This window comes from Lactobacillus sp. UMNPBX1 (assembly GCF_002554085.1).
In the GTDB taxonomy this organism is placed as follows: Bacteria; Bacillota; Bacilli; order Lactobacillales; family Lactobacillaceae; genus Lactobacillus; species Lactobacillus crispatus.
The window spans coordinates 1-57,671 of the sequence record NZ_PCZI01000006.1; the positions used below are offsets into that span (position 1 = coordinate 1).

61 protein-coding genes (1 of these 61 running past the window's edge) are annotated in these 57,671 nt (G+C 36.6%); 45 read left to right on the forward strand and 16 right to left on the reverse strand.

All coding sequences use genetic code 11. The annotated features are described in order from the left end of the window. Positions 1-116: 116 nt before the first annotated feature. The 6 genes from CP352_RS04575 to CP352_RS04600 all read left to right on the forward strand — a co-directional run bounded on the left by CP352_RS04575 (position 117) and on the right by CP352_RS04600 (position 4,494). Positions 117-407, forward strand: coding sequence for a lactococcin 972 family bacteriocin (locus CP352_RS04575; RefSeq protein WP_061205069.1), 291 nt, complete (start codon positions 117-119; stop codon positions 405-407). A gap of 54 nt (positions 408-461) precedes the next feature. After that, positions 462-2,444 (forward strand): bacteriocin, encoded by a 1,983-nt coding sequence (locus CP352_RS04580; protein ID WP_089147379.1) that lies wholly within the window; start codon positions 462-464, stop codon positions 2,442-2,444. A 10-nt stretch (positions 2,445-2,454) separates the two neighbouring features. Then, the gene (locus CP352_RS04585; protein WP_068813492.1) at positions 2,455-3,120 is read left to right on the forward strand and encodes an ABC transporter ATP-binding protein; all 666 of its coding nucleotides are present in this window, start codon (positions 2,455-2,457) and stop codon (positions 3,118-3,120) included. A gap of 2 nt (positions 3,121-3,122) precedes the next feature. Beyond that, entirely contained in the window at positions 3,123-3,443 is a 321-nt protein-coding gene (locus CP352_RS04590) for a YxeA family protein (RefSeq protein WP_061205072.1), read from the forward strand. Between the two features lie 92 nt (positions 3,444-3,535). Then, positions 3,536-3,895: a hypothetical protein gene (locus CP352_RS04595; protein ID WP_005720016.1), complete on the forward strand. Its 360-nt coding sequence runs from the start codon at positions 3,536-3,538 to the stop codon at positions 3,893-3,895. Between the two features lie 104 nt (positions 3,896-3,999). Next, positions 4,000-4,494, forward strand: a complete 495-nt coding sequence (locus CP352_RS04600) for a hypothetical protein (protein WP_023487742.1) — start codon at positions 4,000-4,002, stop codon at positions 4,492-4,494. Positions 4,495-4,519: 25 nt separating this feature from the next. Here the strand turns inward: CP352_RS04600 and CP352_RS04605 are convergent, their stop codons facing one another. Further along, positions 4,520-5,917 (reverse strand): ATP-binding cassette domain-containing protein, encoded by a 1,398-nt coding sequence (locus CP352_RS04605; protein ID WP_089143610.1) that lies wholly within the window; start codon positions 5,915-5,917, stop codon positions 4,520-4,522. A 178-nt stretch (positions 5,918-6,095) separates the two neighbouring features. Beyond that, entirely contained in the window at positions 6,096-7,127 is a 1,032-nt protein-coding gene (locus CP352_RS04610; RefSeq protein WP_005721855.1) for a YdcF family protein, read from the reverse strand. A gap of 111 nt (positions 7,128-7,238) precedes the next feature. Here CP352_RS04610 and CP352_RS04615 point away from each other — a divergent pair, with 111 nt between their 5' ends. The 5 genes from CP352_RS04615 to CP352_RS04635 all read left to right on the forward strand — a co-directional run bounded on the left by CP352_RS04615 (position 7,239) and on the right by CP352_RS04635 (position 11,271). Then, on the forward strand, positions 7,239-7,871 hold the full coding sequence (locus CP352_RS04615; RefSeq protein WP_005721854.1) for a hypothetical protein: 633 nt from the start codon (positions 7,239-7,241) through the stop codon (positions 7,869-7,871). Between the two features lie 14 nt (positions 7,872-7,885). Beyond that, positions 7,886-8,530: a hypothetical protein gene (locus tag CP352_RS04620; protein ID WP_065991093.1), complete on the forward strand. Its 645-nt coding sequence runs from the start codon at positions 7,886-7,888 to the stop codon at positions 8,528-8,530. Positions 8,531-8,595: 65 nt separating this feature from the next. After that, positions 8,596-9,261: a DMT family transporter gene (locus CP352_RS04625; protein WP_089143363.1), complete on the forward strand. Its 666-nt coding sequence runs from the start codon at positions 8,596-8,598 to the stop codon at positions 9,259-9,261. 82 nt (positions 9,262-9,343) lie between these two features. Further along, positions 9,344-10,264 carry a DMT family transporter gene (locus tag CP352_RS04630; protein ID WP_013087018.1) on the forward strand — a complete coding sequence of 307 codons (921 nt, stop codon included), beginning with the start codon at positions 9,344-9,346 and terminating at the stop codon, positions 10,262-10,264. Between the two features lie 77 nt (positions 10,265-10,341). Then, complete coding sequence (locus CP352_RS04635; RefSeq protein WP_089143364.1) at positions 10,342-11,271, forward strand: DMT family transporter; 930 nt, start codon at positions 10,342-10,344, stop codon at positions 11,269-11,271. Between the two features lie 18 nt (positions 11,272-11,289). Here the strand turns inward: CP352_RS04635 and CP352_RS04640 are convergent, their stop codons facing one another. Together CP352_RS04640 and CP352_RS04650 are read right to left on the reverse strand one after the other, a co-directional pair. Continuing rightward, complete coding sequence (locus CP352_RS04640) at positions 11,290-11,571, reverse strand: hypothetical protein (RefSeq protein WP_089143365.1); 282 nt, start codon at positions 11,569-11,571, stop codon at positions 11,290-11,292. Positions 11,572-11,968: 397 nt separating this feature from the next. After that, on the reverse strand, positions 11,969-12,319 hold the full coding sequence (locus CP352_RS04650) for a hypothetical protein (protein ID WP_005721217.1): 351 nt from the start codon (positions 12,317-12,319) through the stop codon (positions 11,969-11,971). Positions 12,320-12,513: 194 nt separating this feature from the next. On the opposite strand from CP352_RS04650, the gene CP352_RS04655 reads away from it, so the two are divergent. Continuing rightward, complete coding sequence (locus CP352_RS04655; protein WP_013087013.1) at positions 12,514-12,999, forward strand: C40 family peptidase; 486 nt, start codon at positions 12,514-12,516, stop codon at positions 12,997-12,999. A gap of 44 nt (positions 13,000-13,043) precedes the next feature. On the opposite strand, the gene CP352_RS04660 is transcribed toward CP352_RS04655, so the two are convergent. The 3 genes from CP352_RS04660 to CP352_RS04670 all read right to left on the reverse strand — a co-directional run bounded on the left by CP352_RS04660 (position 13,044) and on the right by CP352_RS04670 (position 14,509). After that, entirely contained in the window at positions 13,044-13,730 is a 687-nt protein-coding gene (locus tag CP352_RS04660; protein ID WP_061205079.1) for a type 1 glutamine amidotransferase, read from the reverse strand. 69 nt (positions 13,731-13,799) lie between these two features. Then, on the reverse strand, positions 13,800-14,093 hold the full coding sequence (locus tag CP352_RS04665) for a type II toxin-antitoxin system RelE/ParE family toxin (protein ID WP_089151082.1): 294 nt from the start codon (positions 14,091-14,093) through the stop codon (positions 13,800-13,802). 5 nt (positions 14,094-14,098) lie between these two features. Beyond that, entirely contained in the window at positions 14,099-14,509 is a 411-nt protein-coding gene (locus CP352_RS04670) for a type II toxin-antitoxin system RelB/DinJ family antitoxin (protein ID WP_025006447.1), read from the reverse strand. Between the two features lie 200 nt (positions 14,510-14,709). On the opposite strand from CP352_RS04670, the gene CP352_RS04675 reads away from it, so the two are divergent. The 7 genes from CP352_RS04675 (at position 14,710) to CP352_RS04710 (ending at position 20,334) form a co-directional block, all read left to right on the forward strand. Next, positions 14,710-15,360, forward strand: coding sequence for an ABC transporter transmembrane domain-containing protein (locus CP352_RS04675; protein ID WP_198995327.1), 651 nt, complete (start codon positions 14,710-14,712; stop codon positions 15,358-15,360). 60 nt (positions 15,361-15,420) lie between these two features. After that, complete coding sequence (locus CP352_RS04680; protein ID WP_089143396.1) at positions 15,421-16,308, forward strand: ABC transporter ATP-binding protein; 888 nt, start codon at positions 15,421-15,423, stop codon at positions 16,306-16,308. Positions 16,309-16,543: 235 nt separating this feature from the next. Beyond that, on the forward strand, positions 16,544-17,770 hold the full coding sequence (locus CP352_RS04685; RefSeq protein ID WP_025006275.1) for an MFS transporter: 1,227 nt from the start codon (positions 16,544-16,546) through the stop codon (positions 17,768-17,770). A 193-nt stretch (positions 17,771-17,963) separates the two neighbouring features. Further along, entirely contained in the window at positions 17,964-18,239 is a 276-nt protein-coding gene (locus CP352_RS04690; RefSeq protein WP_013087009.1) for a type II toxin-antitoxin system Phd/YefM family antitoxin, read from the forward strand. Beyond that, the gene (locus tag CP352_RS04695) at positions 18,236-18,493 is read left to right on the forward strand and encodes a Txe/YoeB family addiction module toxin (protein ID WP_025006274.1); all 258 of its coding nucleotides are present in this window, start codon (positions 18,236-18,238) and stop codon (positions 18,491-18,493) included. Before CP352_RS04690 ends, CP352_RS04695 begins: the two co-directional genes overlap by 4 nt. A gap of 101 nt (positions 18,494-18,594) precedes the next feature. Continuing rightward, positions 18,595-19,428 carry a helix-turn-helix domain-containing protein gene (locus tag CP352_RS04700; protein ID WP_089150758.1) on the forward strand — a complete coding sequence of 278 codons (834 nt, stop codon included), beginning with the start codon at positions 18,595-18,597 and terminating at the stop codon, positions 19,426-19,428. A gap of 363 nt (positions 19,429-19,791) precedes the next feature. Further along, entirely contained in the window at positions 19,792-20,334 is a 543-nt protein-coding gene (locus CP352_RS04710) for a hypothetical protein (RefSeq protein ID WP_089150756.1), read from the forward strand. Positions 20,335-20,662: 328 nt separating this feature from the next. On the opposite strand, the gene thiD is transcribed toward CP352_RS04710, so the two are convergent. After that, positions 20,663-21,478, reverse strand: coding sequence for a bifunctional hydroxymethylpyrimidine kinase/phosphomethylpyrimidine kinase (gene thiD, locus CP352_RS04720; RefSeq protein WP_089151081.1), 816 nt, complete (start codon positions 21,476-21,478; stop codon positions 20,663-20,665). Between the two features lie 124 nt (positions 21,479-21,602). Here thiD and glpK point away from each other — a divergent pair, with 124 nt between their 5' ends. The 13 genes from glpK (at position 21,603) to CP352_RS04785 (ending at position 37,993) form a co-directional block, all read left to right on the forward strand. Further along, positions 21,603-23,102, forward strand: coding sequence for a glycerol kinase GlpK (gene glpK / locus CP352_RS04725; RefSeq protein WP_023487729.1), 1,500 nt, complete (start codon positions 21,603-21,605; stop codon positions 23,100-23,102). A gap of 55 nt (positions 23,103-23,157) precedes the next feature. Then, positions 23,158-23,931: a tyrosine-protein phosphatase gene (locus CP352_RS04730; protein WP_005723724.1), complete on the forward strand. Its 774-nt coding sequence runs from the start codon at positions 23,158-23,160 to the stop codon at positions 23,929-23,931. A 7-nt stretch (positions 23,932-23,938) separates the two neighbouring features. After that, entirely contained in the window at positions 23,939-24,889 is a 951-nt protein-coding gene (locus CP352_RS04735) for a LacI family DNA-binding transcriptional regulator (RefSeq protein WP_005728205.1), read from the forward strand. A 143-nt stretch (positions 24,890-25,032) separates the two neighbouring features. Continuing rightward, positions 25,033-26,211 carry an acetate/propionate family kinase gene (locus tag CP352_RS04740; protein ID WP_013086997.1) on the forward strand — a complete coding sequence of 393 codons (1,179 nt, stop codon included), beginning with the start codon at positions 25,033-25,035 and terminating at the stop codon, positions 26,209-26,211. After that, positions 26,212-26,640, forward strand: a complete 429-nt coding sequence (locus CP352_RS04745; protein ID WP_013086996.1) for a PAS domain-containing protein — start codon at positions 26,212-26,214, stop codon at positions 26,638-26,640. A 112-nt stretch (positions 26,641-26,752) separates the two neighbouring features. Continuing rightward, entirely contained in the window at positions 26,753-28,414 is a 1,662-nt protein-coding gene (locus CP352_RS04750; protein WP_005720048.1) for an alpha-glucosidase, read from the forward strand. Positions 28,415-28,417: 3 nt separating this feature from the next. Continuing rightward, complete coding sequence (locus CP352_RS04755; RefSeq protein WP_005720049.1) at positions 28,418-30,139, forward strand: glycoside hydrolase family 13 protein; 1,722 nt, start codon at positions 28,418-28,420, stop codon at positions 30,137-30,139. 171 nt (positions 30,140-30,310) lie between these two features. After that, entirely contained in the window at positions 30,311-32,575 is a 2,265-nt protein-coding gene (locus tag CP352_RS04760) for a glycoside hydrolase family 65 protein (RefSeq protein ID WP_089143009.1), read from the forward strand. Beyond that, complete coding sequence (gene pgmB / locus CP352_RS04765) at positions 32,568-33,230, forward strand: beta-phosphoglucomutase (protein ID WP_005720051.1); 663 nt, start codon at positions 32,568-32,570, stop codon at positions 33,228-33,230. The genes CP352_RS04760 and pgmB overlap by 8 nt, the downstream gene beginning before the upstream one ends. A 21-nt stretch (positions 33,231-33,251) precedes the next feature. Further along, positions 33,252-34,358, forward strand: coding sequence for an ABC transporter ATP-binding protein (locus CP352_RS04770; RefSeq protein WP_023487724.1), 1,107 nt, complete (start codon positions 33,252-33,254; stop codon positions 34,356-34,358). Between the two features lie 115 nt (positions 34,359-34,473). Then, on the forward strand, positions 34,474-35,700 hold the full coding sequence (locus tag CP352_RS04775; protein ID WP_089143010.1) for an extracellular solute-binding protein: 1,227 nt from the start codon (positions 34,474-34,476) through the stop codon (positions 35,698-35,700). A 74-nt stretch (positions 35,701-35,774) separates the two neighbouring features. Further along, on the forward strand, positions 35,775-37,133 hold the full coding sequence (locus CP352_RS04780; RefSeq protein ID WP_089143011.1) for a carbohydrate ABC transporter permease: 1,359 nt from the start codon (positions 35,775-35,777) through the stop codon (positions 37,131-37,133). Between the two features lie 2 nt (positions 37,134-37,135). Continuing rightward, positions 37,136-37,993 carry a sugar ABC transporter permease gene (locus CP352_RS04785; RefSeq protein ID WP_005720055.1) on the forward strand — a complete coding sequence of 286 codons (858 nt, stop codon included), beginning with the start codon at positions 37,136-37,138 and terminating at the stop codon, positions 37,991-37,993. 499 nt (positions 37,994-38,492) lie between these two features. On the opposite strand, the gene CP352_RS04790 is transcribed toward CP352_RS04785, so the two are convergent. Next, positions 38,493-38,849, reverse strand: coding sequence for a hypothetical protein (locus tag CP352_RS04790; protein ID WP_089143012.1), 357 nt, complete (start codon positions 38,847-38,849; stop codon positions 38,493-38,495). 509 nt (positions 38,850-39,358) lie between these two features. Here CP352_RS04790 and CP352_RS04800 point away from each other — a divergent pair. Then, positions 39,359-39,862, forward strand: coding sequence for an O-acetyl-ADP-ribose deacetylase (locus CP352_RS04800; protein ID WP_089143014.1), 504 nt, complete (start codon positions 39,359-39,361; stop codon positions 39,860-39,862). A 98-nt stretch (positions 39,863-39,960) separates the two neighbouring features. On the opposite strand, the gene CP352_RS04805 is transcribed toward CP352_RS04800, so the two are convergent. Next, positions 39,961-41,208: an MFS transporter gene (locus tag CP352_RS04805; protein ID WP_089143015.1), complete on the reverse strand. Its 1,248-nt coding sequence runs from the start codon at positions 41,206-41,208 to the stop codon at positions 39,961-39,963. 151 nt (positions 41,209-41,359) lie between these two features. Between CP352_RS04805 and CP352_RS04810 the strand changes: the two genes are divergently transcribed. Continuing rightward, on the forward strand, positions 41,360-42,343 hold the full coding sequence (locus CP352_RS04810; RefSeq protein ID WP_013086986.1) for a hypothetical protein: 984 nt from the start codon (positions 41,360-41,362) through the stop codon (positions 42,341-42,343). Positions 42,344-42,414: 71 nt separating this feature from the next. On the opposite strand, the gene CP352_RS04815 is transcribed toward CP352_RS04810, so the two are convergent. Next, complete coding sequence (locus CP352_RS04815; protein ID WP_005726721.1) at positions 42,415-42,777, reverse strand: hypothetical protein; 363 nt, start codon at positions 42,775-42,777, stop codon at positions 42,415-42,417. 214 nt (positions 42,778-42,991) lie between these two features. Between CP352_RS04815 and CP352_RS04820 the strand changes: the two genes are divergently transcribed. The 5 genes from CP352_RS04820 to CP352_RS04840 all read left to right on the forward strand — a co-directional run bounded on the left by CP352_RS04820 (position 42,992) and on the right by CP352_RS04840 (position 48,825). Next, the gene (locus tag CP352_RS04820) at positions 42,992-45,529 is read left to right on the forward strand and encodes a M1 family metallopeptidase (protein ID WP_089151080.1); all 2,538 of its coding nucleotides are present in this window, start codon (positions 42,992-42,994) and stop codon (positions 45,527-45,529) included. Between the two features lie 114 nt (positions 45,530-45,643). Next, positions 45,644-47,137 carry a peptide MFS transporter gene (locus CP352_RS04825; protein ID WP_041811086.1) on the forward strand — a complete coding sequence of 498 codons (1,494 nt, stop codon included), beginning with the start codon at positions 45,644-45,646 and terminating at the stop codon, positions 47,135-47,137. Between the two features lie 58 nt (positions 47,138-47,195). Beyond that, complete coding sequence (locus CP352_RS04830) at positions 47,196-47,477, forward strand: SemiSWEET family transporter (protein WP_080514219.1); 282 nt, start codon at positions 47,196-47,198, stop codon at positions 47,475-47,477. A gap of 140 nt (positions 47,478-47,617) precedes the next feature. Beyond that, a complete protein-coding gene (locus CP352_RS04835; RefSeq protein WP_089151079.1) occupies positions 47,618-48,070 on the forward strand; it encodes a LytTR family DNA-binding domain-containing protein in 453 nt (150 codons plus the stop codon). Continuing rightward, positions 48,070-48,825, forward strand: a complete 756-nt coding sequence (locus tag CP352_RS04840; protein ID WP_089151078.1) for a LiaF domain-containing protein — start codon at positions 48,070-48,072, stop codon at positions 48,823-48,825. Before CP352_RS04835 ends, CP352_RS04840 begins: the two co-directional genes overlap by 1 nt. A 27-nt stretch (positions 48,826-48,852) precedes the next feature. On the opposite strand, the gene CP352_RS04845 is transcribed toward CP352_RS04840, so the two are convergent. Together CP352_RS04845 and CP352_RS04850 are read right to left on the reverse strand one after the other, a co-directional pair. Beyond that, positions 48,853-49,044 (reverse strand): hypothetical protein, encoded by a 192-nt coding sequence (locus CP352_RS04845; RefSeq protein WP_013086978.1) that lies wholly within the window; start codon positions 49,042-49,044, stop codon positions 48,853-48,855. Positions 49,045-49,135: 91 nt separating this feature from the next. Further along, entirely contained in the window at positions 49,136-50,338 is a 1,203-nt protein-coding gene (locus CP352_RS04850) for a L,D-transpeptidase family protein (RefSeq protein ID WP_089151077.1), read from the reverse strand. A gap of 156 nt (positions 50,339-50,494) precedes the next feature. Here CP352_RS04850 and CP352_RS04855 point away from each other — a divergent pair, with 156 nt between their 5' ends. Continuing rightward, a complete protein-coding gene (locus CP352_RS04855; RefSeq protein ID WP_089151076.1) occupies positions 50,495-51,292 on the forward strand; it encodes a DUF4931 domain-containing protein in 798 nt (265 codons plus the stop codon). A gap of 83 nt (positions 51,293-51,375) precedes the next feature. Here the strand turns inward: CP352_RS04855 and CP352_RS04860 are convergent, their stop codons facing one another. Next, positions 51,376-52,020, reverse strand: a complete 645-nt coding sequence (locus CP352_RS04860; RefSeq protein ID WP_005721800.1) for a hypothetical protein — start codon at positions 52,018-52,020, stop codon at positions 51,376-51,378. 58 nt (positions 52,021-52,078) lie between these two features. Between CP352_RS04860 and yaaA the strand changes: the two genes are divergently transcribed. Beyond that, positions 52,079-52,840: a peroxide stress protein YaaA gene (yaaA, locus tag CP352_RS04865; protein ID WP_057726787.1), complete on the forward strand. Its 762-nt coding sequence runs from the start codon at positions 52,079-52,081 to the stop codon at positions 52,838-52,840. On the opposite strand, the gene CP352_RS04870 is transcribed toward yaaA, so the two are convergent. Continuing rightward, on the reverse strand, positions 52,837-53,592 hold the full coding sequence (locus CP352_RS04870) for an alpha/beta hydrolase (protein WP_013086974.1): 756 nt from the start codon (positions 53,590-53,592) through the stop codon (positions 52,837-52,839). The two genes, yaaA and CP352_RS04870, sit on opposite strands and share 4 nt — an antisense overlap. A gap of 129 nt (positions 53,593-53,721) precedes the next feature. Between CP352_RS04870 and CP352_RS04875 the strand changes: the two genes are divergently transcribed. From CP352_RS04875 to CP352_RS04890, 4 genes are all read left to right on the forward strand, one after another. After that, positions 53,722-54,321 (forward strand): histidine phosphatase family protein, encoded by a 600-nt coding sequence (locus CP352_RS04875; RefSeq protein ID WP_089143623.1) that lies wholly within the window; start codon positions 53,722-53,724, stop codon positions 54,319-54,321. A 118-nt stretch (positions 54,322-54,439) separates the two neighbouring features. After that, positions 54,440-54,964, forward strand: coding sequence for a TetR/AcrR family transcriptional regulator (locus tag CP352_RS04880; RefSeq protein WP_089143624.1), 525 nt, complete (start codon positions 54,440-54,442; stop codon positions 54,962-54,964). Between the two features lie 2 nt (positions 54,965-54,966). Continuing rightward, positions 54,967-56,028, forward strand: coding sequence for an ABC transporter permease (locus CP352_RS04885; protein ID WP_089143625.1), 1,062 nt, complete (start codon positions 54,967-54,969; stop codon positions 56,026-56,028). A 1-nt stretch (position 56,029) separates the two neighbouring features. Further along, complete coding sequence (locus CP352_RS04890) at positions 56,030-56,704, forward strand: ABC transporter ATP-binding protein (protein ID WP_005721793.1); 675 nt, start codon at positions 56,030-56,032, stop codon at positions 56,702-56,704. Positions 56,705-56,736: 32 nt separating this feature from the next. On the opposite strand, the gene CP352_RS04895 is transcribed toward CP352_RS04890, so the two are convergent. Further along, a protein-coding gene (locus tag CP352_RS04895) for a C69 family dipeptidase (protein ID WP_013086967.1) crosses the window boundary here: on the reverse strand, positions 56,737-57,671 show its 3' portion. The gene runs 478 nt beyond the window's last position; only the last 935 of its 1,413 coding nucleotides appear in the window; its start codon lies beyond the right edge, outside the window — the gene reads right to left on this strand; its stop codon occupies positions 56,737-56,739.

Consider the following 57,671-nt stretch of genomic DNA (forward strand, 5'->3'; position numbering starts at 1 on the left):
ATTAAAAAATCAATTTACGAGAAAGATCTATTTACACAAAAGATTTGACAGTTTCTGGGTCCATGGTTTCCATTGTAAAAACTAAAAAGTAAAGAAAGAGAAAGAAGGCATAGGTTATGAAAAAAGCAAAGAAATTAATTGCAGGTTTAACAGCTACTAGTGCAGCTCTAATGCTGTTGACATCTCCAACTTTAGCAGCAACTGTTTATGAACATGGTGGCGTTTGGAATTATGGTGTGGGTAAAAAATACGTTTGGTCTTACTACTCTCATAATCGTTTAACTCATAAATCATCAGTTCAAGGTAAGTACTTTTCAAGTAGTGGCTGGGTAAGTCCAGGAACTCAAGCAAGAGCTTCTGCTGAAAAAGCATGGACAGGTAATCAAAGTTACTTCGATGTAGAGTAAAAAATTGGCGCACACTTTTAATAGTGCGCGCTGTTTTTATATGGTGGTGGAAAAATGTATCGAGTTTGTAAATCTGCTTTGTTTATAATTATCTCAGGTATATGTTTAATTTCAATTTTATCGGTGATCAAGGAGTATGATAAAGAAGCTATTCCTAATGCAAACACAGCAATCACTATTACTACAGATAGTATCAAGCAGTCCAAAAAACAAGTATTTTTGAAATTAAAGCAAGCAGCAAATCAAGGAAACTATCAATTAACCTTAGTTAAAGTGAAGCGAATTAACAATAAAACTAGCAAAGTAGTTTATAATTTTAATTCTAACTTGTCCAATTCTTTGACAATATTTAGAGACGATAATGTTCAAAGATTAAAATATAAAGCATTACGGTTACAAGATCTTCGGGGCACTTATTATACTACCGCTAATTCTACTCAACTTACTAAGTTAAAGCATATATTAGATAAGGCTAAAATTAATTATGCTGTTGTTAAAATTTCTAAACTAACAATTTTAGAAAATAGTGGAATTATTGAAACATACTTACCAATTATTTTAAGTATGCTAGGCATAGTATTTATTATTATGGTGATTGAAAAAGTTTCACATTTTAAAAATTATGCAGTACTAAAATTAAACGGTTGGTCACTTCGACAAATTATAATTAAAGATTTTAAGAAGTCGTTTGCGTATTTCGCTATATCATATTTATTACTGTTTGTTATTTGTTTGTGCTACATTTTGATTAAGATAAATTTCATAAATATAGTACAAATGGTTACTTATAGTTGGGAATTAATAACGTTAATTTGTTTAATTCTAGGTTTGTTAGATTTAGTTTCTTATTCTGTTTTAGTACTAATTAATATTCCTACAGCAATTAAAGGGCAAACGTATACTAAAGAAATAGTTACTGTTGGTTATATTTTAAAAATATTTTTAGTAGCTTTAGTAACAATCAATATATTTGCTTTTCAAAAAAGAGTCACAAACTATATTCAAGATAAAGAAATTATGAAAATGTGGATTAATCATCATAGTGGTTATGTAGTTCAGTATTCAGCAATTGATGATAAAATTCCTTCTGAAGAAAAGAAAGTGGAGCAACGCACTCAACGTTTATTAAATAAGAGCAAAGATGTTATTGTTTCAAGTAATAACCAGCAATATAATCCAAAGTCATGGGATACTTCACCTACAAATGGTAATGTAATGATTGTGAATAAAAATTATTTAAAATATAACCATTTAAAAACAATCACGCAAAAGGTGATTGGATCTAATTTAAACTTAAATGTTATCAATATTTTAATTCCTAATAATCGTATAGATCAAAAAAGCGCTTTTAAAAAAGAATTAGTATCCTTTATTAATTTCCAGCATAGTCTTATTTCAAGAAAAAAACATGTAAAAATGCCGAAACTTAAATTTATTACATATAGCGGTAATAAAAAAATTTTTAATTATACAATTGGATCGGAAATTAAAGATTCTATTTCTGTGAATCCAATTATTGTTGTAGATAATGACTTTTTATCTCCAAACTTCTATTTTGCTGCTGTTAGTCGTGGAATGATACAATTTTCAAATTTACATGAATTGGAACGAAATATTTCAGAGCTTAAATTAACGTCCTATATTTATGGGATTACCGATGCTAAGACTAGATTATCTAATTTTAATATTAAACTTTCACGTCAACTAATGACTATGGTATTAACAATATTATTATCTATTAGTCAGTTAATATTTATTATTATATTTATTAGTCTTGCATTTCTTCAAAATCAACGACAAAGAACGGCAATTAACAAAGTTTTTGGGAAGTCTAATAATCATATTATTTTGAAATTGATTTTAATTAATATGTTAACTGATTTAATGATTATTCTTGTATTAGCTTTAATTCAAACGAATAGCTTGATCATTTGCATATATATGATTCCCTATTTAATAGTTGAATTTTTGGTCATTATGTTATTAGCCCATCATGCACAAAAGGATTTATTGTTAACTTTAAATCACGGTAATTGAGGATAGTTTTATGATTAAGATAAAAAAGATAAATAAAAGCTGGGGACGACGAATTATTTTAAAAGATGTCTCATGTGAATTGAAAAGCGGTAGTAGTTATGCTGTTATTGGTAAAAGTGGAATAGGTAAGACAACATTTTTGAATATTTTAGGCGGATTAGAATCTGCAGATTCTGGGGAAATATTTATAGATGGTCATAAAATGACTCAAAAAACTTTACCAATTCTACGACGTAATAACTTCGGGTTTGTTTTCCAAAATTTTGGTTTGATAGATACTGATTCAATTAAAGACAATCTTTTAATAGGATTAGCAAATCAAAGTTTGAATAAAGTACAAACAGAGGAAGTTATGCATAATGTTTTAAATAATCTTGGACTTAATCAATTGTCACTTAATCAAAAAGTTTATACTTTAAGCGGTGGTGAGCAACAAAGAATTGCTTTAGCAAGAATCATTTTAAAAAAACCAGATATAATATTTGCAGATGAACCAACTGGATCATTAGATCCTGAAAATGCACAAGTAATTTTGAATCATTTGTTAAATGACTTTAGTATTGATCGTACTGTTTTGATTGCAACCCATGATCGAAATGTATGGCAAAGGTGTGATTATATTATTCAAATTGAAAATCAAGGAATTAAGATTACTGAAAATACGAGGAGAATATAGTTATGACAAAAATCAAGAAAATGCTTATCGGAGTGGTAGTTATAGTAGCGCTATTAACGATTGTATTATCATTTCACAATCCTTATACTGATCGGGTGAATCCATTCATTTCCCAGGAAACAAGCTATGCTCAAGTAGATAAAGGCACACAGCGGTATTACAATGTGAAGGCGTATAATCCTAAGACGAAAAAGAATTTATTGTTGAAAAAGGTTGGCGGCTACGATCCATCAGGCCAATATATTTCAATTCAACACAAGGGGCAATACGTTAAATCAATCAAATACATCACTAGAAAACAATTTATGCAAGCAAAAGAATAGTAAAAAGCGTTTGGAAATAATAATCCAAGCGCTTTTCATATGCAACAGTAATGCTGTTATACTAGTATTATTATGCATACAGGAGAAAAATAATGAAAAAGACTTTAACTTTTGTTTTTAGATTACTAGTATTGCTATGTGGCATTGCATTAGCTGGTTTTATCGTGTGGCAGCTGTTTACTAACGCACCAATGCTTGATGTTAACGTTCAGACTAAAGGACCAGTGATTATCGTAATTTATAGTTTGGTAGCGTTAATTACCTTAGGTGCTGCTATCAGCTTCTTTACTGATAAAAATATGGGTTCAACAATCTTTTTAGGTGGCTTACTGACAGTAATTGCAATAATTTTGTGGATTCAAAATCAAGACTTGGCAGATATTTATCGCTGGTATTTTATTTACGGCCTGCTTGTATCGCTACTCAGTCCATTTTTTAGAAAAGAAAACTAAAAAATTGAAAAATCTTCATTTTCTGAAAAAAATTTTTGCGTTTTTTTGCGTAATAAGTAATAGGGGGATAAAACTCTCAGATTTTTAGAAATGAGGATTTTTTTATGTTAGAAAATGAAATGTCACCGGCAATGGTGGATCACTTGGCCGCAGGAATTATGAAGAAGTATAATGATCAGCTTCTTTCAGCAGTACAAAGAATGCTTCCTGAACTCAATATTCAGGAAGCAAAATCACTTGATGATCCAAATAGAAATGTCTTAGATGAAAAAGCAATCGTACATGTAATTGCGCGAGACAATAGGCGCAATAAATACGGGTTAATCATTCAAGTAGGGTCGCAAGAACCAGGAGAAAACATTCTGGAAGTTGCCAACGCTTATCAGGAAGAAATAATCTATGGCGGGCTAGGTGGCTGTCCGGAAAAAGAATTCAAAGCGACATATGTGATCTTTCTTTGCCGAATAGATCCTTTTGGCAAGGGGAAACCTCGTTATGAGTATTATGGTGGTAAATATAATAAAGAAACGCACCAAACTTCTGCAGCACCAAATGTGATCTTCATTAATATAGATGGGGATAGTAAAGGATATGCTTAGCAAATATGTGTTTAAGAGAAATGCTTTAGTGCAATTCAATTAGTCTTTGCTGCTTAATTTTATAGATTTGTTGGCAAAATTGGGTTAAAAATTTGCGATTGTGGGATGCAATAATACAAGTGAGATGCGACTGTTTTAGCATTTGGGCCAAGGCCGTCACACTTTCTGGATCAAGATAGTTAGTTGGCTCATCAAGTAATAGAATAGATTCTTGTTCAAGGTATAGCTGCTTGATTAATGCTAATTTAGCAAATTCGCCACCACTCAAATCCGTGAGTCTTGTAGTCAAATCGACAAACATATCCATTTTAACTAAAAGACGCTTAACTTCAGTTTTGCTCAAAATAGTCTCGTAAAAGAAATCTGCTACTGTGGCAGGTTTCTTTTGTTTAGTCGTATTTAAACCAATGTAGCTGGCTGGTGGCAAAGATTGCTGCTGATTAATGTAGTGTTCTAAATATTTGAGCAATGTTGTTTTACCGCAGCCGTTGGGGCCGATTAATCCAATAATATCGGCTGTTTGCAAGTTTAACTGTGTATTAGATAATAAAGTCTTATTTTGGGGACTGAGTAATTGATCTATTTTGATAGAGTAATTATGTATTTTAGTCGGCCACTTTTTAAATTCAGGAAGTTTAAGTTGATGTTGATATAGGTGCTGTTTCTCTGGAAGTTTAGCCAGTTCACGTTCAGCTCGCTTAAGCCGACTATTTAATCCTTTTTGGACATGATCATGGCTTCGCGAAGGATAGCGACCAGTATTGTCTTGTGTTTTAGCAAAATGATTATAGTCAGTACTTTTTTGCTTTAAAGTAGAGACTTTTTCAGTAATTTGTTGCTTTAATATATCTCGCTTTTCGTTAAAATTGTGTACGGCTTGTTTATCTAATTGTTTTTGTTCGAGATACTGTGCGTAATTTCCTGGGTAATAAACTGCATTATTTGGCTGCAGAATAATAGTTCTCTCACATAGTTGGTTGATAAAATCCAGATCATGGCTAGCTACTAGAATTGCTCCATCATAATTCTTGAGTAAGTAGAGTAAATTCTGGATATTTGTGTCATCTAAGTAAACTGTCGGCTCGTCCAATAAGAGAAGAGAACCAGGAAGCCAAATAGTATTTTCAATTAAAGCTAATCGCTTTTCACCAGCGCTCTTTGAGTCATTAATTACAGTTTGATCATTGACTTGAGGTACATAATTAATTTCACCGTGACAAATAATCTGTCCATCATCTGGTTGGATTTGCTTACGAATTAGGTCAATTAGTGTAGATTTACCAATTCCATTAGGCCCAACTAGAGCAACACGTTCACCATTAGCAATAGAAAAATTTAGATCGGTGAATAAATTGCGCTTAGGGTAGGAAAAATCCACATGACTGACACTAAGAAGAGTTTTATTGAATTTTGTTTCTGACATAAGTAACCTGCTTTTTTGAAAAAGTCAGGACTCGTCATCCTGACTAATGACAGTTTGACAAGTTGTTTTTACGAATCCTCATAGTTACACCTTGCTTTCTATAGATTTGACTATAATTATAAAAAAATTAAAAGATAAATCAATAAAAAACGCTAAGTTCTCAACTTAACACAATAAATTAAAAATGAAATGCGGCAGCAGCAATCATGATAGCTGCTAGAAAACCGATGATAGTCAATTGCATTTTCTTAGTAATTACTAGATATGCAATGAATTCACGCACAAAAGCATTTAAAGTGAAGTACCATTTAGTTTTGGCACCATAACCAGTACACTTGAGGCCTTGACGCTTAGCTAAAACCAGAGCGCGATACACATGATAGGAACTAGTTACAATACAGAAGCGACTATTTGGTTTCATCAGTGCATGTGAGAATTGTAAGTTCTGCTGGGTAGTTTTGGATTTATTTTCGATAATAATATCGTTTTTATTAATACCCAGTTTTTCAGCATATTCAGCCATAGCAACTGCTTCAGGAATGTCTTCACCAGGTCCTTGGCCACCAGACATGATTAACTTAGAGCCAGGATTTTTGTGATAAATTTCTATTCCCCGGGAAATTCTTGCTGCCAGAAGTGGTGTTACCTTTGTTCCCATAATGCCAGCGCCTAACACTACGATGTAGTCTAAGTGCGGCATGTGCCAATTAATTAAATTAATCCAAGAAGTTAAAGTATACATCATCATGATAGTGACTAAGTAGATGATGACTAGCCATAGAAAAATATAGGGATACTTTAACCAGCTATCATGACTAATTCGTCCCACAAGAGGATATAAAAATAGGAAGAAGATAATGGAAATCCCCATGCCCAGAGAAAGATAATTTGTCCAGCGGTTTCCTTCTTTGATAATGATTTTAATGCCATCGTAGAAAAACATAATGATCAAAGTTAATGCAAAGATAATCGTTCCAGCCATCACAGCAAATAGCGCAATCACAAATAATGGCAAAATCCAGTCTTTGTAATGTGGATCAAGGTCAGCGATATTAACCAGAATGACTACACCTAAAAATAAAAAACTAAATAAGGTGATAACTAAGCTAACTCCAGCGCGTAAGGAACGACGTTCGTGAGTAATGATCCAAATGAATCGGCCAAAGCACAGCAAGAAGATCAAAATAGTAATTAAAATGGGATAATTCATAATTTACCTCGAAAAATATTTACTAAATCAATTATAAAAAGACTAGACAAAATTTTGAAATCATTATACAATTTTTGCATAATTAGATAATTATTAAAAGATGGTGAGAATATGAACGGCAATATTAGTGATCATATGAATAAAAGAGAATTGAAACACTGGCTTAGCGAGCGAAAGTTTAGTCGCTGTGTATTATATTTTGAGTTAGCTTATGTAGTAGTTTTACTATTCACATTGATGTTTGACTTTAAAGTTTTTATGCATTTGATTGCATTTCAAGGGATTGCAATTCTGATTTATTATTCAATTGGTGCCTTTCTTGATCGAAGGATAGTGATTAAAAAACACGATACATTCTGGGAAACACTGACTAGTATTAGATTTACTAAAAACGTATTTCTTCGCTTATTTGAATTCTTGCTCTTTTGGGCAAATATCGGTTTAAGTATTGCTTTTGCACGTCAGCTTTGGACTGACATTTTGGCGAAGCCGCTTACCGGTAATTTTGCCAATCTCTTTGAAAATGTTTGGCTGATTGGTGATGGCCTATATGTTGTTCTACTCTTTTGTGTGGAGGTCGGTATTTTAGGTGGAAATCGTAAATTAATTCGTGCGTCTAGCGTTTTAACTGTTGTTTTATCACTGATCTTGCTTTTCATGCAGCCAAGCATGCAAGTAGCTACTGTTATTGGCTTGATTCTCAGTGGGGCAAATTTCTGGTTGAGTTTTCGTAATAAGATTTAGTGGGGAGAAGTCTTATGCAAGATCCTAATTCAAAAACATTCCAAACTATTTTCAAAAATAAACAGCGTCTGCATTTCTTTCTTTATGCAGAGCTGATCTATGTAGTAATTTTGTTATTGACGGTAATCTATGCCTTTCCAATTTTCATGCGTTTAATTGTCATCCAGTTTGCTGTGATTGCTATTATGCTAATTGGTTCTGGTCTATTGAACTGGTATGACAAGAAGACGGGCAGAGCTGTAGTAGTAAAAAAAGATCACGAGTTTTTCTTAAAAACCTTTATCGATGAAACGCCAACTCAAAAGGTGAAGTCAGTTTTTCGTACGATTAGCTTTATCACGATCTTAGCTGCATTTGTGATGGTATTTTTTGGCTGTGCTCAGATTTTTACTGATTTGAGTGTAAAAGTAAAGCCAAGTGATCTAGCAATTATTGAGAATTTGTTACTGTTAGTTGACTCATTTTATGTGCTAACTATGTTTGGCATTATGTGTGGTCTGCTTTTTGGCAAAAAGCGAATGGAACGCAATTCTAGTTTAGCAGCAGGCTTTCTTTCACTTGTTTTAATTGCCTTTCATCCAGAATCTTGGTTGCTTTTTACAATCGGCTTATTGGCTAGCGTGTCAGGTTATACGTTATATAGATTAAATCAACTTTAGAAGCATTGAACCTTTCCTTTAGCCCATGTTACAATGAAAAACATTAATCTAAAGGATGTGTGAATGTGAATCAGCGTTATAAAGGATTGACTTTAGCTGGTGTCGGTGCCTGTTTTTGGGGTGCATCGGGTACGGTGATTCAATTTTTAGCGCCAGTTTTCATAATTATATATTCTTCATTGAGAAGTAAGATGTGGCCACGAAGAATTGATGCGATTTCAATTGTGGTAGCAGTTGTAGGAACCTTCATCTTGGCTACAGGTGGCAGATTCGATCAACTTGCTTTATCACCGCTTGCTTGTTTCTGGGGCTTAATTGCGGCTTTTTCTGAAGCGATTAATACAGTATTACCTGGAAAATTATTCAAAAAGTATGGGCCGATTCCAGTAATCGGCGCAGCAGTGTTGGTTGCAGGCATTGCCTTTTTACCAATTTACTTCACTCAACCAATGCCAAAACTTGCACCAGTTGATGTTTGGGTAATTGTTTATATTATTATTGGTGGAACATTGTTAGTTTATACAATGTACTTATCTAGTGTGCAGTATATTGAACCAAGTACGGTAGGGATGCTTGGAGCCTTCGAGCCACTGATTGCAACAATCCTGTCAGTTTCACTGCTTCATGCGGACTTTGGCCCAATGGACATGTTTGGTGGCTTTTTAATTATTGTTGCTACATTCATGCAGCTAATGCCTAGCAGAAACCTAATTAAGAAAAACGATGAATAAAAAATTAACGGACTAGTTCAAGCTAGCCCGTTTTTGTTATGATAGAGTATGTTAGTTTTAGAAAAGTTGGGGATTAAAAAGAATGGTTACACAAAAACAACGGCGCCTGTGGGCCTTTTTAGCTGGATTAGCTTGCGTAATGTGGGGAATATCAGGTCTATTTGCTAAGAGTCTATTTAATACTAGTCCTGACATTACACCAATGTGGCTATCACAGATTAGAATGGTAACTTCAGGCATTATTTTGTTAATTGTAGCTGGCGTATTAAAGCAAAAGCCAATCGCTACAATGAAAAATAAGCATGACGCGTGGACGATTATCGCATATGGGATTTTTGGTTTATTACCAGTCCAATTGTTTTACTTTATTGTAGTACAACAAGCTAATGCTTCGATTGCCACGATTTTACAATTTGTTGGTCCCTTTTTTGTAATGGGCTACCTAGCTGTAACGCATAAGCAAGTAATGCGGCGAATAGATGTGCTTGCTGCCATCTGTGCCTTTATTGGCGTAGTATTGCTGGCGACACATGGGCGTTTTAATCACTTTGCTTTAACGCCTAGCGTTCTATTCTGGGGTTTGCTTTCAGCTGTTGGAGTTGCGACCAATACATTAATTCCAATCAGTGTGTTGAAGCGAGTTTCTAGTTTAGTCGTTACAGGTTGGGGATTGCTGTCAGCGGGAATTTGCCTAATGATTGTGCACCCACAGATGCCGCATATTCCGAATACGCCACATGTATGGCTAGATGTGGTGGCAGTGATTGTGATTGGAACCCTGATTCCATTCCAATTAATGACTAATTCGCTGCGCTTTATCAAGGCATCAACGGCAAGTTTGCTAGATGCTTTTGAGCCTTTTTCTGCAACCGTTGGTTCAGTTATTTGCTTTGGTTTGGTGATGACCCCAATGGACTGGATTGGTTCGATTTTAGTTGTGCTGGCAGCTATGGCCTTGAATATTTCACCTAAGAAAAAGAAAGTTAAAAAAGCTCATCAATAAAGTTGAGGATGCCTAGTAGGTATCCTTATTTTTGTGGTTTAATTATTAGATGAATGAGAAAGAAAAAGGTGAACGAGATGGTACCAGCAAAAACACGAAGATTGTGGACATTTCTAGCGGCAATGGCAGCTGTAATGTGGGGTGTGTCAGGATTATTCGCTAAAGGATTGTTTGATATTAGTCCTAAATTAACACCAATGTGGTTAACCCAAGTCAGATTGATTATTTCAGGGGCAGTTTTATTAATTGTCTCAGGATTTTTTAAACAAAAGCCAATAGCTACGTTGAAAAATAGGCACAATGTTTTGGTTATTATAGCCTATGGCATATTTGGGTTATTGCCAGTACAGCTATTTTATTTTATGTGTATTCAAGTGGCTAATGCTTCGATTGCGACAATCTTGCAATTTATTGGGCCATTTTTTGTGTTAGGTTATTTAACACTGACGCATAAGCAAGTGATGCGACGCTTGGATATTATAGCGGCGTTATGTGCTTTTTTAGGCGTATTTTTCTTGTCAACTCATGGTCAATTTAATCATTTGGCAATCACGCCAGTTGCACTATTTTGGGGCATTTTGTCTGCTTTTGGTGAGGCTACTTATACTTTGATTCCGGTTAACATTGTTAAAAAGGTTTCTAGTATGGTAGTAACAGGTTGGGGGATGATTTTTGCTGGAATCAGTTTATTGATAATTGATCCGCAATTTCATGCAGTTCCCAATAAGCCTGAAGTTTGGCTGTATACTGCGGCAGTTATTGTAATTGGGACGATTATTCCGTTTCAAATTATGGCAAACGCGCTGCGGTATGTAATTCCATCAACTGTAAGTTTATTAGATGCTTTTGAGCCATTTTCTGCAACGATAGGTTCTGTAATATTCTTTAACTTAGTAATGATGCCAATGGATTGGGTTGGTTCAATCCTTGTGGTTGTGGCAGCGATGGCTTTGAATTTGACGCCGAAACAGAAGAAAAATAAGATCAATCAAAAAACGGAGCTTTAGTTGGCTCCGTTTTTTGAGTTATTTGCGTTTCATTTTTCTAATTTTAAGGTAAGAATAAATCATTGAGATTAGAAAAATAATATCTAATGGAACAGGAACAATTAATAGAAAAAGAGCTCCTAGACCATATTTTAATCCAATGAATAAGTTGATACCTGCAATTACTAGGAATTGGATTAGGATATCCCAATAGCCTACTTTATTCAAATAAAATAGTTGATATTTTTTATAAAATGGTGAGTAGGTTAGTACAATTACTACGATAATTAAGATGATTGCTGTTAAAATTTTAGTGTCCATTGTTGTTCCTGTGATGTCGATAATTGTTTTGCATCTTGATATCAATATATATTCCAACTGCAGTTAATAAACTCCAGATGATTGTATATGGGATTCTGACTATTACTAAAGTAATATAGGTACTCCAATCTAGAGTAAAAGGAAAGACTAAAAATATCCATGGGAGACTAATTAGAGTGACCATTACCAATTTACGATAAGGATAATATTTTTTATAGGTTACGCGTGCATTGATAATTTTATAGATGCTAATTGCGGTGAATATCGCCATAATTGTAACAGCGATAAACACAATGATGCTAGTCATAGTTATTCCTTCCTAATTTTATGTTTTTCATAAAGATAGACAATTTAAGCTGAAGTTTTTATAGAGATCAACGACTGATATAGAAGTTAACTATTCAACCTTCTTTTGAAAAATTATATTAGTAACACAAACCAAAAATACAATGATGTTATAAATCAGAAAAATGCTGACAACGAGACCAAAAGTATAGGTCTTGAACCAGAATAGAATTACGATTGCAGAAAGAATTAAGATTAGACTGATCGTAAGCCAGTTAAGCTTGTGAAATTGCAATGTAATACCTGAGGCAAAAGTGCAGATAATGGCAGTAGTTAAAGAGATAATGCCAATGGTAGATGAGTCATAGGCAATAATTTCGCGCAGTTCTGAAACGAGTGAAAGTCCTAAAATTAGCGCGATTAATATTAAAAAGTGGCGTACATAACTATCTATCTTATCCATAATAAAAAACTCCTAAATTAATGTATTAAGCATATAGAAAATTATAGTGTTTTTCAAGTTAAGCAAAATTTACAAGAAATAGCAGATTTTGTTACATTGCTTAATTTTATAGTAGTCATTTTAAAACAAGACTGTAATATTTCTCCGGTAATATAGAAAACGTTGAAAGATAAGAAGTGTTAAGGGGAAATAAATTGAGTTTTAAACGTAGTTTAGTTAAGTTTGCCACAGTTTTGTCAGTATTTTTTACAGGAATTTCATTCATTAATGTTCCACTTCAAACACAAACTGTACAAGCAGCTAGTCAAAGCAAAACAGAAAAACGTAACGCCGTAGTTAAGCTTGCTAAAGAACAAGTTGGTAAGAGTTACGTTTATGGGGCTACTGGTCCTTCAGCCTTTGACTGCTCAGGCTTAGCTCAATACGTTTATAAAAAGGCTGCTAAAAAGACCTTACCAAGAACCACTTATGGTCAAGTTACTAAGGGTAAAAAGGTTTCATTAAGTCATCTTAAGAAAGGCGACTTGCTATTCTGGGGCTCAGCTTCAGCTCCTTACCACGTTGGTATTTACGTTGGCGATGGACAATATGTGCATGCTGCAACTCCTAGTCAAGGAGTAAGAAAGCAATCTATCAGTGCCTACTTTTATCCATCAGCAGCTAAACGTGTTTTAAATTAATTTGATAATGAAAAGTCCCAGTCAGAATTTCTGACTGGGATTTTTTATTCTGTGACTTTTTCTGCTTCGCTAACTCGCTCTTTGTGCCAATCAAGAATCATTTTCATAATGGCATTAGCTACGTTAGTGTTCTTGAGTAATGGACCATGTGAGTATGAACCAATAAAGTTGCGGTAACGCAAGCCTTCAACGTGGTCTTGTGGGTTGTTGCCGTAACCTTCGATCATATCGCCGAGGGGATGCAACTTGTCCTTGTTATCGAAGTAAGTTTGACCAGAGTGGTTTTCAAAAGCCTTAACTTCGCCCCATTCGGTCATGTAACGGGTATCACCAATCATTCGCTTGTCGCTCTTGAAGACAGTGTGAAGTGGCAAAATATCTAAGCCAGGAATTGTTACACCTGAGTTGGTCTTATAGTAACTACCCATTAGTTGGTAACCACCACAAATGCAGAGCATAGGTTTGTCATCGTTGATGTATTTATCAAGTGTTTCTTTGTGCCGTGGCAAATCCTTGGCTACAACGGTTTGTTCAAAGTCTTGACCACCACCGAAGAAAACAAAGTCGTAGTCAAAGGCATTGAAGTCATCGCCAAGTGAAATGTTGTCAACTTGAGTGTCGTAGCCTTCACGCTTTAGCAAAAAGCTCAAGATTTTAACATCGCCTGAGTCACCGTAAGTATTCATTAAATCTTCGTAGAGATATGCAATTTTAATTAATTTATCGCTCATTTTATTGTCCCTTAGTTCGTTTAATTTCTTCTGTCTAGTATAGCTTAATAGCTAGAATGGGGCAAAGGATTAATATTTGAATACTGTACTTGATGAAGCTAGTATGACATCAATAATGTGTACAGTATCGTTTTCGATAAAGTAGAATAGAGCATATTTTTTGAAATTAACTCGTCGGTATTTTCCTGAAGGAGTTTTTCTATATCTTTCTGGAAAATAATTTAACGCTTGCATAGTTTGCTCAAGATCTTCTACATAATTTTGAGCAGTTTTTGGAGATTGAGATAATTGCAAGATAGAGCTATATATCTCTTTAAGTTCTACAGATACGTTAGGAGTTGATTTGACAGTATATTCTTGCATGAAATTTAAATTCCTAATTCTTTATTCAGTTCGCTAAAAGTTTTACTAATTTCGACACTTTTATCATCTCTTGCATCTTGGGCATGCTTAGCCAACCTTGCTTCAAGCTCCTCTTTAGTCATCTTATTCATATTCATCCAGTCAGGAGTAAGTTCGGCTAATTTATCTTCCCAGTTGGATTTAACGACTTCATACTGAGCAGTGGCCTCGGCGACCATCATAGCGGTGTCGTGGTCGTTTTTGTTTTTTCTTTTCTTTGAGGACAAATCAAAAGGAATTCCTCCAGTTAATGCAATTTGTCGTAAGTACATGTCAATTGCAACTGACATCGGGATGCCAAGTTTGTTTAATACTTTTTCTGCGTTTTGTTTAGTTTCTTGGTTAACACGGACATTGATTGCAGCTTTTTCAGTCATAATTGCACCTCTGTGTAGTAAAAATGTAGTTATTAGATAGTTGATGACTACATATTATCAGATACAGGCAGGAAAGTGAAATAAAATCAATCTTTTTAGTATTGACATAGGAGTAATAAAAATATAGAATTTGTCTAATTTTATATTCATCATATTTTAATATCTTGGATTGCTGTTCAGAATTAGGTGACGCTATGCATATGATTTTTAGCAAAATTGATAAAAAGTATAAAGTTGAATATTGGCTTCTATTAGGAATGAATATTATCAGTACTGGCATTTTAACTTTTAATGTTTATTTGGAAGGAATGCTGCTAAATTCTTTAGTGTATAAGGCTGATAGAGATTCATTTATACGCAGCATTATATTAATAATCACCCTAAGTCTTATAAGACTTTTGTTGTCATATTTCATGAATAAAATTCAAATTCTAGAATTCAGAAAAATAAATATAGAAGTTAACGATGCAATAATAAAGGAATTGTATTCAAAGGATACACTGAAAGTCACAAAAATGAATTCAGTTCGAATGGCAGACAGAATTACTGAGGACACTACTGAAGTGTTGACTTTTTTCTTCCAAACTGCAAATCAAATAATTTCAATCGTGCTTTCCTCAGTCTTGATTTTTACGTATTCATTTACAGCTGGCTCTAGTTTTTTGTTACTGATAGTGATCCTGTTGCCTGCATATAGTGTCATATATTTATTTTTACGGCCTAAGATTTTCAAAGTTAGTTTGAAGTTGAAAGAAGCCTATAATGAATACTTTTCAGGCTTTACCGAATGGTTAAGTAGATACATTGAAATAAAGGGTAATCAAAGAGAGAAAATAGAAAATGAAAGATAGAGCAGTACAAAAAGAACGCTTTTAGGCGTTGCCAAACGAGATTTTCTTCTTAATTTGAATATGTCTAATAGTGAAATTATTTTACAACTGATTTTTCAATTAGTATTGTTCATTAATGGTGGTTTATCAGTCATTTCTGGAAGAATGACAATTGGTTCTTTTTCAATCATTTTTCAATATTTTGACCAACTTTTGGGAGAAGTAGATGAAGCTTTTTCTATTTTGTTTAACTTTGAATCATTCAGGGTAGCCCGGCTGAGAATCAACAATTTACTATCCATGAAAGATGAGCAAGATGGTGAAAAAGCAGTTTCCAAAATAAATTCGATTCAGGTACAGGATTTTAATATTTATTTAGATGGAAAAACACCATTGTTTACTAGAAAAATTTCTGCTACTTTTGTTGCTCCTGGATTTTATGTTGTAAGGGGTAGAAATGGAATCGGAAAATCAACTTTTCTTAGAACAATAATAGGATTATATACACCAAAAAAAGAAGGAAAAATCACCATAAATGGTGTAAATGCTGATTTGATTAATAAAAGAAAACTGAGAGAATCGAATATAAGTTGTCTATTTCAAGATACACCGCTTCCTAATTGTTCTGTAAGAGACTATTTAGGATCATATCCTAATAAAAGTCAGATTGATAAAAATGAGTATTTTGCAAAAGTCTTTAATTCATCACAATTTAAAATTGAGAAAGTTTTAGATAGAGAGATGAGTGAACTATCAACAGGCGAAATACAATTAGTGAAATTATATTCTGCTATTTTGAAAACTAATGCACAATGCTTTTTACTAGATGAGCCATTGGCGAATATCTATCCTGAACTACAAAATGATTTGTTAAAGTTATTGCAGGAAATAGCGCAGACTAATTTGGTTATTATCATAAGTCACGATTTGCAAGTGAATGAAAATGCTAAAAACATGAGAATAGAGTAACTATTATTCGTGTATTCGTGCTATAATTACCTTAATTTTTACAGAAAGCGAGGACTAAAATGCGCGACATTTTAGGTTTAAGTTTGAGAATGAATTATTTCCTTTCATTCGTCAAACGCTACTTAAGGCTTAACCCAGATTTTTAGCTGAAAGTCTGGGATTTTAAACTACAACTGAATAGTAATTTTCCCTGGCTTTCAGCGACATTAGCAGTGTTGTGAAAAGGAATGGGAAAATGTTTAACTTAATCGAAAAAGAAAATGTCAATGTCAGACGATTATTAGCTGGACGAGTGTTAACTAACATCGCAGATTCACTATTTTACATGGCAATTTTGTGGTTCTTTAAGGTGCGCTTTAATTCACCAGTGATTTTGTCCCTGATTTTCATTGCGGACTCATCAATTGATATGCTGTCGTTTACTTTGGGTCCACTAATTGATCGCATCTATATCAAAAAGATGCTTAAAATTGTAACGGTAGTGCAGATCGTTACTAGCGTTATAGCGACGTTGTTGTTTCAAGCTAAGCTGTGGCAAAATCTAACAATTTGGTTTTTGTTAGCAATATACGTTATTTCAACGATCGGCTCGACTTTGATTTACCCTGCAGAAGAAAAAATTTTGCCAGTCATCGTTTCGAAAACGAAACTAGCTAAAGTAAACGGCGTTTTTCAAATGACTTATAAGACGCTGGATTTGTTCTTGAATGCAGCGGCAACATTATTGATTACTTGGGTGTCACTTGATTTCACAGTGATCATTTCTGCAGTATTTTTTGCAGGTGCTCTAGCCTTTTATACCAAGTTGATTCTGCCCAGGAAATTATTGTTGCCTGAATCTACGAGCGAGTATTTTACGGAAAACTATTGGCAAGATCTGCTTAAGGGCTGGCAGACTTTGAAACAAGAAGACAAGATAGCACGCTTGATCATGCCTTTTGCAGTGACTAACTTGTTCTATGGGATTTCGTCTGTTGGTCTGCCTTATTTTGCAACGGAGCATTTGACTAAATCAGCGATTGGCTATGGTAGTTTAGAACTAGCTTCATCAATAGGTGGGCTAGTTGGCAGCATGTTAATTCAACGGCTAACTTTTGATAAAAATAAAATTGAAAGATTGGTCGTTGTATGTCTGGCATTGTCTGGCTTGGCGATTGTGCTTGAGCCAGCTGTGCCCAAAGGGATGCCAATTTTGCTATTAATTCTGTTTTTCACGTCCGAATTATGGATTGTGATGATGAATATTAACTTTGAGGTATTGGTCCAAGAGAGTTTTAGTCCGCATGTTTTAGGTCGAGTAGAGACGATCAATGACTCGATTCTATCATCGATGATTCCGATTGGCTCATTTTTAGGCGGGCTGATTGTAGCGCGTTTTGGTGCAGATTGGGCGATTGCACTTGAGGGAGTTGCTCAAATTTTGACAGCAGGATATTATTTTGTGATTGAGAAAAAGAAGTAAATAAATAGCAGTGGTCGACTAGATCATTGCTTTTTTTGTAAAGAAGAGCGGTCAAATGATCACCACAATGTGTCTCTAATTGAACTGTCCCATGGTTAATCATTTTTTCAACCATTTACGATTATTGCTTTTGGTAGTAATATAAGTAAAAATATAGTACAATAAGTTGTACAATATAAGGAGGGATTAGTCTATGGATGCGGTTAATTACAGTAATTTTCGTAAAAATTTAAAGCATTATTTTAAGCAAGTCAATGATGATAGTGAACCTTTGATCGTAACTAATAAAGAACCAGAGGATAATGTGGTTGTATTAGGTAAAGAAGATTATGATGCCTTGGTTGAAACATTAGAAATTCAATCTAATCAATACCTAATGGACAAGATTGAAAGAGGGCGTAAACAAGTTAGTGAAGGCACGATAAAGCAACATGAACTAATTGATCCTGAGCAGGTAACAAAATCATGATCGTAGCATGGACGGATGATGGTTGGAACGACTATGTGTATTGGTATGACGATGGTGATTATAAAAAGGTATCAAGAATAAACGATCTTGTGAAAGATATGAAAAGACATCCATTTACAGGTATTGGTAAGCCTGAGCCCTTAAAGAGAAATCTATCAGGGTTATGGTCAAGACGAATCGATTCGAAAAATCGGATCGTCTATGATTGTCATAAATCAATGATAACTATATATTCATGTAAGGATCACTATTGATAATTGGAGTTTTGCAGCAATGATTAATTTCATTGCTGCTTTTTTCATTGACTAAAAAATATAAAGTGCTGTTTTTATTAAAATTGGACAGGGGGATTGCTATGAAAATTGGAGAAGGACTACGCAAAGAAAGAATAAAATTAGGACTAACACAGGATCAAATGTGTGCTGGGATCCTTAGTCGTCCTTTTTACGCAAGGATTGAAAGTGGCAAAAATCGCATAAATGCGGAGAGCTTATTTAAAATATTGCTTGAGCATCAAGTTGATCTAGTAGAGTTTTGTGATCTTATTCAAGATGATTATACGTCAGAAGAACGAAAAGTTGAGAAGCAATTTGAATTTAAAATGAATCTAGCAGTTAGTGCAAAAGATACTGAAGCTTTGGATAAGTATTGTCAGCAGATAATGAATTCATCTAATAATGAGGCTTTGAAGTTGCGAGCATTAATTACTTCGGCATATTTTAAGGGTGAAACTGACAAGATTGATGTAGAAATCAGGACGAAGATAAAAGCTGAGTTTGATGGAGGGAATAATTGGCTTGAGCGACCAGACCTACTGCGATTATTGGCTAATACGATGCCGATGTGGCCACAAGATGAATTGGACTTTTTAATTGGGCGCTTGCTTGATTTTGCAAAAAAATCTGAGCTTTCAGAGTTAACGACTGAAAGATATTTAAGATTGCTAGAAAATTATCTGGTGGTTTGTTACGACAGAAAGGTTCATAAGAAAACTACACATTTTGATCATATTGATGACGCGATGGAATATATTATTGATGCTACTGAGTCGTTTCACTTGATGATTTATAGAATTGAAGTGTTTTATATGAAAGCATTATTTTTAGATCAAATGGACAAAGCAAAAGAGATTAAACAAGAGCTTAGGAAAATAGGATATGGAAATATGATTGCCAATTGGCTTGAGTAAGACTTTGTAACAAATATGATACAAAGTCAATCGCAGGAGAACTTACATGATTTAAAATAATAGTTGAAGACTTAGATGGAAGGAAAAACTTAAGTTAATGCAAGTCGACGTTGCTTCCATTGTAACTACAGTAGTAATCCTAATTGCTGTTACAATAATTATTATGAAAAAAGAAAGTAAAATATCTGGAATAGCAATTATTACTGTTGGTGTGGTATTTCTAATAGATTCATGCTTTCTTAGATATAAACCAGTTATACAACTAGTAGTATTATCGATCTTTTTTATTATGCTTGGTATATTTTGGATCATTCAGAGCTATAAGAAATAAGTAAATCCAAAAATTAATGGAAATCGAAATTTATGACTAAAAGAAATACGGTAATTATCACTGTTTTTATAATTATTGTGATAATGGGATTAGTATGTTTGCATAACCAATATTCTAGCAATTCAAGCCCAATATTAGAAGCAAAAGTAACTTCGGATAATGGTGATAATCTTTCATTTTTAAGAATTTATAATGATGGAAAAATTCGAAAAGACTCATCTACAAAAGGACAATTTGTCAAAGCTATAGAAGTTGATCCTCAAATTTTTCACGATCATGCTGATAAAGAGAATAATTCTACCTATCTAACACTAGATAAAGCGGAACTAAATAGAGATCAGCGAATAAGTTCTAATCCTACTTTTATTAAGATCATTAATAATTTGGTTAAACAAAGTAAGCACTTGATAGTAATATTAAATTTGTTTAAATTAGACAATGAGTATTATGCTTTTATCAAGTATAATGCTGGTCTTTCAGATGAAGGTACGTTATACAAGTACAGCAGTGATAAGCTAACAAAAGTTTGCACACTAGATTCAGGTAAAATAGTAGGTCTTAAGAAGGTAAAATAAATTGCGTGAATCATTACTAAGTCCCAAACTTTATCAAGCTCTAAAATACATTTTAGCTGTAACACTGATAATAATCTTAATCTTGCCATTACCAGCAATTAATCAGAAAAAGATCAATTACTGGCTGGTAGGATCATATTGTCTAGTCCTGGGCGATTGGTTAGCTACTTGGATGCAACATCATCATATTCATTGGGTTATTAACATAATCATGGGATACGTAATAGCGTTCATTATTTGTGTAATACTGTATCTCTACACAGCAATGATTTAATTGAAAACAGACATAAAAACACCGAAGTTCAAAATCTGAGCTTCGGTATTTTTTCTATCTATTTTCTTCCTGTGCAGTCAAGTGATTGATCGGACCCCATTTTGAACCAACATCAATTGGGTGAGAAATTGCAGCGTAAGTAAAGTCCTTACCAATTTTTATAGCATCAATTACAGACTTTCCCTTAGCTAATTCTGCCGCAATAACTGCGGAGAGAGTATCACCTGTGCCATTCACGCGATCAGTCTTAAAGAAAGGCTTGGTAAATTCGTGAAATGCGCCATCTTCAGTCAACAAAATATCAGTTACTTCAGTCTGATTATCTGAGTCATGACGTCCCTTCATCAAGACATTTTTAGCACCCATCTCTTGTAGTTTTTTAGCGCCTGCGTGAATTTCCTCCTTATTATTTAGCTTCAAGCCAGTTAGCTTTTGTTGTTCATAAAAGTTAGGCGTAATTACATCGGCTAGCGGCAATAATCTGTCTAAGAAGGTCTGGTAGGCATCATCGTCAAGTAGGGTGGCACCGTGCTTAGTGATGATGACGGGATCAAGCACGATTTTACCCATGTCGTATTTTTCAAGATTATCGGCAACGCAATCGATAATTTCCTTGTTAGCCAGCATCCCTGTCTTAGTCGCATTAATCTTGAAGTCGTCGTTTAACACATCGAATTGCTTTTGGATAAAATCAAGCGGCATAATTTGTTGGGCAAAAATTCCTTTTGTATTACCAGCTACAGCCGCGGTCATCAGCCCCATGCCATAAACGCCCCGTGCATAGAATGAATGCAAATCTGCTGGCATTCCTGCACTACCATCACTATCGTTACCCGCAATTGTTACCGCAATTTTTTGATTTTTTTCCATTAAAATGCCCTCCTTAAAAAATCCTTATAAAAATTATACCGTATCTATTACATTAACTGCTAGAATCTGCATTAGAAAAACAGTAATATTATAAGAAAGCGCTTTTGCAGAAAAGAGAATAACTATGACAGAAAAATATATTTTAGCAATCGATGAAGGAACCACCTCTACTAGAGCAATTATTTTTGACCATGATGGACGTGAAGTTGCTTCTGCCCAAAAAGAATTTCACCAATATTTTCCAGAGCCTGGCTGGGTTGAACATGACGCTAATAAAATCTGGATGGCGGTCCAAACAACAATTGCCAATGCTTTTATTAATTCGGGCATTTGGCCTAATCAAATTGCCGCAATTGGCATTACCAACCAACGTGAAACGACCGTTGTTTGGGACAAGGATACAGGTGAGCCAATTTATCATGCAATCGTTTGGCAGTCACGGCAGACAACAGAATTAGCTGAAAAATTAAAAAAAGAAGGCTATAGTGATGAAATTCGTCAAAAAACAGGCTTAATTATTGACCCATACTTCAGTGCAACTAAGATTCGCTGGATTCTTGATCATGTACCTGGCGCGCAAGAAAAAGCTGAACAGGGGAAGTTGCTTTTTGGCACGATTGATAGTTGGCTAGTTTGGAAGTTAACTGATGGTGCTAAACACGTGACTGATTACACTAATGCTTCACGGACCATGCTGTTTAATATTCACACGCTCAAGTGGGATGACGATATTTTGCATTTGCTCAATATTCCTAAGCAAATGTTGCCTGAGGTGCGCTCGAATTCAGAGATTTATGGTGAAACAGCGTCATATATGTTCTTTGGTGGACAAGTGCCAATTGCTGGGATGGCCGGTGACCAACAGGCAGCCTTATTTGGTCAACTAGCTTTGAAACCAGGAATGGTGAAAAACACATATGGCACCGGTGCCTTTATTGTGATGAACACAGGAGACAAGCCAACAGACTCTAACAATAATCTGTTAACGACCATTGGTTATGGCATTAATGGTAAGATTACTTATGCTTTAGAAGGATCAATCTTTGTGGCTGGTAGTGCAATTCAATGGCTACGCGATTCGATGAAGTTGATTAAGCATGCGCCAGACTCTGAACAAGCAGCGCTTGAGTCGACATCAGAGAACGAGGTTTACGTTGTCCCTGCCTTCACTGGGTTAGGCGCACCATATTGGGATGCGGAGACTCGTGGTTCAATCTTCGGTGTTACACGTGGAACTACTGACAAGGATATAATTAAAGCAACTTTGCAGTCATTAGCTTATCAAACCCGTGACGTTGTTGATACGATGCAACAAGATTCAGGCATTGAAATTCCTGCTTTACGTGTTGATGGCGGTGCTAGCAACAACAATTACCTGATGCAGTTTCAGGCTGACATTTTAGGGATTGAAATTGAACGCGCTAAAACGCTGGAAACAACCAGCATGGGTGCAGCCTTTTTAGCTGGCCTTGCCGTTGGCTATTGGAAAAATATTGACGAGTTAAAGCATACCTTTACGATTGGACAGGCCTTTGAGCCGAAAATGAGTGCAGTTGAACGTGAAAAACTTTATTCAGGTTGGCAAAGAGCAATTCGTGCTGCTCGGTTATTTGCACATGACTGATAATGATATAATAAAAGTACGGTATTAACACTTTAATGAGGAAAGGCAAGGAAAAATGAAGCATGATCGAATATTAGCTTTGGATGGACCGCTGAATTTCAGAGACATCGGCGGCTACCAAAATGACAAGGGTCAACATGTAAAGTGGAACAAAATATATCGTTCTGATTCACTTAGCTCCTTGTCGAAGGAAGATCAAGAAAAGTTAGTTGAACGCCGAATTACCGTAGATGTTGATTTACGCTCTAAGTATGAACAAAATTCAGCGCCTGACAAGCTTTGGTCAAATGTCCGTTTTGTTGATGCACATATTTATTCTGAAAACCGCAAGCAAAATAAAGGCGATAACAAGTTATATCGCTTTGTCCATCATATTCCTGATATGGGTGACAATTGGCTTGGTCAAATTTACCAGCAGGTTTTGCTTAATTCACATAGTCAACATGAATTTGCTAAAATTTTTGCGGAATTGATTGAATTACCTGAAGAAGATGCGTTAGTTTATCATTGTAGTGCGGGCAAAGATAGAACAGGCATGACTTCGGCGTTAATTTTGACCGCATTAGGTGTTGATGATGACACCATTTCGCGTGATTATTTATTGACCAATGAATTGTATGACTTTGCTTTGGCTAAACAGTTCCCCGATGATAATGAAATTGCTAGCCTAGTTTCTAAAATGAATATTACCAAGGGAGAGGGACCGGCTATTCGTGGAATTACGGAAACTATTCGCCAAGGCTGGGGCAGTTTTGATGGATTTTTCAAAAAAGAGCTTGGCTTTAGCCAAAAAGATTTAAACCGATTCAGAAAGATGTACTTAGAATAGGAATAATATGACTACTTTATCAGATGTTGCTAAAGAAGCAAATGTATCAAAAATGACGGTATCACGAGTGATTAATCATCCTGAACAAGTAACGCCAGAATTAAGAGCAATGGTAGAAAAAGCAATGGAGAAACTAAACTACCATCCCAATTCAATTGCACAGGCTTTAGTTAATAATCGGACTAACGTGGTAAAATTTGTCACTTTAGAAGATATTGATACCACTGAGCCATACTATATGAACTTGCTTTTTGGTTTTGCTCGTGGTTTAAATACTAAGCAGTATGCGATGCAATTAGTTACGGATCCTAATCAAATTGAAAAGGAACATGCAGATGGCTATTTAATTACCGGGGCGCGAAACAAAGATTATGAATTATTTGATAAACTCGATAAGCCTTTTGTTTTATTTGGTGAAAATCACCGCGGCTATGACTTTGTTGATTCTGATAATCAGTTAGCAGAGAAGATGGCTACTCAATATGCTTTAGACCGGTTATATAAGCACATTATCTTTATTGGAATTGATTTAAAAGAGCCATTTGAATATTCACGTGAAGCTGGTTATATCAACACTTTGCAACAACACCAGTTGATACCACAAATTTTTCGGGTTTCTAATCATAGTCATGCTGCGCAAGATGTGATTCATGAACATTTTAAGGAATTTAAAAAAGATACTTGTTTCGTCTGTGCCAGTGATCGAATTGCAGTGGGTGTTGTACGGCAATTGCAAGATGAAGGCGCTCGAATTCCGGAAGACTTTGGAGTTATTGGTTTTGATGGTGTCTTTTTAGATCAAGTTTCTAATCCAAAGCTAACGACAATTAAACAACCAATTTTTGAAATGGGTGAAATGTTAGCTAAAATGCTACTGCAAAAGATTGCCCAATCAGGTTCACCTCAAGGTGAAGTAATGCTTAAACCTAAGCTAATTCGGCGCCAATCAACTAGATAAATCGAAAAAATAACGAGCACGTCTGATATCTCAGAGGTGCTTTTTTACTGCCTTTAAAATTGTTTCCTATTATGAGTGAAAGCGCTATACTGGAAACAAGAGGCAATTTATTGAGAGATAAAATATGAATAGAGGTCACGATTATGAAAAAAGTTTTGGCAATAAATTCTGGTAGTTCATCATTTAAATATAAGCTTTTTTCATTTCCAGACGAAAAAGTTATTGCTTCAGGGATGGCTGATCGTGTAGGAATGGACAATGCTGTTTTTAAAATAAAGTTGAACGACGACAAAGAATATATTAAAAATACTTCAATTCCAGACCAAGAAGCAGCTGTAAGCTTGTTAATTGAAAATTTAAAGAAGTTTCATGTTTTAAAGAACTTAGACGAATTATTTGGAGTTGGACACCGAGTGGTTAACGGGGGCGAAGTCTTTAAAGATTCCGTCTTAATTGATAAGCAAAAGCTGCAACAAATTTTTGATTTAGGTGAATTAGCCCCTTTGCATAATGTGCCAGAAGCAATGGGGATTAAGGCTTTTATGAAGATTGTTCCAGATGTGCCACAAGTGGCAGTATTTGATACGTCATATCATACTAGTCTTGATCAAGTTAATTATCTTTATCCAATTCCATATAAGTATTATGAAAAATATGGTATTCGTAAGTATGGTGCTCACGGCATTTCTGTTAGCTATGTTGCTCCAAGAGCAGCGCGCATGATGGGCAAGAACCCATATACAGTAAAATTGATTGTTTGTCACTTAGGTTCTGGTTCTTCAGTTACTGCGGTTAAAAATGGCAAGTCACTTGATACTTCAATGGGCTTTAGTCCTGTGACTGGGGTAGCAATGGGAACACGTAGCGGCGACTTTGATCCATCAGCCCTTGAATATATTATGCAAAAGACCGGCATGACGATTGAAAAAGCCGTTGATATGTTAAACCATAAGTCGGGGATGCTCGGTGTATCAGGCGTTTCCTCTGATATGCGGGATCTGTTAGCAAGTAAAAATAAGCATGCATGGCTGGCAAGAAAGATTTTTGTTAACCGCGTTGTCCGTTATGTTGGTGCATATGCGGCAGAACTTGACGGTATCGATGGTATTGTCTTTACTGCTGGGATTGGTGAACATGATCCCGGCGTTCGGGCCGGCGTAATGTCATCATTGCGTTACTTAGGCTTGGAGCCTGATTATAAGGCAAATGATACTGATGGTGAAAAGTTTATTTCTAAGCCAGATTCTAAGGTAAAGGCCATGATTGTGCCAACCAACGAAGAATTGATGATTGCCCGTGAGGTTGTAAGGTTGGCAAAGTAGATGACAGATAATATTAAATTAGTAGGTGGCAGTTTAAGCGTTGAGCAGTTAAATGCTATTTTTGAGACTATTCCCCAAGAAATGGATGTCTTAGATGAAAATGACGTGGTTGTTTGGTCATCGATGAATAAACATCGTTTGTTTAAGCGAACTGAAAAAGATATCGGCAAAACTGTCTTTGAAGTTCATCCCGGTCACAGTCAAGGTCATGTTAAGGCAGTTTTAAAGCAGATGCACGAAGGCAAACGTGGTAAATTGTCGATTATGATTCATAAAGATGGGATTCCGGTGAACATTGCCTTTTATAGTTTGCATAATGATCAAGGAAAATATCTTGGCTGTATTGAGGTAACGCAGCCAGTGGCTGATTTGCAGGAGAAAGGCAGCAAGTGGCGGAATGTTTGGAACATGATATTTAAAAAGAAGTAAGCAAAGAGCACAATTCAAATTTGAGTTGTGCTTTTTTGATACCGCTAACAATAAATATGATGTTGAAAACGGTTTCTCATTTCCCTTAAACTATGCGTGGAGGAAATTAATTATGGCACATTGGTACGATCACGCAATTATATATCAAATTTATCCTAAGTCTTTTCAAGATAGCAATGGCGATGGCGTTGGTGACCTTAATGGTATTCGCAAACGCATCCCTTATTTGAAAAATTTAGGAGTTAACGCCGTCTGGCTTAATCCTGTGTTTGTTTCACCACAGGTGGACAATGGCTACGACGTTTCAAACTACTTCGCAATCGATCCTCATATGGGGACCATGGAAGATATGGAAAACTTAATCAAGGATTTGCATAAGGCAGGGATCCACCTCATCATGGATTTTGTCTTGAATCATACATCTGATCAACATCCTTGGTTCCAAGATGCCATCAAGAACCCCGATAGCCTTTATCGAGACTACTATATTTTCGCTGGTCATGATGGCAAGCGACCTAATAACTGGGGTTCATTCTTTGGTGGCAGTGTATGGGAGCCAGATCCAGCAGGCACAGGTCAATCTTACTTTCACTTGTTTGATAAACGGATGCCTGATTTGAATTGGAAAAATCCCGAAGTTCGGCATGCTATGTTGGAAGTGGCAGAGTATTGGCTGAAAAAAGGGATTGATGGTTTGCGTTTAGACGCTTTTATCCATATTGGCAAGGCAGATTTGCGACAAAATTATCCAACTGGAGATGGGGACGTGAACAAGCCAATTGTTGCGGAACCATTTTTCGCTAACTTACCACAGGTGCAGGAATGGATGCGGCCTTTCTGTGAGCAGATTAAGCAGGATTATCCAGATACGCTTTTATTAGGTGAAGCTGCAAGTGCTAGTGTCAATCTAGCTGTTGATTACACGACTAAGCGTAATCATCTAATGGATAGTGTAATTACCTTCCGGTACTTTACCGATGATGATTCTAATTGTGATCAGCGTTTTTCAAAGCAATATCAGCCTAAAAAGTTAGACTTGACGGCCTTTAAACAAAATCAAGTGGTTTGGCAACAAACATTAGCAGGCGTATCGCAGCCTACTCTTTATTGGAATAATCATGATATGGCCCGTTTGGCTACACGCGTAGCTAGAACACAGACTCAGGCTAAGAGCTTGGCGATGTTGATGTATTTGCAACGCGGAATTCCAGTAATTTATTACGGTGAAGAATTAGGGTTAAAGAATCTACATTTCACTAGTGCAGATCAATTCGAAGATCAAACTGTAGCGCCATGGTTAAAGGATGCAGAAAAAGTTTTGAGCAAAGATGCGGCCTTAGCTATGGTTAGTGAAACACATAAACTGCCGGCCCGTGGTCCAATGCCGTGGGATGCAACTGAGAACCATGGTTTTAGTGAAGTTAAACCATGGATAACAGGTATTAAACAGGATGATGCTTGCGTAGCTAACGAGATTAACGATACCACCAGCATGTTTAATTTTTACAAAGAACTGCTGGAACTCAAAAAAGAAGCCTTATTCCAGATTGGAACGTATTATATGATTTCAACGGATAAGAATAGCTATGTTTATCAACGTGATTTACATGATGAAAGTGCCATTGTAGCTGTTTCATTGAGTGATCAAAAGACAACTGTTGAAATACCAGCCGGTTATACTGTTGCAACACTAAAAGCGGGAGAATATCAATTAACTAATGAAAAATTAACTTTGATGCCTTATGCAGGTGTTGTGTTGAAAAAGGAGAATTAATATATGCAATTAGCAGCTTTAAGACACCGAACTGAAAGTGAAGATAGTTTTGTAGTTGATCCAAGTCATGTTCGCGTGCGTTTTCACAGTGCTAAAAATGACGTTAAAAAAGTAATTGTTCACTACTGCGATAATTATTTGCCACTTGAACAGGCTAAAACATGTGAGATGGAAAAAATTGGCGTAGGGCAGTGTGAAGATCATTGGGGCATTACGCTTGAAGCACCATATCATCGCTTGAAGTATACCTTTGAAGTAATTGGCAGTGATGGCACTAGTGTAGTTGTCGGTGATCGTGCAATTAGCAGTGATGTAGACAAGGCCATTATGGAAGATGGTTCTTATTTCAAAGTGCCATATTGCCATGAAATTGATATGGTGAAAACGCCAGAATGGGTTAAGCATACTGTTTGGTACCAAATCTTTCCAGAACGTTTTGCAAACGGTGATAAGTCTAATGATCCCCAAGGGGTTAAAGCGTGGAATCCGGAGGATCATCCTGGCCGCGAAGACTTCTATGGTGGTGACCTGCAAGGCGTGCTTGACCATCTAGATTACTTGAAGAAACTGGGTGTTAATGGCCTTTATTTCTGTCCTATTTTTAAAGCCAGTTCTAACCATAAATATGATACGATTGACTATTTGCAAGTTGATCCGGCATTCGGCGACAAGGATTTATTTGCGAAAGTTGTTAATGAAGCTCATGCCCGCGGAATGAAGGTCATGCTGGACGCGGTTTTCAACCACCTGGGTGATCAATCAATGCAATGGCAAGATGTTGTTAAAAATGGTCCAAGTTCTCGTTTTGCTAGTTGGTTCCACATTAATGAATATCCAGTTGAACCTTACCGCGATCCATTAAAGGGTGAGGGTAGTCCTAAGTTCGATACTTTTGCCTTTGAAAAGCATATGCCAAAGTTGAATACAGCTAATCCAGAAGTACAGGATTTCTTGTTAGAGATTGCTACTTACTGGGTAAAATATTTTGATATTGATGCTTGGCGACTAGATGTGGCTAACGAAGTTGATCACCACTTCTGGAAGAAATTCCACAAGGCTGTTACTGATATCAAGTCAGACTTTTATATTGTAGGTGAAGTTTGGCACTCAGCTCGTCCATGGCTTAACGGTGATGAGTTTACTGGCGTAATGAATTATCCATATACATTGCAGATTGAAGATCACTTTTTCAAGCATAAGCTGTCAGCACAAGAATTAACTAGTCGTTTGACAGACCAGTTGATGAAATATCGCGATGCTACCAATGCAGCCATGATGAACATGCTTGATTCACACGATACGGCCCGAATTTTGACAGTAGCTAATGGAGACCAAGATTTGGCTTTGCAAGCCTTAGCTTTTGAATTTATGCAAAAGGGTAGTCCATGCATTTATTATGGAACTGAAATGGGTATGACTGGTGGCAACGATCCTGATTGTCGTAAACCAATGGATTGGGCAAAAGAAGACGGCCCGGTTTGGCAACGAGTTCATCAATTGATTGACTTTCGTTTGCAACATGATGAAACTTTCGGTAAAGGTCGAATTAAGTTACACGTAACAGAGAATGGGTTAATTGAGGTCGATCGTGAGGGGAATGAAAGCATTAAAGCATACTTTAACACGACCGATCATCCAGTAGAGATCAATTGTGAGAACACGTTTAGTCAAGATTATGAGAATAATCAATTGGCACCAAAAGGCTTTGTAGTGAGTGTTCATTAAAAGTTACTTTTAATAAGCAAAAAAAGAAGGCAGATTAATATCTACCTTCTTTTTCTATTAACTAATCCTGATAACGGTAACAGCAGATTTAATATTGTAAACCGCTTTCAACTAAAGGATAATGAAAGCGTAAACAAGAGAGAACCTCGAATATTACGGGAGATAGAATATATGAAACGAATTTTTGAAATTGATCCTTGGAAGGTCGTTACCCATAAGTTCGAACCAAAAGATAAAAGATTGCAAGAAAGTATGACTGCAATCGGCAACGATTACATGGGTATGAGAGGAAACTTTGAAGAAGGCTATTCAGGTGACAGCTTACAAGGTACTTACCTTGCTGGTGTTTGGTTCCCTGATAAGACGCGTGTTGGTTGGTGGAAGAACGGATATCCAAAGTACTTTGGTAAGGTTCCTAACTCACCAAGTTTCATCAACATGGGAATTACGATTAATGGTGAAAAACTTGACTTAGCTAAAGTTAAGTTTAGTGATTTCTACTTAGCACTTGATATGCACCAAGGTCTTCTGACTAGAAGTTTTACTTATGAAGGTAAGGATACTAAGGTTAAATTCGAATTCGAAAGGTTTTTACATATTACCTTAAAAGAAGCAGCTTTAATTAAAGTTAAGGCTACCGTTTTAAGTGGTAAAGCTAAGATCGACTTTGATGCAGCACTTGATGGAACTGTTGTTAACGAAGACAGTAACTACGATGCAAAATTCTGGATGCCTTTAGGTGAAAATGCTGAAGCAAGAACTATTAAGGTTGAAACTAAGGCTAACCCATACAAGGTTCCACAATTTACAGTCCTCCTTAAGCAAAGTCTTCGTCATAATGGTGAAGTAGTTAAGGGTGATGTTTCAACTGAAGCAGCCCAACTTCATGAAAAGCTTTCAGTTGAGTTAAATGAAGGCGAAAGCTACGATCTTGAAAAAGATGTCATTGTTGTTACTAGTCGTGACGTCAAACCAGATGATCAAGATGCTAAGGCAGCTGAATTGATGACCAAGCTTCAAGCTAAGAGTTTTGAAGAAAACTTAGCTGATCATGAAGCCGTTTGGCAAAAGCGCTGGGACAAATCAGATGTTGTAATTGCTGGTGATGATGCTGCTCAACAAGGTATCCGCTTTAACATTTGTCAATTATTCATGACTTATTACGGTGAAGATGAACGTCTTAACGTTGGTCCTAAAGGTTTTACCGGTGAAAAATACGGTGGTGCTACTTACTGGGATACTGAAGCCTACATTGTTCCAATGTACTTATGTGTTACTGATCCTAGTGTTACTCGGGCACTTTTACAATACCGTCACGATCAATTGCCAGGCGCATACCATAACGCTAAAGAACAAGGCTTACCAGGTGCATTGTTCCCAATGGTTACCTTCAACGGGATTGAATGTCACAATGAATGGGAAATCACCTTTGAAGAAATTCACAGAAATGCGGACATTCCTCACGCAATCGCTATGTACACTGATTACACTGGCGACGACAGCTACGTTAAGAACGAAGGTATGGACGTTTTAGTTGGTACCGCAAGATTCTGGGCAGCTAGAGTTCACTGGTCAAAGTGGCGTAACAAGTACGTAATGCACGGTGTAACGGGTCCTAATGAATACGAAAACAACGTAAACAACAACTGGTTCACCAACACCATGGCAAGATGGCTTCTCAAATACACTTTGGAACGTTTGCCACTTGCTACTAAGGAAGCTCAAGAAAGAGTTTGCGTAACTGACGAAGAAAAGGCTAAATGGCAAGACATCGTAGATAACATGTACTTACCAGAAGACAAGGAACGAGGCATCTTCTTACAACAAGATGACTTCCTAGACAAGGATATTCGTCCAGTTAGCGAAATCGAAGATCAACGTCCAATTAACCAACACTGGTCATGGGACAAGATCTTGAGATCACCATTCATCAAGCAAGCCGATGTTTTACAAGGTATCTACTTCTTGAACGATGAATACACTATGGAACAAAAGGAAAAGAACTTCGACTTCTACGAACCATTAACAGTTCACGAAAGTTCACTTTCACCATGTATTCACTCAATCTTAGCTGCTGAACTTGGCAAGCAAAAGAAGGCTGTTGAGCTTTACCAAAGAACTGCTCGTCTTGACCTTGATAACTACAACAACGACACCGTTGATGGTTTGCACATCACTTCAATGAGTGGTTCATGGCTTACAATTGTTCAAGGTTTCGCAGGCATGCGTTACGATCACAACCAATTGAAGTTTAACCCATTTGTTCCTGAAGGTTGGGATCACTACAGCTTCAAGATCAACTACCGTGGTCGCTTGATCGAAGTTTATGTTGATCATGAAGGAACTAAGCTTACTTTGCTTAAGGGTGAAGATATTGATGTATTAGTTCACGATAAGAAAGTTACTCTTAAAGAAGGTGAAACTACAAATGCTTAAAGGATTGTTATTCGATTTAGATGGTGTTTTAACTAACTCAGCTAAGTTTCACCTTACAGCTTGGAACAATTTAGCTAAGGAATTAGGCATTACCTTAACAGATGCTCAACTTGATAGCTTGCGTGGTATTTCAAGAATGGATTCACTTAACCTGATCTTGAAGTACGGTGGTCAAGAAGACAAATACACCGAAGCAGAAAAAGAAAAGTTTGCTGCAGAAAAGAACGCTAAATTTGTTGAACAAGTTGAAACTATGACACCAAAGGATATCTTGCCTGGTATTCCTGAATTGTTAGCAGATGCTAAGAAGCAAAACTTAAAGATGGTAATTGCTTCTGCTTCAAAGAATGCACCAAAGATTTTAACTAGATTAGGTATTATGGATGAATTTGATGGCATTGTTGATCCAGCAACACTTCATCATGGTAAGCCAGATCCTGAAATTTACATCAAAGCGCAAGAAATTGCAGGGTTAAAGGCTGATGAAGTAATCAGTTTTGAAGATGCCAAAGCTGGGGTCGAAGCAATCAAGGCTGCAGGTCAATTTGCCGTAGGAATTGGTGATAAGGAGCTTTTGAAAGAAGCTGATTACATCGTTCCAACAACTGCTGAGTTGAAATTGAGTGAAATTGAAAAAGTTTTTAATGAAAAATAATTAAAGAGAGTAGGGGAAACAATGGTTGAGGTTGATTTAAACCATATTTACAAAAAATATGCAGGTAACGACAGATATTCTGTTAACGACTTTGACTTACATATCAAGGATAAGGAATTCATCGTTTTCGTTGGTCCATCTGGCTGTGGTAAGTCAACTACTTTGAGAATGGTTGCTGGTTTGGAAGACATCAGTAAGGGTACTTTGGAAATCGATCATAAAGTAATGAATGATGTTGCTCCAAAGGATAGACACATCGCGATGGTTTTCCAGAACTACGCTTTGTATCCACACATGACCATTTATGATAACATGGCCTTCGGTTTAAAGTTGCGTCACACGCCTAAAGATGAAATTGATCAAAAGGTTAAAAAAGCAGCTAAGATGTTAGGCCTTGAAGAGTACTTGGATAAGAAGCCAGGTGCTTTGTCCGGTGGTCAAAGACAGCGTGTTGCATTAGGACGGGCAATCGTTCGTGCGGCACCTATCTTCTTGATGGATGAACCTTTATCAAACTTGGATGCTAAATTGCGTGTGGTAATGCGTACTGAAATTGCTAAGCTTCACCAAGACTTGGGTACTACAACTATTTATGTTACCCACGATCAGACTGAAGCGATGACTTTGGCTGATAGAGTTGTTGTAATGTCTGTTGGTAGAGTTGAACAAATCGGCTCACCACTTGAAGTTTACAACAAGCCAGTTAACATGTTCGTTGCCGGATTTATTGGTTCCCCACAAATGAATTTCTTCAATGTTCACTACAAGGACGGTCGAATTTCTGATGGCAAAGGCTTGAATATTGGTATTCCTGAAGGTAAGGCAAAACTGCTGGAAGAAAAGGGCTACAACGATAAAGACTTGGTCTTCGGTATTCGTCCAGAAGATATTCACTCAGAAGAAGCATTTATGGAAACATGGCCAGATTCAGTAATTGAATCAAAGGTTGTTGTTTCAGAGCTTCTAGGTGCAACTATTCAGCTTCACCAAGAAGTTGATGGTACTGAATTTACTGCTATTGTAAATTCACGTGATTATCACAAGCCAGGTGACAAGGTTAAGATGGGCTTTGATGTTAACAAAGCTCACTTCTTTGATAAAGATTCCACCAAGGCGATTGTTAACTAATCTGGTACTGAAAACGCAGTACAGATAATTATTAATTAAGCTTACAACCATATGTAGCAGAAGCTACTGTTGTTAAGAATTGTTTATTGTTTTGATTTTTTAGGAGGAAAAAGTCATGAAGATTTGGAAGAAAATGGCTTTAGGTAGTACTGCTGTTCTTGCTGCATTATCATTAGCAGCATGTTCAAACGGCTCAAGTAATTCATCATCAAGTAGCAGTAATTCAAACAAGAAGGCTAACTTGACTCTTTGGGTGGATACTGAACAAGTTCCTTACTACAAGCAAATTGCTAAGGACTTTACTAAGAAGAACAAGAATATTAAGGTTCGTGTAGTTCAAAGTCCTAACGGTTCAGCTAACGCTAAGACAGACGTTGGTAAGGACCCATCAAAGGCTGCTGATGTCTTTGAAGTTCCTAACGATCAATTAGGTCAAATGGCTGAAGCTGGTTACATTAACCCACTTTCACCATCAGCAACTAAGGATATCCAAGACAACTATGTCGATGTTGCTTCAAAGGGTGTAACTTGGAAGGGCAAGGTTTACGCATTCCCATACGCACAACAAGCTCAAACCATTTACTACAACAAGTCTAAGTTATCAGCTACCGACGTTAAGGACTGGAAGACTTTAACTTCAAAGGGTGTTGTAGCTACCGACTTTACTAACGCTTACGTAATGTGGCCAGTAATGTTCTCAGCAGGTACTACACTTTACGGTAAGAATGGTGAAGACCTTAAGGGCTCAACTTTCAACTCACAAAACGGTATTAATGCTTTGAAGTGGTACGCAGCTCAAAAGAAGAACAAGGGCGTAATGCAAACTTCAAACGCTTTGAACCAATTGAAGAAGGGTAACGCACAAGCTATTTTGGACGGTCCTTGGAACGCTGCTAATATCAAGAAGATCTTGGGTAAGAACTTCGCAGTTGCTAAGTATCCTAAGATTGAAGTTGGTGGTAAGAGCGTACAAATGGAAGCATTCCTTGGTATTGAAGGCTTCGCAGTTAATGCTAACACCAAGAATGCTAAGGCTGCTTCAGATTTAGCTGCTTACATTACTAACAAGAAGTCACAATTAATTGCTCATAAGAACGCTGGTCAAATTCCAGTATTGAAGAGCGCTGTCAACTCAAGTGCTGTTAAGAGTGACCCGGTTGCTGAAGCTGTAATCGAAATGGCTAAGCCAGGTAACTCAGTATTGCAACCTAAGCTTCCACAAATGGCCGCATTCTGGAATGGTGCAGCTCCACTTATCAGTGGTACTTACGACGGCAAGATTAAGCCAGCACAATACAAGCCACAACTTGCTAAGCTCGCTAAGAACATTGAAAAGAAATAATTTGCTAAAAGCATAAGCAAGGGTTGGGCTAAATAAAAATTGTCCAGCCTTTTTGCCTAAGAAGGGGAGAAGTTATGTTTCTAAAGAAAAAGCATGTAGCTCCTAAAGCAACATATCGCGAGGTTTGGTCAAAAGGTGACATTGCTACCAAGTTATCATTCTTCTTAATGGGTAGTAACGCCTTGGCAAACAAACAATGGGTAAAAGGTATTTCATTCTTACTTTCAGAAATTATCTTTATTGTTTGGTTTATCCTCAGTGGTATCCCTACTTTAAATTCATTAGCTACATTAGGTACTATTAAAACCAAAAAAGTTGTTTATGATGTCGCACAAGGCGTTTATGTAACCAAGCAACCATCAAACTCAGTTTTGATTTTGTTATTCGGTGTATTGGCCTTGATCTTATGTGTAGCAATCATTTATCTATACATTGTCAACTTACGCTCAACTAGACATAATTATATTTTGAAGCGTGATGGGGACCATATTCCAACTAACGTTGAAGAACTTAAGAGTTTGCTTGATACTCGGTTACACGCAACCTTGATGGTTATTCCATTATTGGGTATCTTGTTCTTTACGATTTTGCCAACGATCTTCATGATTTCAATGGCCTTTACCAACTATGATCGTCAACACCCAATCGCTTTCTCGTGGACAGGTTTCCAAGCATTTGGAAATGTTTTGAGTGGTGACTTAGCTGGTACTTTCTTCCCAGTCTTAGGCTGGACTTTGATCTGGGCTGTGGCAGCTACTGCTACGACTTTCTTCTTTGGTGTTTTGCTTGCTCTTTTGATTGAATCAAAAGGAATCAAGCACAAGGGATTCTGGAGAACAATCTTTGTTATCATTTGGGCTGTACCACAATTCGTTTCACTTTTGATGATGGCGCAGTTCTTGGACTACCAAGGTGCTTTGAACAATATCTTGATGAACTTGCATTGGATTAGTTCACCAATTCACTTTATTGATAACCAAGCTTCACCTTTAGTTGCAAGAATTACCGTTATTCTTGTTAACATGTGGATCGGTATTCCAGTTTCTATGTTGGTTTCAACAGCGATTATTCAAAACTTGCCACAAGATCAAATTGAAGCTGCTAAGATTGATGGTGCTAATGCTGCACAAATTTTCCGTTCAATCACTTTTCCACAAATTTTATTTGTGATGGCACCTTCACTTATCCAACAATTTATTGGTAACATCAACAACTTCAATGTTATCTTCTTGCTGACAGGTGGTGCACCAATGAACAGTAAGTATAACGGTGCTGGATCGACTGACTTGTTGGTAACGTGGTTATATAACTTGACCTTCGGTCAGGAACAGCGTTATAACGCCAGTGCCGTATTGGGTATCTTAATCTTCATTATTAGTGCAACTGTTTCGTTAATCGCATATCGTCGTACTAATGCATTTAAGGAGGGCTAGACATGAAGTCATATTCAAATCAAAGACGGCTCTCATTAATCTTTCGGTATATTCTGTTAATTGTTTTAGCGATTCTATGGATTTTACCGATTGTCTGGATCGTCTTAGCAAGTTTTTCATTCAATGATACTGGATTCGTTTCGACCTTCTGGCCGGAAAAATTCACATTGCAGAACTATATTGGGATTTTTACAAACCCACAATATCCATTTGGTAACTGGATCATTAATACTTTAGTTATTTCATTGCTTTCAATGGTAATTTCAACTTTCTTAACTATTTCAGTTGCCTACGTTCTGTCACGACTTCGCTTTGCATTTAGAAAGCCATTCTTACAGATCGCATTGGTATTGGGGATGTTCCCAGGCTTCATGTCAATGATTGCTTTGTACTACATCTTGAAGGGTCTTAACATGTTAAACCTCTTCGGATTGTTACTAGTTTATGTTGGTGGTGCCGGTTTGGGCTTCTACGTTGCTAAAGGATTCTTTGATACTATTCCTCGGTCAATCGACGAAGCTGCCGAAATCGACGGTGCTACTAAGTGGCAAGTATTCTTACATATTGGTTTGCCACTTTCAAAGCCAATGATTGTTTATACTGCTTTGACTGCCTTCATCGCTCCATGGACAGACTTCATTTTCTCAGGTATTATTCTTTCAACTTCAGGAAATGCTAAGACTTATACAGTTGCTTATGGTTTGTACAACATGGTGCACACAGCTAAAGGTAACGCGACTGCATACTTCGCTCAATTCGTTGCAGGGTGTGTAATCATCGCTATCCCTATTACTATCTTGTTCGTCTTCATGCAGAAGTTCTACGTTAACGGAATTACTGCTGGTGCCGATAAGGGTTAATGCAAATATTGCTTATGCTAAAAAACGCTTTGCTTTCGAGCAAGGCGTTTTTGTATGGAGAGAAAATTAAAGCAGTAAGAATTCTACAATTACTAAAAGTATGGCAAAAATAGTTGGTAGCCAAATTTTAGTGTGAACAAGCTTACACCAAACATATAAAATACTAATACCAATGGTAGATAGATATAGACTTGGTTAGGATTAGCTAAATCGGTTAAGTTTAATTTCAAAAAAACGAAGCTCAAAATAAGATTTAGTGTGATATTTAAAATGCTAAGTAGAGTAACAAAGTAAATATTAATTTTAGTAAGAAAATAACTACTGATAATTAACAAAACTAATAGCCAAAATGTTAGTTGGGCCACTACTATGGCTGGAATAGTATGAACTTCACCTTCGATTATAAAAATTGTAAGGAGGGGATAGATGCTGAGCAAAGTAATCAAAATGCTGTTAATTAATCTTGGTGTTTTCAGATATTTGATTTTGTGTCCTATATTTAAACTAATTTCTTTGAGATTTTAGTAGTTAGCAAGCCTAAAATAATATTGCCGATAGCAAAATAATTGCTAATGCGCTCATTTAATGTCAGTCCAGGGTAGGCTAGTTCTATTATTGAAATAAGAGTGATGAAGCCTAGTGGATAATATTGTGTCTTTAGCCTGAAATTGATTTTAGCAATTCTGATAGCAATGATAATGAATAAACAAACTAAAATGATATTTGCAATTAAAAAGAAAGTACTTGTGAAATCATTTGATTTAGTAAAACCGAAGATGAATGTTGGGCCGACTGAAAGCAAATAGATAATAATTAATGCGTTATTGATGATTTTTAGTTCTTTCTTAGAAAACATAGTGACTTATTTCTTAATCCTTTTAGCAATAAAAATTGTTAGTAAGCATATACTCAGATAAGCTATAAAAAAAGTATAAATAATGCTAATCATTGGGAATCTGATCCAAGTAATGATGGTAGTGAGTAGCAAGATTATACTTAGACTGAGTGATAGGTAATCGAATCTGTTAGACAACAATAGAATACCTAGGATTATGACTCCAATTAGATATAAAAATATGATGAGATCATCTAAAATTATTTTGCTAGCTTGAACACTGGGAATGAGAATGCTTAAAGCAAAAGAAAATAAGATGATCGAAATGATGCATAAACTGCGTCGTAGAATTTTCATTTCGTTGCTCCTATAACGCTAAACTTAATATTAGGATACTAAATATAGAAATCAATTCAAGTTCGTAATATAAAAATAACGGGATGCTTTGTATTCTTTTTTGGATCAAACCAATATTATTGGTGTTAGAATGGTGGTAGAAAGAAATATTGGTTATTTCTAAGGACATAATTATGAAAGACATAAAAATTATTAAAGGCGATATTACTAAGATGAAAGCCGACGCGATCGTTAATGCTGCTAATAATTCATTACTTGGTGGTGGCGGCGTTGATGGTGCCATTCATAGAGCAGCGGGTCCACGTTTGCTTGAAGAATGCATGACTTTGCATGGTTGTCCAACAGGTGAAGCAAGGATAACACATGGCTATAATTTACCTGCGAAATATGTAATTCATACAGTAGGCCCAGTTTATACCGGCAAGACTAGTGATGCACATATGCTAGCTTCTTGCTACTATAATTCACTGGCTTTGGCAAAGAAAGCGGGATTGCATAGCGTAATTTTTTCAGCTATTTCTACGGGTGTGTATGGTTATCCTGCAGAAGATGCAACTAAGATCGCAGTTGACGCGATTGAAAAGTGGCAGAAAGAAAATTCAGGTTATAAGTTGGACATTTCAATGTGCGCTTATGATAATCGGATGTATCGCATTTATGCAAAGATGGTAGCATAAAAAATTGAAAATAATAAAGAGCTGTAAATATTTTTTGTGTGATATTTACAGCTCTTTTATTCCATTTTTAAATTCCATACTTTAGGAATATGCTTAACCTATCTATTCCGATAAGAAATTCCCCAAGCAAAAATCAAAACAAGCACAAAGTTGACCAGTAACGTAAATCCAGTTACCCAGAATACCGTTGCATAATTTGAAAAACCGGAAATAGTCGATCCCATTAACGATCCTAACACGGCACCAACTGCTTGAAATGACTGGTTATAACTAAAGATTCGACCGAAACTTTCGCTTGGTGTGTTTAAAGTTAATACCGTCTGTGCGGCTGGCAACATCCCTGCACTAGCAATCCCTAATAAGAAGCGCAGTCCTGCTAGTACCCAAGGCGAATTAGTCAAAGCCATTGGTGCAAACAATACGGCACCGACGACTAAGCCGATTCGCAATACGCGTAACGGTCCAACTTCATCCATCTTGTGTCCAATTCGCGATGCCGCAATTAGCGTTCCAAGACCAGGCGTTGCCGCAACAACACCTGCAACAAAGGCAACATCCCCGTCATGAGGCATCATTGATTTTACGTATAATGAAACAATTGGATCAATTGACATGGTTGATGATTGTACCAACATGGTAGTAATAAACATCACCACAATCAATTTTACGCTAGGCAAGCTTTTCATGATTTCGCCCATTGGCTTCATCTTTTCACGAGAAATTGGAGTAAAGTCTTCGTGAACTAAGAACGTTGTACCTAAAAAGACGATGAACATTAAAACACCGGTAATGAAGAATGGAATCCGATACCCCCAGGCGCCACCAAACATATTGCCAAAGAAGCTGGAGAGAGCACCACCTAATAGCGGTCCAATCAAATTTCCGGCAGTCCCGGCCGTCATCATTTGACTCATGACCCAGCCGCTACGTTCATGCGGCGTTTCACTTGCCATTAAAGCGGTGGCGTTGTTAATATAACCAGAAAAAGAACCTTGAATAAAACGCATTACAATAATATAAATTGCATTGGGTGCAAATCCAGTTAGGGTAATAGTTAAAGCCATCACACCAGAAGCACGCATACACATTAGTTTTCTACCTTTGCGGTCAGCGAGGCTGCCCCAATATGGTGAAACTATTGCCTGGGCAATAAAAGTCATTGCAAAAGCTAATCCTGAATAAAGATTGATTTGCAGTTTAGAATAATTACCCAAATCTGAAATAAATAGTGAAATAAAGGGCATTGTCATTGAATAGCCCATCCCAGTGATAAAGCAACCGAGCCATAAAGTATAAAAGGCCATATGCCAACCAGCTGGCAGTTTTGCTGATTTAGTTTTAGTCAAAAAGTCATCTCTTTCTAAAAAAAGCACAATTATTAATATTCATTTTAGCACATGCAAAACAAAGCTAAATTTTCTCTGAAATTTCATTCTTAATTCAAGCAAAAAAGTGATAATGTGCTACTATAGTGCTTTGAGAAGGGGGCTGCAGTTTATGGCACATATGTCGCGGCGTGAATATCGCATGAAAAAAGAGCACGGTCAAGCCGGCGCAGATCGTTCACGGACCAATTATACTAAGACAAGAGCAACAACACGTGAAGAATTTCGCAGCAGAAAAATTAGTAATCCTCAGCCGATTATTAATCAAAATGTCGCAAATGCATCAAGGGAAAATTACCATCATGTTAAGTTGAACTTTTGGAATATTTTTTCTGACCGACCATATATTTCGGTTGCGATTATTGTTTTAGCCTTATTTTTCGCCATGATTAAATTCTGGTGGGGATTGGTTATCTTAGCCTTGATCGTCATTGCAGGGATTTTTATCATTGGTCACAGTCACCATCCTGATCGAGTTTTAAGTCTGGAATTTCATCTGAAAGCTTCAAGAAAATTAAGCATGTTAAGAGCACTAGAATTAGGTGGCTCAGTTACCATGTTTTTAGCTACTTATATGAAGCAAGTTGTGTCGGTCGATTTTTCATCGGCTGGATCAACTGATAGTTTCCAACTTGTTCAAGGTATTCTGTCCAATAATGGTGGTGTTTATGGACAACGTGGATCTTATTTCTTGAGTTTGCTTAATACCTTATCTGGTGGATCGCTTTGGAGCTCATATCGTTATGCCACTAATAGTGCGCAGATGATGAATTCAAGTTCTGGGCGCTGGATTATTATGTGGATCTTGCTATTGATGATTGCTCCAGCATTCTGCGTATTAGCACAGTTCTTTAAAGAACCATATTCGCGTAATGTAGCGTTAGTGACTTCAATTATTAGTACAGTTAGTTTTGTCTTGACGCCGGTATTAATGCGTAAATGGGTTGTGGGCTATGCAATGGAAAATCAAGTAGCCCGTGAGGCTGCTAACAATGCTGTCCACATTGGAACAATGGCCTATGTAGGGATGGCGTGCTCGATCTTAGTTTTAGTCATTGCACTTTATCGTTTTATCAAGCAAGATAATTTTGAGTAAAACAAAAACCAGTTTAGTCAATTGGACTAAGCTGGTTTTCTTTAGCTTTTGGGAATTAAAGGAATTTAATTTTAGTACCAGTTGTGAGCTAACCAAAATCTCTTGGCGTTAACCCATGAACCGTAACGACCGTAAACGTAATTATCAGCAACACGTTCTTGGTTCTTAGGTGAAAGGTTACCATGTAAGTAGCCAATGTTTAATTGGTATTTGCCGTAACAAACACCGTTTCTAGCAGTGTAGCTACCACCTGATTCGCGCATTGCGATCCATCTCTTAGCAGCTTTTTCAGCTTTTGAAAGCTTTCTTGCAGCTTGAACAGTTTGAGTAGTTGAAGTATTGGTAGAAAAAGCATTTGCAACTGCAACACAAGCAAAGGCAAGTGCTAAGGCAGCTAAGATTTTTACTAAAGTAGATTTAACATGTTTATTCATTGATGTATTCATTCCTTATTAAATTTAATTAATTCTTTCAAAACTTATTTATTTCTTAATGACTATGCTTCTATAGTACAAGCTCAATATGACAGCAATGTTACAGAACTGAAACGTCATCCTTACAATCAATAAGAAATAGCCTTTTTTGAGCGCTTTCGCGCTTATTTTGGTAAAATTAAAAGTAAATGATCTATTAATTAGGAGGAAAAATATGGCAGTTAAACGTTTTTATGAAACTTTCCACCCAGAACATTATGATTTACGTATTAACGTAAACCGTAAGCAAAAGGAAATTAATGGTACTTCAACGATTACCGGTGAAGTAATTGAAAATCCAGTATTTATTAACCAAAAATATATGACCATTGACAGCGTTAAGGTTGATGGTAAAAAGGTAGATTTTGAAGTACTTGAAAAAGAGGAAGCTATCAAAATTTCAACTGGTGTAAACAGCAAGGCTGTAATTGAAATTGCTTATAGTGCACCACTTACTGATACTATGATGGGTATTTATCCTTCATACTACGAGTTAGAAGGTAAGAAGAAGCAAATTATTGGTACCCAATTTGAAACTACTTTTGCTCGTCAAGCTTTTCCATGTGTTGATGAACCAGAAGCTAAGGCTACTTTTAGTCTTGCGCTTAAGTGGGATGAAGAAGATGGCGAAGTTGCTCTTGCCAATATGCCTGAGGTTGAAGTGGACAAGGACGGCTACCACCACTTTGAAGAAACTGTTCGCATGTCTAGTTACTTGGTTGCCTTTGCCTTTGGTGATTTGCAATCAAAGACTACTCACACTAAGGATGGCGTCTTAATTGGTGTTTATGCAACTAAGGCCCACAAGCCTAAGGAATTAGACTTTGCTTTGGGTGTTGCTAAGAACGCAATTGAATTTTACGAAGAATTTTACCAAACTAAGTATCCACTTCCACAATCATTGCAATTGGCTTTGCCAGATTTCAGTGCTGGTGCCATGGAAAACTGGGGGTTAGTAACTTACCGTGAAGCATATTTACTGCTTGATCCAGACAATACTAGCCTTGAAATGAAGAAATTGGTTGCTACAGTTATTACTCACGAATTGGCTCACCAATGGTTCGGTGATTTAGTAACCATGAAATGGTGGGATAATTTATGGCTTAACGAAAGTTTTGCTAACATGATGGAATACTTGTCAGTTGATGGTCTAGAACCTGATTGGCATATTTGGGAAATGTTCCAAACCAGTGAAGCACCTGCAGCTTTGACTAGAGATGCTACTGACGGTGTTCAACCAATTCAAATGGAAATCAATGATCCAGCAGATATTGACTCTGCCTTTGACAGTGCCATTGTTTATGCTAAGGGTTCTAGAATGCTAGTTATGGTTCGTTCACTTCTTGGTGACGATGCCTTAAGAAAAGGCTTGAAGTATTACTTCGACCACCACAAGTTCGGTAATGCCACTGGTGACGATCTTTGGGATGCTCTTTCAACCGCAACTGACCTTGATATTGGCAAGATTATGCACTCATGGTTAAAGCAACCAGGTTATCCAGTAGTTAGTGCATATGTTGATAGTAGCGATGGTCACTTAAAGCTTTCACAACAACAATTCTTCATTGGTGAAGGTAAAGACGTTGGTAGACAATGGCAAATTCCATTGAATGCGAACTTCAAGGCACCTAAGATTATGTCTGACAAGGAAATCGACTTAGGTTACTACAAGAATTTACGTAGTGAAGCAGGTCACCCACTTAGAATTAATGTAGGTAACAACTCACACTTTATCGTTAAGTATGACAAGACTTTGCTTGATGATATTTTGGCTCATGTTGATGAACTTGATCCAATTGCCAAATTGCAATTATTGCAAGACTTACGTCTTTTAGCAGAAGGTAAACAAATTTCTTATGCTGCTGTTGTGCCACTTTTGACTAAATTTGCTGACTCGAAGTCAAGTGTAGTTATTAATGCTCTTTACGCTACTGCTGCTAAGTTGCGCCAATTTGTTGAACCTGAATCAGCTCAAGAAAAGGACTTAAAGAAGCTTTATGACAAGTTATCCGCCGGTCAAGTTGCTCGTTTGGGCTGGAAAGTTAAGCCAGGTGAAAGCGATGAAGATGCACAAATTCGTCCATATGAATTAAGTGCCAGTCTTTACGCTGAAAATAAAGACTCAATTAAGACAGCTCATGAGATTTTCACTGCTAATGAAGACAACTTAGAGGCAATGAATGCTGATGTTCGTCCGTATGTTTTAATCAATGAAGTAAAGAACTTTGGTAGCCACAACCTAATCGAAAACCTAATCAAGGAATATCAAAGAACTGCTGATCCTTCATACAAAGTTGATCTTCGTAGCGCAATTACTAGTACGATTGATCCGGCCGAAGTTGCGTTAATTGTTGATAATTTTGAAAATGCTGACGTAATTAAACCACAAGACTTGCGTGGCTGGTATGCTGGTTTGCTCAGCAACCATCATGGTCAACAAGCAGCCTGGGACTGGATTAGAGAAGATTGGGATTGGCTTGATAAGACTGTCGGTGGTGACATGGAATTTACAACATTCATCACAGTAACTACTCGCGTCTTCCATACTCCAACTAGACTTAAAGAATTTAAAGAATTCTTTGAACCAAAGGTAAATATTCCACTTCTTAGTCGTGAAATTAAGATGGATATTAAAGTTATTGAAGGTAAAGTTGACTTGATCGAAGCTGAAAAAGTGGCTGTTAACAACGCAGTTGCTAAGGCAATCAATTAATTTGAAGCAATAATTACCTAATAAATAAGGATTCACTGTAAAAAGTGGATCCTTATTTTTTCGTGGTATAATTATTTCTATTGTGCTTATCTATGATAAGAAGGGAGTTTTTATTTGGGGAAACAAGATTCAAATACAGCATTTTTCGGACAACCAAAGGGTTTGTCCACGTTATTCTTTACTGAAATGTGGGAGCGCTTCAGTTACTACGGAATGCGCGCCATCCTGCTTTTCTACATGTATTATGCAGTCACCAAAGGTGGTCTGGGAATGGACCAAACAACGGCTGCATCAATCATGTCAATCTATGGTTCACTTGTTTATTTATCAACCCTAGTTGGCGGCTGGCTGTCTGATCGTGTTTGGGGTTCAAGAAAAACCGTCTTTTATGGCGGCGTTTTGATCATGTTAGGTCACATTGTCTTGGCACTTCCAGCTGGTGTAACGGCGTTATATGCTTCAATTGCCTTAATTGTGGTTGGTACTGGTTTATTAAAGCCAAATGTATCTGATATGGTTGGTGGTCTTTATTCAGTTGAAGATCGCAGAAGAGATGCGGGTTTTAGCATCTTTGTCTTTGGGATTAACTTAGGATCATTTCTTGCACCTTGGTTAGTTCCATGGGCAGCACAAGGTTTTGGCTTTCATATTTTTGGTAATGAAATGAACTTCCATGCCGGCTTTTCTTTAGCTGCAATCGGGATGTTCTTTGGCTTAGTGCAATATGTTTGGGGCGGTAAAAAATACCTTTCTCCTGAAAGTTTGACGCCTAATGATCCTATTGATAGAGGTGACTTGCTTAATATTATTAAGTGGGTAGTTATTGGGTTCGTGGTGATTGCCCTTGTATTAGCTGCAATGGCCGGCTTTGGTCAATTGAACGTTGACAATGTCATTACTTTATTGACTATTTTAGCAATTGCACTGCCAATTTATTACTTTGTGATGATGCTACGTAGTTCAAAAGTAACTAAGGTTGAGCGTTCACGAGTTAAGGCTTACATTCCATTGTTCTTTGCTGCAGCTATCTTCTGGGGCATTGAAGAATCAGGCTCAGTAGTTTTAGCTCTGTTTGCCGCTCAAAGAACCGTGCTTCATATTGGTAATTGGCACTTTACAGCAGCCAACTTTCAGTCTCTTAACCCATTATTCATTATGATTTTAACGCCAATCTTCGTTTGGCTTTGGGAACATTGGAAAAAGCAGCCAACAGCTCCAGGCAAGTTTGCAGCAGGGCTAGTTTTTGCTGGTCTATCTTATATGTGGATGGCTTTGCCAGGGATGCTTTATGGTACAGCAGGCAAGGTTAGTCCATTTTGGCTAGTTGGTTCTTGGTTCTTAGTTGAAATTGCGGAAATGTTGATTTCACCGATTGGACTATCAATCACCACTAAGTTAGCGCCAGAAGCTTATCGTTCACAAATGATGAGTCTATGGTTCATGGCTGATGCGACAGGTCAGGCGGTTAATGCGCAGATTGTTAAATTTTATTCAACTGGCACGGAAGTCCAATATTTCATGGCTGTTGGTTTGGTCAGCGTAGCCTTTGCGGTAATAATGTTCTTTTTAGTTAAGAGAATTAATGTGCTAATGGAAGGTGTCCACTAAAATTAGATTTTTTGCAATGATCTCTGGTTTTTCATACAATAAACGATAAGGGAGAGATTTGTTGAAAAAATTTAAAGGATTAGATCGAAAAACTGTATTAACTATAGGACGTATTGGATCCGTGTTATCTGTACTGATGTACGTTTCTTATATTCCACAAATTATTAATAACTTGAACGGAAATTATGGGAATCCTGTTCAGCCATTAGTGGCAGCGATTAACTGTACGATTTGGGTACTCTATGCAGTTCTGGGTGAAAAGAAAGATTGGCCACTATTTACGGCTAATTTCCCAGGAATTATTTTCGGATTGATAACGTTTTTTACTAGTTTACATTGATAATAAGCAATAAGACGGCAGATGTCGTCTTATTTTTTTACCACTTAGAAGGTAAAATTTACCGCTTAGTTCAAAACTATGGAAAAGTTAGCTAAAATATTTTTTAATATGATTATCAGATTTGGAAGGGAGTGAGGAACATGAAAGTAAAACTTGAGATTGATCCAGATGCCTCAGAAGATGAATTGATTATTAAGGCTAAAAATATTTCTCCAGAAATGGAACAGCTTTATAAGAAATTACAAGGTATTGAACACAATGATCAGATTGAATGTTTTAGAAACAATGTTTCTTACTACTTACCACTGAACGAGATTTTGTTTTTTGAAACAGATGCCAAGCAGGTAATTTTGCATACACAAGATAAGGCATACTTGGTTAAACATAAATTGTATGAGTTAGAAAATATTTTGGGCGCAGGTTTCATGCGGATTTCCAAATCGACAATTATTAATTTAGATCAAATTTATGGTTTAACTCGGTCGATTTCAGATTGCAAGATACAGTTTCATGATACTTATAAAACTGTATATGCATCCCGTCGATACTACAAAGAATTACGCACACGCTTAGATGAAAGAAGGTCTTTATAATGAAAAACAGTTTTGCCAGAATTTTGTGGGGAGTAGGACTAATCGCTGCAGCTGCGCTTTTGGTGATCAGTCAATTAGGCTTGTTAAGCTTCAAAATTAGCGTTTGGACAATTATTTTGACAGTCATTTTTGTGGCTTGCTTAATTAAGGGCTTGCTCGATAAGAGCATTGTGGTGTCCGTTTTCTCAATTGCTTTTTTAGTAATTACTTATGCAGGTCCCCTGGGCATTAAAAAGTTCTTATCCTCTTGGATGATTTTGTTCATTGCTTTGCTTGTTTCAATGGGATTGAGCTTGCTTTTTAAAAAAGATCCGGAAATTGTTATCAAGAAGAGCTTTCATTGGAATGATGACGATGATAGTGACGATGCTGATACAGAGACAAAAGTAACACATCATCATGTTCAAGATGTGATTGAAGATGGTGACAATATCGTAATTAATCAAAAGATGGCTGGCGATTCTTCACGTTATATTCATTCACAAAATTTACAGTCAATTAATCTTGAAGCTTCATTCGGTAATGCTAATATTTATCTCGATGATGCGAAGGCGGCAGGAGATACAGTAATTTTGAATTTAACGGCTTCAATGGGCAATGTTAATCTCTATATTCCACTATCATGGGAGCTAGAGAATCAATTGAGCGTTAGCTTAGGCAATGTTATTGTAAAAGGCAAGAGCAATGGAGGCGGCCCAACTTTGGTTTTAAAGGGTAGAGCTAACATGGGTAACGTGGTAATCCATTATATTTAAAAAAAGACGTGAAAATTCACGTCTTTTTTAGCGCAATGCAATCCAATAACCGATTAATAAAATTCCGAAAACAAGGAAAATGATGGCTAAAGTGCGTTGCCATTTTGCCTCGTTTTTGTTTTCTGCTTGCTTTTGGTTGGCTTGTCCGTTTTTTTCGCTAAGATACTTGAAGTAAGAAATCACTGCCACAAATAGGCAGATAATACCAATAATTAACATGTCTAATCCTCTCAAAAATCTATATCTTTTCTATTAATTTTACGCAAAAAAATCGCCTGCTTCAATTGAAGTAGACGATTAATCTTTATTTTTAATATACGATAACAGCGTCGTTGGTCAAAACATTGTTCCAAACGCTTCTCATCTCAGCTGGACGAATGTTAACACAGCCATGCGAACCGCCAGTAAGATAGGCTGACTTACTCCAGTCGTTACGCCAGCTAGCATCGTGTAAACCGCAGCCACTCAAGGTAAATGGCATCCAGTATTGTACTTTGGAGGCATACTTAGAACCGTCGTCGTTATAGCCACGAAGTACGCTTGGTGATTCCTTATACATGATGTACCAAACACCCTTAGGCGTAGCATTGCCCTTGTCTTCGGTTCCCGTTACTACATCATTCAAATGAACGGCAACTTTACCTTTGCGGACAACCCACAATTCTTGGTTTTTAATTGAAACAACGACATAGTTTTGACCGATACCATGATTGCTTTTGCCATAGCCGTGGGCATAAGTGCTGTAGCCTTCACCGTAAATGTACTTGCTACCATCAACAGTAGTTTGACCATTAATCAAGGCTTTTTCTACTGCTGCTACAGCTTTCTTGACATAAATTCCCCAGCCATAGCTTTCGTTCTTAACGGTAATTGTTTTGCCGTTGACCTTGTTGCCGACGGGAACAGTGAACTTGTAACTCTTCTTCAGAGTTTTAACTTCCTGATCGATTTTTTTCAATTTGGCATGTAACTTCTTAACGTCAGTGAACTTGTACTTGCCATCTTTGTAAGTAACTTCGTGGATTAATTCATCAGCTCTTAGTTGATATTCCTTGCCGTTAATTTTATAAGTTACGACAGCCTTTTGAATCTTTTGCAAATTCTTTTTGGCTTCATCCATTTTGGCGGATTTGAAGACGTATTTTTGCTTACTTGGCAAATCAGTATGTTGTTTAGTAAAAATATTTTTAACTTCAGCTTGACTGATAGTTTGAACATTATCGTCTTTTTCAGCAATAATCTTTTTATTTCTTAAAAAGACCACATTGTCTGCTTGATCATTGATCTTGGTAGTTGCCTTATTAACCGTCAGCTTTCCGACCTTTACACCGTAGATTGTAACGTTAGGATTAAAGTGTGTAGACGCATATTCACGTTGGCTACGCTCGGCTGCTACTCTTTGATTATGAATGATAAAGCCACAAATAATTGCAATTACGACAATTATGCCAATAATAATAAGATAGAGATTGTTGCGATTATTTCGTTTTCTCATTTCTGTTCTAGATTGCATTATTAAAACCCATCTCTTAGTAAATTTCGAATAAACGTTTGTTTTGACACAGTATAACAAGTATTTTTATGCTAGTAAAGCTACAAAATATTTTACATTATAGTAAAACTTTACCCATTAGACTTTAAACTATTTTAAATAAAAAAAGGAATAAATATGACTAATGATCCACTTGTTTTTCGAATGAGCATTGCTAAAGGCAAACCGCAATCATATCGTAAGGATAAGAAGAAAAACGTTTGCCCATTTTGTGATGTTGAAAATTTAACTGATATTTACGCCAAGGAAGATGACATGATTTGGCTTAAGAATAAGTTCCCGACCTTGCGCGATACCTGGCAGACTGTACTAATTGAATCTAGTGATCATAACGGCGATATTAGTACTTATACGCAGGAACATAATCGCAAGTTGATGCATTTTGCGCTAGCTTGTTTTGAAAAAATGCAGGCTAGTGACCAATATGAGTCAATTGTTTGGTACAAGAACTATGGTCCACATTCAGGTGGTTCCTTGATTCACCCGCATATGCAGATAGTTGGCTTTGAACATGAAGATGGCTATAAATATATTCACCCGAATAATTTTGAAGGTGAGACCCTTTTTGAAAAAAGTGGGGTAGAAGTTAACATTGCTGAACACCCCGTTCAAGGCTACACTGAGCTCAATATTAACTTGTTAGATAAAAATAGCATTGACTTGTGGGCTGACTGGATTCAAAGTGGTGCCAAGTATTTGTTAAATATCATGTATAATGGCCGCTGCGATTCTTATAATCTATTCTTTTATCCGCGTAATGATGACGGTATTTGTGCTAAATATATTACACGTTTTGAAGCGCCACCTTATTTTGTTGGCTATAAGTTATCGCAAGTTAATGATGAAATTACTCTGGATAAAGAAGCACGTCGTTTTAGAGAATTTTTTGATAATGGTTCAGTAGTTAAAGCTTAAGCAAGAATAAATTTTTTTGAAACTAGAAATAGCAATTACATAAGATTGTAAAAAGGCGTTCTGCTACAAAGAACGCCTTTTTACTAAAATTTCGTTTCTAAAATGTCATCTTCAGGTCGGTGGGCTTGAATTCGCAACACTTGCCAAGCAAACTCATCATCTGGTTTGACTAAGTTAATAGTTAATTTTTGATCCTTATAGTTAAAATCAAGATCAGTTCGATGTTCAATCCATTCTACCCGGTTAGGTTCTTCGACTAGGCCTTCTACCACGATTTTGTCAGGAAGAGGACTAGGTAAGAAGACATATTTTTGGTAATTTGCATGGCGATTTTCTAAAATAAAACCATCGCTACTGGTTAAAGCACTAGTTTTTCCTTCGTTGAAGGCGTGACCGAATTGGTGCATCCAATCATTGATCGTATCCAGCATTGCTTGAGTTGCGGCAGAAAACTTGCCTGCTTCAACGGGCACATTAATAATTGTAGTCTTACCAGCTTTACGGTTATTGACCATGGTATCAATGACGTTATCCTTAGTTAAGTCAGTACTATTTTCTGGATTAGCTAAAAAAATAGTATACTTAGCGCAAGCTGTTTTGAAATCTTCAGTTTGCCTGTCAGTCATCACTGCACGAGCACCGATATTACGGGCTGTTTTTACTAAAAAGTCGGCATCAGCCTTATCATTAAGTTGATAATTTAAGACAATTGCAAAATCAGGATTCATTATTTTTCCTCCTTATTAATCACAATTTAAGTTTACCGTAAAGGAACAAAATCTAAAAATGAAAATTATTATTGCACCTGCAAAAATTATGAAAATTGATCGTGATTCATTTCCAATTCAGTCAAAACCGCAGTTCTTGGATAAGACACGAATTCTAGAAAGATTTCTTAAGTCAAGGTCAAATGAACAGTTAAAAGACCTTTGGCATGCTAGTGAAAATGTGACTAAGCAAAGCATATTGCAACTAGAAAATATGAATTTGGATGAACGATTAACTCCTGCAATTTTGGCTTTTTCAGGAATTCAATACCAATATATGGCTCCGGATTTATTTACACAACCTGCACTTGACTATATTCAAAAGAATTTGCGGATTCTATCAGGATTTTATGGTATGCTCCGGCCTTTTGATGGTGTTTGCCCATATCGCCTAGAATTAAATACTAAAATGGTTGGTTTTCGTGATTATAGCTTGTATCATTTCTGGGGCAGTGATATCGCTGAAAATTTATTTCAAGAAGATAATATAGTTATCGATTTGGCTTCCAAACAATATACACGTTTGGTTAAACCTTATTTGAGTCAAGGACGACAATTAATTACGGTTGACTTTCAGGAACTAAAAAATGATAAGTGGAAGACCGTTGGGGTTCACGCTAAGATGGCTCGTGGTGAAATGGTGCGCTACATTGCCGAGAAGCAAATAAAAAATCCCACAGATTTGCAGGACTTTAATGATTTTGAATTTCAATTTGAACCTGACGTAAGTACTAAGGATCATTACGTCTTTCGTACTGAGTTCGACTTTACTCGGCGCTAAAATAATGGTTTTAAAAATTGAGCAGTTAAATCTGATGCTGACTTTTTGTATTGACCAGTGAATCTGTGATCTGCATCCGTAATGGCATGAAGTTCGCTATTTTCATAAATATCATGGTATTTTTTAGCATATTTAGGGTTAACTACTTGGTCATTAGTACCATAAATGACTGATACTGGGCCACTAAAGCGGGCAGAGACCTCGTAAATCGGTAAAACTTGAGCGGTTCGGAGATAAAATCCGCCTAGTTTCATTCCTAATTTATTGCCGACTAGTGGAACAGTATCAGGAATATGGTTAGGATCATAGACTGCGCCTTGTGTGTTACCTTTAAGTGCATCGTCTTTTAATTGAGCAGCTGGTGCTAAAAGGACAACTTTTTTAATCACGTCAGGATAAAGACCGGCGAGCATTGATGCAATTACACCGCCTTGGGAATGACCAACTAAGAAAATATTACGTACATGTGGATCGGTGCGAACGTATTCTAAGATTGCCTTGCCGTCAGCGATTTCGTTTGGCACAGTCATATTTTCAAACTTGCCGTCACTTTCGCCATGACCATTAAAGTCAAAACGGACGCTAGCGACATTTTCGTCGCGTAGATCATCGGCAATTTGTCTTAATAATTCAGTGTTGCGGTTAGCGGTAAAACCATGCATGAGGATAGCCATGTCATAGATTTCGCCGAATGGTTCTTCGCGGTCTCCTACTAAGGTGAGACCATCTCTTTCAATTGTAACGCGGGACATAATGTTTCCCCTTTCTAATTATCTATTTATATTTTAAGCTTTTTAAATTTCAAAACGCTAAAAAAACAGTAAAGAAATGGAAAGATTAGTTAAATAAGGGTATGATTTTAAGAAAAGGTGATGTAAAAAATGGAAATAGTTTTTATTCGTCATGGACAAACAGACGTGAATAAAGATAATCGAATTCAGGGCGCACAAGTTGACGCAGACTTGAATGAATTTGGTCGTGAATATGCTAAAAAATCCGCCGCTAAGTTTGATGAAAATAAATTTGATGTTGTTTATTCCAGTCCAATGAAGAGAGCAGTAGAGACTGCGAAAATTTTTACTAAAGGTAAAAAGAAATTAAATTTAGACAAACGTTTGCTGGAATTTGATTTTGGTGATTGGGACGGCAAGAAGATGGATGATATTGCTAAGGAATATCCGGATGTCGTTGATCCATGGGGAAAAGTTACTCGCGACTATGTTAAATATGCCAAAAATGGTGAGGGCTACGAAGAGTTTGAAGCACGTTGCGCTAACTTTTTAGACGAAATATATCAAAAATATCCAGAAGGTAAGGTATTAGTAGTGGCACATGGTCGTTTGATTCGAATGATGGCAGCTCATTATTTGAGTAATGGCGACATGGACAAGATAGATACGCCAAATAATTGTGCATTAAGTAAATTTAGCGTCCGTGATGGTATTGCTAGGTTGTACTACTATAATCGAGTTTTAGTTTAGAGAAAGAAGGCAGAGGCCTTATTTTTTTGTGTATATGTATTGACAACTCGTCACAATCAGCTATGATATAAGTAATTGATGACAAGTCGTCATTTGTGTTGGAAAAGGGGAAAACAAAATGGTTAAGCAAACTTTTAAAAATTTACCGTCTGCTAAACGTAGACGTATTGAAGCGGTGTTGTTAGAAGAATTCAGCACTTATCCGTTAGCAGATGCTAAGGTGTCACATATTGTTAAGAATGCCAACATTGCTCGAGGAGCATTTTATAAATATTTTGATGATTTAATTGATGCATATGTTTATATGTATCACATCGCTATTAAAGACATTCATGCTGGGATGAGTCCTGATGAAAAATTTGATCCTAATCATTTTTATGCAAGAGTAGTTAAGTTTATTGATAAAGTTCAATACAGTAAATATGAACCAATGATGAAATTGCATATGTTGCAAAATGAGTACTTGATACCAGATAATTTCAAAATTTATTCAAGACAATTGTTGAATATGGGGCCACAATTGTGGAGTGCCATGGTACTTAGTCATGAAGTTATCAACTTATGCTTATCAGATCCCGAAAATCAGGAAAAGAACTTGGCGCGCTATAAGAAGAGCCTAGACATACTAGCAAAGGGGATGTAGTTATGTTTCTAGCACTGAAAGAAATTAAGCATGAAAAATTGCGCTATGGCTTGATTATTTTGATGATCTTTTTGATCAGCTACTTAATTTTTATGTTGTCATCTTTGGCTGTTGGGTTAGCAAGTCAGAATACACAAGCAATTGAAAATTGGAATGCGCAAAAGATTGTTTTAAATAAAAATGCCAATATCAGCATGAGTCAGTCAATTCTGACAAAAGACGATCTAAAAAACGCAAAAATTGGCAAGAATGAAGCAATTATTGGTCAATTAGGAATTGTAGCTAAGAAAAAGGGAAAAAACTCAATTTCAGCTCAATTCTTAGGCATCAAAAAAGACCAGTTTATTTATCAAGATCAAGATATAATTGCTGGGAAAAAAGCAAAGAATGGTAATCAGATTACAGTAGACAGTAGTTTCAAAGACAAAGGCTACAAGCTTGGGGATCAAATTTCTCTGAATGGCTCTAAGAAAAAATATAAAATTGTTGGTTTTGTAAATAACGCCAAGATTAATATTGCGCCAATTGTTTATGGCTCAATGAAAACTTGGAAAAAACTGCGGATGGTCGCTCCTAATGTAGCCGCTTCTGCAGTTGTTTCAAAGAATAGTAATTATAAATTCAATTATAAGGATGCCAAGACATACCCAATTCAAGCCTTTATTAATAAGCTTCCAGGATATACGGCTCAAAACTTAACTTTTGAATTGATGATTGGATTCTTATTTGTTATTTCTTTGATCGTGATTGCTGTTTTCCTATATATTTTAACTATGCAAAAAATGCATAATTTTGCCGTTATGCGGGCTCAAGGAATTCCAAGTAAAACTTTAGTTGGTGCAACGATCAGTCAATCCATAATTTTAGTAGCTATTGGTGTTGTAATTGCGATTATCTTGATGTGGTTAACTGATTTAACTTTACCAGCAGCTGTGCCAATGACCTTTACGTCAGCAATTATGATTAGTGGTACGTTAGGGATGCTAGTCATGGGTATTATTGGTAGTTTGATTCCGATTAGATCAATTTTGAAGGTTGATCCAGCAAAGGCAATTGGTGAGTAAAATGGCAGTAATTGAATTAAAAGATGTTAATAAAGTTTATGGTAAAGGCGAAGCTAAAGTTGCAGCTTTGAAAGATATCAATTTTCAGGCTAATAAGGGTGAAGTGGTTTTAATTATGGGGCCTTCAGGCGCTGGTAAAAGTACATTTTTGACGATCGCCGGGTCCTTGCAAAAACCAACTTCAGGTGAAATTTTGATTAATGGTCGAGACATTAGTAATTTTTCTGCTAAGCAAAGTGGAGAACTACGCTTGAATAAAATTGGCTTTGTTTTACAAGCTTATAATTTAGTTCCATTTTTGACAGTTAAAGAGCAATTTACTTTGATTGATAAAGTAAAAAAGCAAAATAATTTGTCGCAAGATAAATTGCAAGGCTTACTCAAGCAGCTAGGGATTGAAAAGCTGGTTAATAAGTATCCAAATGAATTATCTGGTGGGCAACAGCAGCGAGTAGCAATCGCGACGGCCTTATATGCTAACCCAGATATTTTGTTAGCCGATGAGCCGACTGCTTCGCTAGATACGCAAAATGTGGAAGAAGTAGGACAATTGTTTAAGGATCTAGCGAAAAAGCGTGACAAGGCCGTTATTCTAGTAACGCATGATCCGCGGCTAGAAAAATACGCCGACCATATTTATGAAATGATGGACGGCTTAATGACTAAGAAAAAATAGTAAGAAAAAATGCCTCATTGAGGCATTTTTGTTTACAAGTTAGGATCCATTTGGAAACGCAGCGGTGAGTCACCAGTTTGTTCGGTGATTAGTTTAGCGATCAATTCTTTATAAGCATCAGTAGCAGTTTTAGCTAATTTGGCATTGGCTTCATCCACTAATTTAATTTGTTGTTCTTGATCCTTTTCTTGGGTTAATTTTTCATCATACTGATGTCTAATTTGAAGCAATTTTTCATTAGTAGTACTTTGCGTATTGCTTAAAGCGGTGCCGTACTTACCCCAATTACGATCAACCAGGACGCTAGCCAGTTTAAAGACCCAGTAAGCTGAATTTGGTGAGTAGGTTTCTTTTCCATTTTTCCAGGTATTTGGTACCTTAGTGCCTTGAGGATAGAATGGCACATAAACACTTTGCGCAGCCACACCCATAGCTAGCCAGTGAATCATGTTTTCACCGTTTAACTCAAGCAAGTGTGATTCCTGAGTAGTAGCCACAGAGATAGGTCTGAAAGTGGCATTATTTCTGTTTTTCTGATTGGTTAAATCATAGGCGGTGTTGTTGTAGTGATCGCTTAAAACGCGTTGAGCGTCTTGCGCAGAAATTGGTGCATCAGGCTTGCGAATAAATGGCAGGTTAAAGCTTTCGGGTTCTTGTGCTACAGATGGAGTAAGCAGACGTTGACCGCTCCATACTCGTGGTGTGTTGTAGTGTAAGTCACTATCGTCATGAGTGCCAAAAATATCACGCCAAATGAATGGCTGATTTTTAGGCCAGAGTTTATTGTCGTAGACAAATTTTTGCAGGTCTTGAGAATACATGAAGTCGTCACTGGCAAAATCAATTTCTTGAATAGCTAGTTGATTGGCGACAACAGCGTAGGAATCATCTGGGATTCGTTGTGCAACCCAATGATGGCCAGAACCGATTTCCATGTACCAGGCTTCATCACGATCGCCAAAGAGAA

What these genes read in the sequence shown, in the direction of transcription:
- CP352_RS04590 (WP_061205072.1), top strand. Translation starts at nt 3,123, where the DNA reads ATGACAAAAATCAAGAAAATGCTTATCGGAGTGGTAGTTATAGTAGCG.
- CP352_RS04860 (WP_005721800.1), bottom strand. Translation starts at nt 52,020, where the DNA reads ATGAATCCTGATTTTGCAATTGTCTTAAATTATCAACTTAATGATAAG.
- CP352_RS04775 (WP_089143010.1), top strand. Translation starts at nt 34,474, where the DNA reads ATGAAGATTTGGAAGAAAATGGCTTTAGGTAGTACTGCTGTTCTTGCT.
- CP352_RS04800 (WP_089143014.1), top strand. Translation starts at nt 39,359, where the DNA reads ATGAAAGACATAAAAATTATTAAAGGCGATATTACTAAGATGAAAGCC.
- yaaA (WP_057726787.1), top strand. Translation starts at nt 52,079, where the DNA reads ATGAAAATTATTATTGCACCTGCAAAAATTATGAAAATTGATCGTGAT.
- CP352_RS04615 (WP_005721854.1), top strand. Translation starts at nt 7,239, where the DNA reads ATGAACGGCAATATTAGTGATCATATGAATAAAAGAGAATTGAAACAC.
- CP352_RS04630 (WP_013087018.1), top strand. Translation starts at nt 9,344, where the DNA reads ATGGTTACACAAAAACAACGGCGCCTGTGGGCCTTTTTAGCTGGATTA.
- CP352_RS04605 (WP_089143610.1), bottom strand. Translation starts at nt 5,917, where the DNA reads ATGTCAGAAACAAAATTCAATAAAACTCTTCTTAGTGTCAGTCATGTG.
- CP352_RS04820 (WP_089151080.1), top strand. Translation starts at nt 42,992, where the DNA reads ATGGCAGTTAAACGTTTTTATGAAACTTTCCACCCAGAACATTATGAT.
- glpK (WP_023487729.1), top strand. Translation starts at nt 21,603, where the DNA reads ATGACAGAAAAATATATTTTAGCAATCGATGAAGGAACCACCTCTACT.
- CP352_RS04670 (WP_025006447.1), bottom strand. Translation starts at nt 14,509, where the DNA reads ATGACTGAAAAAGCTGCAATCAATGTCCGTGTTAACCAAGAAACTAAA.
- CP352_RS04575 (WP_061205069.1), top strand. Translation starts at nt 117, where the DNA reads ATGAAAAAAGCAAAGAAATTAATTGCAGGTTTAACAGCTACTAGTGCA.
- pgmB (WP_005720051.1), top strand. Translation starts at nt 32,568, where the DNA reads ATGCTTAAAGGATTGTTATTCGATTTAGATGGTGTTTTAACTAACTCA.
- thiD (WP_089151081.1), bottom strand. Translation starts at nt 21,478, where the DNA reads ATGGAAAAAAATCAAAAAATTGCGGTAACAATTGCGGGTAACGATAGT.
- CP352_RS04610 (WP_005721855.1), bottom strand. Translation starts at nt 7,127, where the DNA reads ATGAATTATCCCATTTTAATTACTATTTTGATCTTCTTGCTGTGCTTT.
- CP352_RS04790 (WP_089143012.1), bottom strand. Translation starts at nt 38,849, where the DNA reads ATGTTTTCTAAGAAAGAACTAAAAATCATCAATAACGCATTAATTATT.
- CP352_RS04675 (WP_198995327.1), top strand. Translation starts at nt 14,710, where the DNA reads ATGATTTTTAGCAAAATTGATAAAAAGTATAAAGTTGAATATTGGCTT.
- CP352_RS04600 (WP_023487742.1), top strand. Translation starts at nt 4,000, where the DNA reads ATGTTAGAAAATGAAATGTCACCGGCAATGGTGGATCACTTGGCCGCA.
- CP352_RS04760 (WP_089143009.1), top strand. Translation starts at nt 30,311, where the DNA reads ATGAAACGAATTTTTGAAATTGATCCTTGGAAGGTCGTTACCCATAAG.
- CP352_RS04780 (WP_089143011.1), top strand. Translation starts at nt 35,775, where the DNA reads ATGTTTCTAAAGAAAAAGCATGTAGCTCCTAAAGCAACATATCGCGAG.
- CP352_RS04695 (WP_025006274.1), top strand. Translation starts at nt 18,236, where the DNA reads ATGATCGTAGCATGGACGGATGATGGTTGGAACGACTATGTGTATTGG.
- CP352_RS04850 (WP_089151077.1), bottom strand. Translation starts at nt 50,338, where the DNA reads ATGCAATCTAGAACAGAAATGAGAAAACGAAATAATCGCAACAATCTC.
- CP352_RS04635 (WP_089143364.1), top strand. Translation starts at nt 10,342, where the DNA reads ATGGTACCAGCAAAAACACGAAGATTGTGGACATTTCTAGCGGCAATG.
- CP352_RS04785 (WP_005720055.1), top strand. Translation starts at nt 37,136, where the DNA reads ATGAAGTCATATTCAAATCAAAGACGGCTCTCATTAATCTTTCGGTAT.
- CP352_RS04730 (WP_005723724.1), top strand. Translation starts at nt 23,158, where the DNA reads ATGAAGCATGATCGAATATTAGCTTTGGATGGACCGCTGAATTTCAGA.
- CP352_RS04890 (WP_005721793.1), top strand. Translation starts at nt 56,030, where the DNA reads ATGGCAGTAATTGAATTAAAAGATGTTAATAAAGTTTATGGTAAAGGC.
- CP352_RS04840 (WP_089151078.1), top strand. Translation starts at nt 48,070, where the DNA reads ATGAAAAACAGTTTTGCCAGAATTTTGTGGGGAGTAGGACTAATCGCT.
- CP352_RS04750 (WP_005720048.1), top strand. Translation starts at nt 26,753, where the DNA reads ATGGCACATTGGTACGATCACGCAATTATATATCAAATTTATCCTAAG.
- CP352_RS04680 (WP_089143396.1), top strand. Translation starts at nt 15,421, where the DNA reads ATGTCTAATAGTGAAATTATTTTACAACTGATTTTTCAATTAGTATTG.
- CP352_RS04875 (WP_089143623.1), top strand. Translation starts at nt 53,722, where the DNA reads ATGGAAATAGTTTTTATTCGTCATGGACAAACAGACGTGAATAAAGAT.
- CP352_RS04595 (WP_005720016.1), top strand. Translation starts at nt 3,536, where the DNA reads ATGAAAAAGACTTTAACTTTTGTTTTTAGATTACTAGTATTGCTATGT.
- CP352_RS04690 (WP_013087009.1), top strand. Translation starts at nt 17,964, where the DNA reads ATGGATGCGGTTAATTACAGTAATTTTCGTAAAAATTTAAAGCATTAT.
- CP352_RS04870 (WP_013086974.1), bottom strand. Translation starts at nt 53,592, where the DNA reads ATGTCCCGCGTTACAATTGAAAGAGATGGTCTCACCTTAGTAGGAGAC.
- CP352_RS04640 (WP_089143365.1), bottom strand. Translation starts at nt 11,571, where the DNA reads ATGGACACTAAAATTTTAACAGCAATCATCTTAATTATCGTAGTAATT.
- CP352_RS04650 (WP_005721217.1), bottom strand. Translation starts at nt 12,319, where the DNA reads ATGGATAAGATAGATAGTTATGTACGCCACTTTTTAATATTAATCGCG.
- CP352_RS04740 (WP_013086997.1), top strand. Translation starts at nt 25,033, where the DNA reads ATGAAAAAAGTTTTGGCAATAAATTCTGGTAGTTCATCATTTAAATAT.
- CP352_RS04755 (WP_005720049.1), top strand. Translation starts at nt 28,418, where the DNA reads ATGCAATTAGCAGCTTTAAGACACCGAACTGAAAGTGAAGATAGTTTT.
- CP352_RS04710 (WP_089150756.1), top strand. Translation starts at nt 19,792, where the DNA reads ATGACTAAAAGAAATACGGTAATTATCACTGTTTTTATAATTATTGTG.
- CP352_RS04835 (WP_089151079.1), top strand. Translation starts at nt 47,618, where the DNA reads ATGAAAGTAAAACTTGAGATTGATCCAGATGCCTCAGAAGATGAATTG.
- CP352_RS04685 (WP_025006275.1), top strand. Translation starts at nt 16,544, where the DNA reads ATGTTTAACTTAATCGAAAAAGAAAATGTCAATGTCAGACGATTATTA.
- CP352_RS04770 (WP_023487724.1), top strand. Translation starts at nt 33,252, where the DNA reads ATGGTTGAGGTTGATTTAAACCATATTTACAAAAAATATGCAGGTAAC.
- CP352_RS04620 (WP_065991093.1), top strand. Translation starts at nt 7,886, where the DNA reads ATGCAAGATCCTAATTCAAAAACATTCCAAACTATTTTCAAAAATAAA.
- CP352_RS04700 (WP_089150758.1), top strand. Translation starts at nt 18,595, where the DNA reads ATGAAAATTGGAGAAGGACTACGCAAAGAAAGAATAAAATTAGGACTA.
- CP352_RS04665 (WP_089151082.1), bottom strand. Translation starts at nt 14,093, where the DNA reads ATGCAAGAATATACTGTCAAATCAACTCCTAACGTATCTGTAGAACTT.
- CP352_RS04745 (WP_013086996.1), top strand. Translation starts at nt 26,212, where the DNA reads ATGACAGATAATATTAAATTAGTAGGTGGCAGTTTAAGCGTTGAGCAG.
- CP352_RS04880 (WP_089143624.1), top strand. Translation starts at nt 54,440, where the DNA reads ATGGTTAAGCAAACTTTTAAAAATTTACCGTCTGCTAAACGTAGACGT.
- CP352_RS04855 (WP_089151076.1), top strand. Translation starts at nt 50,495, where the DNA reads ATGACTAATGATCCACTTGTTTTTCGAATGAGCATTGCTAAAGGCAAA.
- CP352_RS04660 (WP_061205079.1), bottom strand. Translation starts at nt 13,730, where the DNA reads ATGAGCGATAAATTAATTAAAATTGCATATCTCTACGAAGATTTAATG.
- CP352_RS04580 (WP_089147379.1), top strand. Translation starts at nt 462, where the DNA reads ATGTATCGAGTTTGTAAATCTGCTTTGTTTATAATTATCTCAGGTATA.
- CP352_RS04735 (WP_005728205.1), top strand. Translation starts at nt 23,939, where the DNA reads ATGACTACTTTATCAGATGTTGCTAAAGAAGCAAATGTATCAAAAATG.
- CP352_RS04845 (WP_013086978.1), bottom strand. Translation starts at nt 49,044, where the DNA reads ATGTTAATTATTGGTATTATCTGCCTATTTGTGGCAGTGATTTCTTAC.
- CP352_RS04885 (WP_089143625.1), top strand. Translation starts at nt 54,967, where the DNA reads ATGTTTCTAGCACTGAAAGAAATTAAGCATGAAAAATTGCGCTATGGC.
- CP352_RS04810 (WP_013086986.1), top strand. Translation starts at nt 41,360, where the DNA reads ATGGCACATATGTCGCGGCGTGAATATCGCATGAAAAAAGAGCACGGT.
- CP352_RS04585 (WP_068813492.1), top strand. Translation starts at nt 2,455, where the DNA reads ATGATTAAGATAAAAAAGATAAATAAAAGCTGGGGACGACGAATTATT.
- CP352_RS04815 (WP_005726721.1), bottom strand. Translation starts at nt 42,777, where the DNA reads ATGAATAAACATGTTAAATCTACTTTAGTAAAAATCTTAGCTGCCTTA.